This is a genomic window from Algoriphagus sp. 10J20-15 (assembly GCF_055809615.1).
This window is the reverse complement of sequence record NZ_JBVVUG010000003.1, coordinates 1-57,671: the sequence shown is the minus strand read 5'-3', so window position 1 is coordinate 57,671 and position 57,671 is coordinate 1. Positions and strand designations below refer to the sequence as shown.

Genomic DNA, 57,671 nt, shown 5'->3' with positions numbered 1-57,671 from the left:
AACATCAGAGTTGGGTCATTTTTAACCACAATCGGTGATGAGGGAACATAGTGATGTTGCTTGGTTTGGAAAAACTCAATAAAGGTGCTCCGTATTTTCTTTGCTTCCATGAAGGTTTTGAGGCGATCAAGAATGCTATTTAGGCCAATTTTAGCCTTTTTTATTTGGGGGACAAAATTAGCAGAATTGATGGTGTTACCTGCATAGGGGGAAGAATTACTCTCTTTGTAAATCTCTCTCCATGGCGCAAAGGCGCAATTTCATATTTCTTAACCTTTGGGGTTTTCGGAACCTCAAAGGTTTTCGAATTTATACTAAAAGGAATTAACAAATTTCCCCCGATGGCACACATGAAGTTTATAAGACGACCTGCCCTAAAAAGGCAAAAAATACTTTTCCGGGAAATATCGAACCAAATTCAATTAAAAATCACACCCTTTCAGGGCTAAGGCATTTACGCTTTTATATTACGATTGGCTTCAGCCATCGCTTGTATATGCAGCCCTTATAGGCTAAAACCAAAATGTTCTATCACCAGATTCAATCGGTATTCTCAGCTTTGATATCTCCATAAATTGTAATTCTGTTCATAAGTTTTATAATCAACTTTCGCTGCGTCGCTGCGAGCAACACCCTTTCATCTCCTTGGAAACTCATAAATCCTATTTCTCACTTCGTAAATCTTTCTTACTTTCAATAAAACTTTTAAAATCTCAATTATAACGAATGAGCTATCTGGATAAAATAACCTCCCCTACGCTACTTCTTGACGAAAAAATCTGCCGGGCAAATATCAAACGTATGGCTGATAAGGCTGCACGTCATGACATGAAGCTTGTTCCGCACTTCAAAACTGCTCAGTCCAACCAAATTGGCGATTGGGCTAAAGAATATAATATTACCGAAGTGACTGCTTCTTCCATCCAAATGGCTGAATACCTCGCAGGGCAAGGATGGGTAAACATCCACATTGCTTTTCCATTCAATCCTCTTGAGATCCCAAAGCTTAATAAAATAGCTGAAAGGCAATCTATTTCAGTTCAGGTAATCAATGCAACTACTGCCCAAATGCTAGTAGATCAATTGGAATTCCCAGTTGGTTTTTTCATAGAAATTGATGCTGGTTACGGTAGAACAGGCGTAGAAGTGAGTGATTTTGGTTTGATCGAGGAGATTTTATTGATCGCCAAGAAGTCAGACAAACTTAACTTCAAGGGCTTTTATTTGCACGCAGGTCATTCCTATTACATGCCTGATATACCTGCACTTTATGAGCAAACCCGCAATGCCCTGAGTATGCTAAAACATAAATACAATTCAGAATACCCAAAATTAGTCACCAGAACTGGTGATACTCCTGGTGGCTGCGCGGTGATGGAAGATTTCGGGGATATCGATGAGATGGGGCCTGGTAACTCTGTTTTTTATGACTTGATGCAAGCAGAATTGGGCGGGTGCGACAAGGAAGACATCGCCGTTTGCTTAGCTGTTCCAGTCGTGGATATCAAAAAAGATCGAAAGGAAATTCTAATCCATGGTGGCGGAGTTCATCTGGCAAAGGATGTTCTTGTAGGAGAAAATGGCCTGAAGAACTTTGGAGAAGTAGTCTACCTCAATGAAAACGGTTGGACTATTCCTGAAAAGCAAATCATTCCTTAAAAGTATATCTCAGGAACATGGAATCATCAAAGCTTCCGACGTACTACTGGCAAAAGTACAAATTGGTGACATCCTTGGAATCCTTCCTGTTCACTCCTGTATGACTGCTGACTGCATGGGGGAATACATGACACTAGACGGGAAAATAGTGGATCATGCGGAAGGAAAGAGAAAGTAAACAGTTTCACTTTTCAGTAAATTTTCAATTAAACCCAACCCGAAAAATTGGGTTTAATTTTCAGGGTACTGTAAACATTCGCTATCCTTTAATGGTATGATGTATTTTTCCCTTTTATGAATTCTCACCTAAAACACCCTATTTTTAAAAATATATCAACATCAGGATAATTTCTAATTAAGTCATTCCTTGGCTTCTATTTTACCTCAATATATATGTTACGTCTTGCCAATTATTTGTTAATTTTTCTCTTACTAATTTATTGCAAATCACTTCATGCTCAGCAGGATTTAGATTTCAAAACTGTACAACAAAATATTTTCACCGAATATCAACAAGCCACAAGTTCAGCAGATCTGAATAAGCAAGCAAACGAAATACAAAAGACAATTCAGCCCGATGGAAGTTGGAATGATATTAACTATGCTGACAATTCCTTATCGAGTTGGAAGCCAGATATACATATCAAAAGAATCGGTATTATGGCGAAGGCATACAGCCGAAAAGAGAACAAGTTCTTCGACGCCAGTACGCATCAGCGTATAATTAACGCCCTGACCTATTGGGTAGAGTTAAAACCTGAGCCAACTTCAAAAAACTGGTGGTGGCTCAGTATCAGTGTGCCAAAAGAGATTGGACAGCTTCTGGTTTCCATGCGCACTGTTGAGCCAGGTGTTCCGACAGATTTAGAGAAAAAATTAATCAGTTGGATGAGTAAAACAGCCTCAATCACCAAGTCTTCTGGAAAGGACGGGTCCAACTTGACAGATATTGCGCAGCACATGATTATGCAAGCAGCACTTACAAAAGATGCGGCATTACTCAATCTAGCTGTAAATGCTACTGCAGCTACGATCAAAATAAATACAGGAGATGGAATTCAACGTGATTTGTCTTTTCACGCTCACGGCCCGGAGAATTACATGCATGGATATGGTAGAGAATACCTCTCAGGAATTAGAAATGTGGCCGTTTACACTCAAGGAACAAGTTTTTCATTTACGCCTGAGCAGATTGCTCTAATATCTGATTTTACACGAAATGGTTTCTTACAGGTGATCCGGGGTCGGCATGTAGATTTCAGCGTAATAGGGAGGGGAATCGCTAGAAATAATGCCACGCGTATTAACGCAGGCATTGTAAAGCAAATTAAAGAAATCGACATCGACAGTCACAAAGCAGAATACGACCAAGCCATCGCAAGAATAGAAGGTAAAGCAAAGCCCTCCGAAGGAATCAACCCCAAACATATTTACTATTGGAGATCTGATTATACAGTCCATCACAGACCTGAATTTATGGTTGGTCTCAATATAGCCTCTAGCAGAAGTGTCCGTACCGAATCAGGAAATGGTGAAAACCTTACTGGACAGTTTCTTACTGAAGGAGCCACATTTATAGCAGTTGAAGGTAATGAATACCACAATATTTTTCCTAACTGGGAATGGAGCAAAGAATTCCTGGAACTACTACACCTGAAATCAACCCATTGAAAAAGCGTACAAACTGGGTTGCAAATAGAGGGAATGCAGATTTTGTAGGTGGAGTAAGTGACGGATTGAATGGCATTTCGGTTTATAAGATGTCTGATTTTAACACCAAAGCTCACAAAAGCTGGTTCTTTTTCGGCGATAAAGTTATTTGCTTAGGCTCGGCCATTTCAGCTGATAGACAGGAATCTATTACTACTACCTTAAATCAATCATGGTTGAGAGGGCCTGTTCTACTGGCTCAAAACGACAATTTTGAAGAATTTAAAAGCCAGAAGAATACAAACGTAAAAAACATTAGGTGGATATACCACGATAATGTAGGCTACTATATCCCTGAAAATCAGAATGTCATGCTTTTTTCTGATAACCAACCTCGCTCTTGGTTCAGAGATAAACTCAAACTCTTCCGCAAAAATCATTGATAAATCTATATTCAAACTCTGGATTAATCATGGAAAAAAACCCAAAGATGCCTCATACGCTTACATTCTCTTACCAGGTATTAATAATGCACAAGAGTTAAAAAACAAGAATATTTCATCTATAGTTATTTTTTTTGAAAAACTCGCCTGAATTGCAGGCTGCTCAAGACAAGGAGAATGGACTGCTTGGGGTGGTTTTTTATGAGAAAGGTAAATTCTATTGGAAAAAAAACAGTTTGGAAGCTCGCCAGCCAGTAGTAGTACAACTAGAAAACATAAGTGCTAAGGCCTGGAAGGTAACCCTTGCAGAACCTACGCAGATCCTGACAGGATCCATAGAAATAAATTTACAAGTAGAGGGAGTCCAAAAGACCATCAAATTTGAGCTGCCAGAAGGAGATATGGCAGGTTCTTAGAATCACCAAATCCGTTCAATTCTAACATTAAGACAGCCTATGTCGGCCTATTCTTAAATGTCCCATTTCTATTTCTTTAATTAAATGATAATTTATAATTCTTCACAACCGCAACTAGCCTTGGAGGCACAGAAGGGTTTTCCGTGGAAGAGCGAACATTCGAATTTTATTCAGAAGGTATTTTTCACTTTGTCCTCAGAGGTAAGGATGGCTTATTGCCAAAAAGCTGGATGTTGATTCACACGAAAACTGGATGATCTTTAGCTATGCAGACAGTGCTTCGCCGCAGTGACACTGAGAATCTGGCTACCAATCCTAGTCACGTTGCATCAATGAGATCGTATCCCAGCCTATCCCATAGTCGCCTGCCTCTGGCAGGTTCCAAATATGGCGGCGGCTTTCTTGATGGTTAGGAGAAGGAAAGTTGCACAGACAGTAATTAAATTTTGCTCTCTTTAAATTCCATGGCCATCAACTTTATATACAAGCCCTAAAAAAAATCAGCGAAAATCCATGGCCGTTGCTGTGAACATCAGAGGAAAAAAGGAGCTCAAAAAAAGCCCTGATCTACAAATCAGGGCTGTTGATAATAGTTGGCTTAATTTAGAAATAAAGGGTTTTGCTTCGACCTTTTGAGTCTGTTACTCTCGCATGGATATCCTTCGCATTAAACTTGCTGAATGAATAATCCTTTTTAAAACCTTCTTCTTGGGATATTTGCTCTGTGTAAATCACTTTACCGCTTTCGGAAGAAATAATTTCTACTTTAACTCCGGGCTCATTTAGCCCAAACACTGATAGACTTACGGTATTATTGTCAATAAGTTTACCTGAAGCCATCAGCGGCAATGCTGAATCTGGGGTAGGTTTCTCAAATGTCTCTACGGTGTAAGTAACTTCCTCCTCTTCTGTAACGATTTTGACCTGATAGTCTCCAGCTGGCATGTTTTCCATATTGTAAGGAACCATCAAATTCTCACCTTTGACGCGCACATTTCTGTTATTTAATACTTTGCCGTCCGTGGATAAAATAGTGATTTTCGCCTTGCCTACTCCCTCATTGAGCGTCACATTGATTTTTTTGTAATTGGAATTTACTGAAGAAAGAGCTCTCAAATCTTCACTTGCATTTGCTACGAATGAGCCAAAAGATAAAGTACTTGCAAGTGCTACTGTGAATAAAGTTTTCATAATATGTTGGTTTAGAAGTGTTGTGCTATACCTATTGCGAAGTGCATACCAAACCAAAAAACAATCTTTGCTAAAAGACTTAATTAATTCTAGATATTAATTTTTATAACAAATAATCAGAATTAAATTTTGAAACAAATCCAAATAATTAACAAAACCTGTATAAAAATTGATCACATCTGTGACCGACTGTAATGTCAGCGGACAGTTTTAGACGGATTACAGCATTTCTGAGGTTGCACCATGTTACACTTGTTAAGAAAATTTAATTTTGAAAAAATCGAAAAAACAGTTCATTAGATTACGCTACTAACAAATAACATGTACGCTTATGAACACACTTTGTCCGAAAGAACACAAGTAGGTGATCAGATTTAGAACTAACTTTCACCTACTTTCTAAAACTTGCTACCAGTGCTATTCGTTAGGCTTAGTCTGATTAATCAATCCCAACAGATTTTATTTTCTTTCGCCATACATGAGAATCTTCCCACTTACTATAGTATATATTCTGCTCTCTATTGGGATAGCAATAGGTCAGCAATTGACTTTGAAGCTCACTCCTAACAGTTCTATTGGACAGAGGAAAGAATATATTTTTAGTAAAGTGATGGATTCAAGAGTTCAAAAATCAGTAGGACAAGTATACGATTCAGAGCGGAATAAACTGACAGCTACCTTTGACGGAAAATTAGCTGAGCAAGCAAAGTTTTTTTATAATTCAAGAATCACATCAGCTCAGAATACTTCATACAATATTCTAGTCAAAGTCTACAATTTAGATCTTAAAGAAATCTACCAAGCTAATCAGCGAGGATATAAAGGAGAGATTCAACTAAGTCTAGGCTTTTTTGTCCAAGGTGAAGGAAATCCAGTTCATTTAGTTGACTTTAATGGAAAAGCTAACTATGGAAGACCTGCCAATCAAACTACAAACGTGCAAAAAAGTGTACAGCAATTATTTGAAAATAGTTGGGAATACTTCGATGCTTGGTTTAGCAGCCAAGCGCCTACCAATAGATCCCTGGCAAAGACTGTAAAGTTGAATATTCTTGACCCTATCCTACCTAGTACCAAGGACACTGTCTATTATGATCCAGAAAGGCCTTTGACATGGGACGATTTCTCTGAATCTCCAGACCCTACAAGCTCCTTCAATGCAACCATTTTTAGCAGCTTGTCAATCGAAGGAAACGCAGAAATAGTAGCTGGGGAAATCATCCAGACAATTTTCATAAAAGTATATATGCTACCAGATCAGTCTTGGGTGAAGAATGCAGATGACTACGCAAACAATCATGAGCAGAAGCATTTTGACCTGACCAGAATTGCTGCCGACCGAATGATCTACGCATTAAATAACGCAGATTTGGAACCGGCCTTCTTTGAAGCAACACTCAACGACATCTATTTGGACGCCTATCGAGAGATGAATAAGCTTCAGGAATTGTATGATGGCCAAACCCGAAATGGTTTAAACAGAGATGTACAGGCTAGATGGAACCAGATAATTAAAGAGTCGCTGACTGGAAATTGGGAAAAGCTAGATCACTTATTGGAAACAAATAACTAAAGTATGTGGTTAGCTTATCAGTTTTGGGTAATCAACAAACTTTCAAAAAAACTCATCTCAATTTGCATTTTCTCATTCACCTCCTATCTTTGCCAACGATAATGGAAAACAGCAATAGAAATATTGATTTTTTAGCGACTGCACATCAAGGCAACTTGATGCATCATTTCCATCATTCCTCCTGAGGAATATTTTTACACACACGGTGAAGCCGATGATAGGGATTCCGCTTTTCACCATTATTTACTTACAATCTTTTATTTCATAGCGTAACTTGCCAACATGGAAAAAATTATCCGTATTGCCGTGCAGAAAAGCGGCAGACTATCTGACGATTCACTCAGCCTCATCAAAGAATGTGGCATCAAATTTTATAATGGAACGGGCAAACTCAAGTCCACTTCCACCAATTTCCCAATCGAATTCTTGTTTCTTCGTGACGACGATATTCCAGGCTATGTAGCTGATGGAGTAGCTGACTTAGGTATTGTAGGTCAGAATGAGGTGGTAGAGAAAGACAAGAATGTCACTACAATGAAGGCTTTAGGATTCTCTAAGTGCCGACTTTCCCTAGCTGTAGCAAAAGGTCAGGAATATAACGGAGTAGAGTTTTTCGAAGGAAAAAACATTGCTACATCCTACCCAAAAATCCTTGGAGATTACCTTAAAAGCCAAAATATCAACGCAGACATTCACGAAATTTCAGGTTCGGTTGAGATCGCTCCAAGCATAGGATTAGCGGAAGGAATCTGCGATATAGTCAGCTCTGGCTCCACACTGATGATGAACGGGCTGAAAGAAGTAGAAGAGATCTTCAAATCCGAGGCTGTCCTGATCGCAAATAACGATTTGCCAGATTGGAAAAAGGAGATCGCGGAAAAATTACTCTTTAGAATCAATGCGGTTCAGAAAGGGAAAAGCAGCAAATACGTGCTACTAAACGCACCAAATGAATCCATTGAGCGAATTATAAGCTTGATTCCTGGGTATGCGTAGCCCTACAATATTGCCACTTGCTCAAGAAGGCTGGTCATCTGTGCACTCAGTATTGAATGAAGATCAATTCTGGGAAAATATCGAAGAACTCAGAGCTGCCGGAGCAGAAGGAATACTAGTCGTTCCTATAGAAAAGATGATTCTTTAATTCTGCAAAGCTATTTGTATAACCCTAGCCCAGAAATCAAATGAATATCCTGCATAATCCTAATCAAGGCACTTGGAAAAAGCAGTTGGCTCGACCAACGTTCAAAACCAAGCAGATCAATAAGATCGTAAAACCTATTCTGAGAAAGGTGAAGAGAAATGGCGACAAAGCCCTTTTCAAATTCGCTATGGAATACGATCATGTAGAATTAGAATCTCTTTTCCCTTCGGAAATAGAAATTCAAGCAGCTTCGGCTGCATTATCTCCTTCTTTAAAAGAAGCTATAAACGTTGCTAAAGCTAATATTGAGCGATTTCATAGAGCCCAGGCTACGCCAGAGTTGGTGGATGAGGTGATGCCTGGAGTTGTTTGTATTAGGAAAAGTGTACCTATCCAAAAAGTTGGTTTGTATATCCCAGGAGGAACGGCACCTCTTTTCAGTACGGTATTAATGCTTGGAATTCCCGCGATCTTGGCAGGATGCAAGGAAATTGTGCTTTGCTCACCTCCGAGCAAAGAGGGGAAAATCCATCCTGCAATACTCTACACTGCTTCGCTAATTGGTATCACCAAAATCGTAAAAGTAGGCGGAGCTCAGGCGATTGCTGCAATGACTTTTGGAACTGAAAGCGTACCCAAAGTGGACAAAATTTTTGGCCCTGGAAACCAGTTTGTAACTGCTGCAAAGCAAATAGCTACCAAGTATGGAGTTGCTATAGACATGCCTGCTGGGCCTTCAGAAGTTTTGGTTTATGCAGACGAATCAGCAAATCCAGCCTTTGTAGCTGCAGATTTACTTTCACAGGCAGAGCATGGCGTGGATAGCCAGGTTATTTTGGTGACTGATACTGAGAAATTTGCGAAGCGAGTCATCAAAGAAATAGATGAGCAACTGGAAGAGCTACCGAGGAAGGATATTGCCAAAAAAGCTCTTGCAAATTCCAGAGCTGTGATTATTGACAGCCCAGAAAAAGCTATGGAACTTATAAATTTCTACGCACCAGAGCATTTGATTATAAGTGTTGCGCAGGAAGATGAAGCAGTCAATGCCGTTTATAATGCAGGATCTGTTTTCATTGGAAACTACACACCGGAATCAGCCGGGGATTATGCATCCGGTACAAATCATACATTGCCGACTTACGGCTATGCAAGAAATTATAGTGGCGTATCTCTGGATAGCTTTGTGAAGAAAATCACCTATCAAAAAATCTCTCCTGAAGGATTGAAAAACATAGGACCTACCATTGAAATAATGGCAGAAAATGAATTACTAGAGGCACACAAAAATGCCGTAACAATAAGACTCAAACATCTTAAAAAACAGAAGAAATGAAGTTTGACTTAACCCCATTACTTAGACCTCACATCGTAAACCTTCTTCCATACACCTCCGCTCGTGATGAATATACCGGCAAAGAGGGCATATTTTTGGATGCAAATGAAAACCCATACGGATCAGTGACAGATGCAGATTATAATCGCTATCCTGATCCCTATCAGTTGGAACTAAAGGATGAAATCGCCAAAATCAAGAAGGTGAAAGCATCCCAAATCTTCTTAGGAAATGGCTCTGATGAGGCGATAGACTTGCTATTTAGAGCATTTTGCGATCCTGGAAAAGACAATGTAGTCCTACTTCCTCCTACTTACGGAATGTATGAAGTGAGTGCAGGAATCAATGATGTGGAAACACGCAAAATCCCATTGACTCCAGATTTCCAGCTTCAGCCGGATTTGATTTTGAAAGCAGTCGACGAAAATACCAAGATTATCTTCGTCTGCTCACCGAATAACCCAAGTGGAAATAAGGTAAACCGTGAAGATATACTAAGGTTGCTTCGCGAATTCAGAGGCTTGGTCGTTGTGGATGAAGCTTATATTGACTTCAGTGATGAGCCAAGCTTTACTACCCACATGGAAGAATTCGGAAATCTCCTGGTAATGCAAACTTTCTCAAAAGCCTGGGGACTCGCTTCTCTACGACTTGGGATGGCTTTTGCCAGTAAAAAAATGATCAAAATTCTAAATCGTATTAAGCCACCTTATAATATCTCTGGATTGACTCAGGAGACTGTCTTGGCTGCAATACAAAAAGTAGATAAGGTCAATTCTATGATTGCCGATATACTTCAGGAACGTGATTTCCTTAAAGAAGAAATGAGCAAACTGGATTTTGTGCAGAAAATCCATCCTTCACATGCCAACTTCCTTTTGGTACAAATACCTAATGCAAGCCATGTGTACGACGATTTGATTGAAGAAAAAATCATTGTCAGGAATAGATCAAAAGTACAGCTTTGCGAGGAATGCCTTCGAATCTCTGTGGGAACTAGAGCCGAGAATGAAGCCTTTATAAATGCTTTGAAAAAAATTTATGAAGAAAGCTATAACCTGTAAACCATGAAAAAGAAAGTCCTTTTTATAGATCGTGATGGAACCATCATCAAAGAACCACCAACTGATTTTCAAGTAGATAGCTTAGAAAAGTTAGAGTTTTTGCCGAAGGCGATTTCTAACCTTCGCAAAATTGCTGAAGAGACTGATTATGAATTGGTAATGGTTACCAATCAGGATGGGTTAGGAACCGATTCATTTCCTGAAAACACCTTTTGGCCAGCACAATTTAAAATGCTAAAAACACTGGAACAAGAGAATATATTCTTCAAAGCAATACACGTCGACAAGACTTTTGAAAGTGAAAATGCGCCAACCCGAAAGCCAAACACTGGTCTTCTGACAGCATATTTTTCTGATGAATATGACTTGGCTAATTCCTATGTAATCGGAGATACACTGTACAGATGTGAAGCTTGCCGAAGAAATCTAGGAGCCAAGGCGATTTTCATTGGAAAAAAAGTAGAAAATGCAGCGTTGAGCACAACGAACTGGGATGAGATTTATCAGTTTTTGAAAATGCCTCCTAGATCAGCCGAGGTAATCCGTAAAACTTCAGAAACTGATATTTATATCAAGCTAAATCTGGATGGCAACGGCCACTGTGATATCAAAACTGGCTTGCATTTCTTTGATCACATGCTTGAGCAGACTGGGCAAACATGGAAGCACAGATCTAGAGATTAAAGTAAATGGTGACCTACATATTGACGAGCATCATACAATAGAAGATACAGGATTAGCGCTTGGAGAAGCTTATTTAAAAGCTCTTGGAGATAAAAAAGGAATCTATCGATACGGGTTTCTACTTCCTATGGATGATGTACTGGCACAGGCAGCAATTGACTTTGGCGGAAGGCCTTGGATGATGTGGGATGCTGAGTTCAAGCGTGAGAAGGTGGGCGACATGCCTACAGAGATGTTTTTCCATTTCTTCAAGTCCTTTTTCCTGACACTGCCAAGTGCAATCTGAATATAAAAGCAGAAGGAGATAATGAACATCATAAAATAGAGGCGATTTTTAAGGCTTTTGCGAGAGCTATAAAAATGGCTGTAATGCGTGATCCTAGAAATATCAACCAACTTCCAAGTACGAAGGGAGTTCTTTAATAACCAGCAGAGTATAGTCTTTTCTACATGCGAAAGGGTTATTTCTGAAAATTTCGTAGGGATTAGGAAAATTTTACATAGAAAGTTTTTCCTAATCCCTATTTTTTTTGTTCATTTAGTCATGAAACGACTTTTACGTACCTTACCTATCCTTTTAATACTAATTATAGGCAGCTCTTGCTCCAGCAGCCTTCAAAAGGCTGAGCAACAATTCAATAATGGGCAATATGAGGAGGCAATTTCACATTTGAATTCATACCTTTTTTTTAACGTCACTGATATAAAAGCATTGCATATTCGTGCGAGGTGCTACGAAGAGCTGGGAGAAATAGAAAAGTCCAAATCAGACTACGAGCGAATCATATCCATAGATAAGGAATATGCCCACGGGTATGGAGGTTTGGCTAAACTACTTTTTGAGCAAAAGGATTATGAAAATGCAGAATCCATGATTCTTCGAGCTGCTACATTAAATCCCGAAGATTTTGACATTATGTATCTCCTTGGTCGGACGATGTTAATGAATGGTAAGTTCAAAAAAGCTGAGGAGTTTCTAAGAAAAGCAGCAGATTTGAATCCTGATTATGCCCAGGTTTATTACTACACAGGAATGGCTCTAGCTTATCAGGGAGATGCCTTAGGATGCGCAGCTTCCTTTAATTCTTATGTCAGCAGAGAACCAAATAACATGGTAGGCCGCTACAATCGTGGGTTTGCCTATATGAATGCAGGTTTTTTAAAATGGGCTTTAGAGGATTTTGACGCTGTGCTGGCGCAAAACCCTAAGCACACGGAAGCTTTGGCAAAAAAGCAACAATGCTTAAATTATTTAGGCTTGGCAGCAGCTAATTAATCTCGAAATAAAGAAATCTTAAAACTTCAAAGCTGCTATCTCAACCGCTCCATAATAGCTTTCTTATAATTACTAACAGCCTGCTCACTCAATCCTAAAAACAAGTACGGCTCGATCATTTCCAGTTCCATTAAGTGGAACTCGCCATCTATTTCCACCCCATCTACTCGGACATACAGGCTTTCTGAGGCGAATTCATCTATGAGATTTTGGCATGAAGCCAGCATAGAAGATGATGGGTGAATCGGTTTTATCGTTCCTCCAAAATAATGTTGAACCCGGAAATCTTTGCTTGCTGGAGTTTTCAGTACTGCATGGGAAAACTTTCCATTGAAAAAAATAAGTGAATACTCTCCTACCCGTTCTATTTCAGGGACAAAAGGTTGGACCAAGAATGCTTCTTCATTCACCCATGCTTGAATTTTTTCAATATGTTGATCCCAATCGTTCCCACTAATTTTCAGGGTATTCTTCGCTCCGCCGCTCACTAAGGGCTTAACAACCCAAGTTTCAGTTTTAATTTTTGAAGCTATTTTTTCTTTTACTAATGGCAGTCCCTTTTCTAAAATCATCCCAGCAATTACTGGAAAACCTTTAGATGCAATTTCCAGAAGATATCTTTTCGAAGAATTCCAACGAATAGTATCCATGCTATTTAAGGCAGGGATGCCCCAGCTTTTTGATTTTGTCTATCCAAGTCAAAAATTCAGGGTAAAAGTCAAAATAATCCCATGTTGACTTGATTAGCAAGAGAGAAAACTGCTCCCATTTAACTTCAGGATCAGACCAACTTACAATCTTATGAGGAATTTGGTGTTCGGATAGAATTTCGGACAACATTTGATTTTCATCGAGTGTATTGTTATCATACGCCCCAACTGAGAAATAACTTACAATAGCTACATGCATCATTCTTGCTAAATTTTTACTCAAATCTATACTTTAACCAAAATTTATAGTCACCACTCTTCTAAAATCGGTCTTTAGCCTTACTTTTGGCCTTTGCCCTAGCTATGAACCATCGTAAACTCGTCATAATCCCAACTTTTAATGAGAAGGAAAACATCGTAGACATGATCCACGCGGTCATGAATCTGGAGGGTGGATTTGAGTTATTAGTGATCGACGATGGGAGTCCGGATGGAACCGGGAATTTGGTAAAAAGTCAACAGGTTGTTTTTCCTGATAGGCTTCATCTACTAGAACGGAAGGGAAAGTTAGGCTTAGGAACAGCCTACATCAAAGGCTTTAAATGGGCTTTAGAGAAAGATTATGATTTCATATTCGAAATGGATGCCGATTTTTCACATAATCCTAATGACTTAATTCGACTTTATGAAGCATGTGCAGACCGGAGTTTTGACCTCGCCATTGGTTCACGGTACATTACAGGAGTGAATGTTGTAAACTGGCCTATGGGCAGAGTATTGATGTCCTACTTCGCCAGCGTATATGTAAAATTCATCACCGGACTACCTGTCAAAGACGCCACAGCAGGATTCAAATGCTATCATAAATCAGTATTGCAAGGGATCAAACTTGACGAGATTCGATTTGTAGGCTATGCATTCCAGATAGAAATGAAATTTACCTCTTGGAAACTAGGGTTTAAGCTGGTAGAAATCCCAATTATTTTCACTGACCGAACTAAAGGGTTGTCCAAGATGAGTCCAGGTATTTTTAAGGAAGCTGGATTTGGTGTAATATCAATGAAAATCAAAAGTATTTTCAATCCTTACAAGGCTAATCAAAGCGGATCGACCGAATAGGGTCTACCTTTGAGATCACCATAACAGGTATCCATAATACGGCTGCAGTAAGCAGAACAATCCCAATATTTATAGAAATAAATGCTATCCAATTCGAATCGATTGGGACATAGCTCATGTAGTAGCTTTCAGCATCTAAAGGAATAAGTCTGAATTTATCCTGCAAAAAACCGATTCCTAATCCAATTGCATTCCCTATAAGCATTCCCCGCAGCAGGATGTTGATTCCATTCCAAAAGAATATCCTTCGAATTTGATGATTAGTAGAACCCAAAGCTTTGAGTAAGCCGATCATTTGGGTTCGTTCCATGATCAAAATAAAGAGGATTGCCCCCATATTAAAGATTGCTACAAAGCCAATCAAACCAATGAACACATAGACATTGTTATCCAACAGACTCAGCCAGTCAAAGATCTCTAAAAATTTATCTTTACTTTTAATCAACTTTAAATCATAATCCATATAATCCTCTATAAGAGCTGAGTATGAATCAGTATTATTAAAGTCATCAACGAAAATTTCCATACCACCAACCTGATCTTTGGTCCAGTCATTTAGATTTCTGATCGTTTGTAGCTCACCAATTATAATCTTCTCATCAAAGTTTTCAAGATAGGTTTGAAAGATTCCTACTACTTCGACTCTTCTATATCTCGGGGGATCTTGTACAAAATATAGGGTGATCTTATCTCCAACTTTTAACAAAAGTTTATTAGCAATGAATTGGCTTAGCATAACTTCATTGCTTGTTCCTTCATCAGGAATCTGAAGCATTCTACCATCAACCACATACTTTTTGAATCCTAGCGTATCAAAATCCTGACCCACACCCTTCATCAATACACCTTCTACTTCTTCGTCACCTTTGATTAAAGCCGCTTTGTGAGCAAAAGACTGAACCTTGGTAATGAACGGAAGTTCATGATAAGTTTTATTAAACTCTGAATTTAAAGAAAAGGGAGCCTCTTCGAATGCATTACTCATTGTGAATCGCTGCACTTGAAAGTGACCTGTGAAGCCGTAGACTTTTTCGGAAACGGTGCTTTGAAAACCTCCCAAAACCATAAAGGAAACAAGAGAAACTGCAAGCCCAAGCGCTAGGCTTCCTACTGCAATTTTATGTATAGTGGCCGAAAACCCACCAGCTTTCTTGAAACTGATTCTTTTGGCAATGAAATAGGAAAGGTTCAAAGGACTGCTTTAATTTGTTCTATGAGACCGCAAAATAGCATGAAGCAAACGAAACTTTCGCCCTTTATTTACTTTTTGAGTATAGTACCGTTAATTCTTTCAAATTCAGTTCAGCCTTGCTAAGGTCATTGCTAGTAATAGATGGAACCTACAAGCACTGTTTTGCGAAATGCCTTATCAATAATTGAGTTTGGATATTTCAAATTCTATATTTCAAATTTCAAATCAACTTCACTATGAATAAAAATCTTCGAATCATTTATATGGGCACTCCTGAGTTTGCAGTGCCTTCTTTAAAGTTGTTGGTAGAAAATGGTTGGAATATCGTAGGTGTGATTACAGCTCCGGATAAGCCTAAAGGACGTGGACAAAAGCTAATTCCTTCGCCGGTGAAAGAGGCTGCGCTTAAGTTGAATTTGAATATTCTTCAACCAACAAATCTAAAGTCTCCGGAATTCCAGAATGAGCTTCGTGCCCTTAAGGCTGATTTACAAATTGTGGTAGCATTCCGAATGCTTCCTTGAATCAGTATGGAATATGCCTACATTAGGCACCTTCAATCTTCATGCATCTCTTTTGCCAAATTATCGAGGAGCTGCACCTATAAACTGGGCTATAATTAATGGAGATAAAGAGACCGGTGTTACCACTTTTTTCCTTAAGCATGAGATCGATACTGGTAGTATTATTTATCAGGAAAAAATAAAAATCCTTAAAGAGGATGACCTTGGATCTGTGTATGAAAAATTAATGAACCTTGGGTCACAGTTGGTTCTTAAAACAGTAGAAGACATTGCTGAAGATAAAGTCGAACCTACGCCTCAGGACGAATCCAAAGCGATTCATCATGCCCCAAAAATCTTCAAAGAAACCGGTGAAATCAACTGGAGCAACTCAGCAGAATCGATACATAACCTTGTAAGAGGACTTTCTCCCTACCCTGCTGCATGGACTAAATTTGACGGGAAAATCTGTAAAATTTACAAAACAAGTTTTTCTTCCAACCAATCAACTGGTAAGCCAATCGGGGACTTGGTAACTGACAATAAAAGCTATTTGAAAGTCCAAACGGGTGAGGGCGTGCTAGAGATTTCAGAACTTCAATTAGAAGGTAAAAAGCGGATGAAGGTGGATGATTTGCTTCGGGGCTACAAATTCAATTAAAAAGGGTTTTTATAGAAAAAGAGCAAAATATATTATTTTTAACCTGATTTTAAGGAACTTAAGGACAATATCTACACCAATTTTTAAATCAAAAAATCATGAAAAATCTGAAGTCGTATATCCATAATAATAGTATTAATCACAGCACTATCTTTTTCAGCTGAAGCACAATTCATCAAAAAAATCCAGAAAGCCGCAAATAGAGGCATGGAGAAAGCAATACAAGACAAAGTAGAAAAAGAAGCAACCAAAATGACCGAAAAGCAGCTTGAGAAGTTGTTTTCCGACATGTATGGGGATGGATCGGATAGTTCTTCTACTGGAGGATTTGACATGAGCAAAATATTGGGTGGACTAGGAGAACCAGTAGATACCGAAGATGAATATGAGTTTTTTGGATACCTAGTTATCGAAATGATCAGCACAAACGAAAAAGGAAAGACTGAGGATCCTTTTCTCTTGAAATCCTATCTAGCTGAATCGGCCGATTATACTGGAATGGAATTAATAGATCCAAAAAACCCAAAAGCTTCCACTTCAATGGTTTTCGATGTGAAAAATCAAGCCTCAATTGTTTTCCTGGACAATAAAGGGGAAAAATCCAGTTTCGCATACAAGTTGGATATGGATGAGCTCGATACAATGATAGATGAAGAAATAGATGCTTCCAGCGATGAATACGATGTTACAATTGAAAAAACGGGGAATTCCAAAGAAATTTTGGGCTATGCCTGCGAGGAGTATCATGTAGTCAGTGAAGATGGAGAAGGCTACTATTGGCTGACAGATAAACCAATCGGTGGGTATGCATCTTTTTGGGGTGCCAATAGTCCCATGATGACTGCAAAAGCGCAAGAAAGATATGCGCAGCATTTCAAAAATATGCCTGAAGGCAATTTTATGGAATTGACTTTCACCTCCAAAGACTCTGAAAAAGTAGAGATGAAAGTGATAGAAATAGATGAATCCTCTCCTAAATCGCTTACAATGTCGGAATACCCGAACATCATGAATTCAATAGAGAAGGAGTAATTCTAGCTTTTTTTATTTTATATGGTGTCAAGGCCTGTTATCTTCAAGGCAAGAAGGATTTTGCATGAAGATATCACTAATAGCCGCTATGGCCACCAACAATGTAATTGGTAAAGAAAACGATCTAGTTTGGCGATTGCCAGATGATTTTAAGCGATTTAAAAGACTCACTTCCGACCATTTTATTCTTATGGGAAGAAAGACTTTTGAGTCATTGGGAAAACCTCTACCAAACAGAACCCATATCGTAATTACCAGAAATAAGAACTATAAAGTACCTGAGGGGCATTATGTATTTGAGAGTGTAGAAAGCGCATTTATTTTCTGCCAAAAGATGAATGTTGAACATCTCTATGTCATCGGTGGTGGTGAAATCTACCGTCAAACATTACCTATGTCTGATGAGTTGGTACTCACTGAAGTTGATGCCTCGCCTGAAGGTGATACTCATTTCCCAGAATTTAATATGGAAAACTGGAAGATAACTTTCAGAGAACATCATCCTGCTGATGATCGAAATCAATATCCTTTTACCTACGTCAATTACGAAAGAATACACAAGTAGCATGTCTAAAAAAGTAATCTGGATAACTGGAGCTTCCTCTGGAATTGGAGAAGCCTCAGCTTACAAATTTGTAAATGAAGGATATCAAGTAATTCTTTCAGCGAGAAATGAAGAAGCACTTAAAAAAGTTAAAACAGCTAGTTCACATCCTGAAAACTGCAAAGTACTTCCACTTGATCTGGTAGATCAGCACTTATTTGCAGAGAAAACTGCTGAAGCTATTGCTGCTTTTGGGCATATAGATTCGGTCTTACATAATGGTGGAATTAGTCAGCGTTCTTTGATTAGAGATACCCCAATTGAAGTAGACAGGAAGCTCATGGAAGTAAATTTCTTTGGAACTGTAGCTCTTACAAAGGCAATACTTCCTCATTTTATTGAAAGAAAAAGTGGACAATTTGGAGTGATTTCATCTCTAGTGGGCAAATTTGGCTCGCCCTACAGATCAAGCTATGCTGCGGCTAAACATGCACTTCATGGGTTCTTCGAATCTTTGAGATTAGAGCATTTTGAGGAAAATATTTCAGTTACTATGATCTGCCCTGGTTTTATCAAGACGGATGTTTCGAAAAATGCACTGACAGCTGACGGCACTCCTCTCAATGAAATGGACAAAGCGCAAGAAAATGGAATGAGTGCTGATGATTGCGCAAAGGAAATCTACAGTGCACTTAAAAAGCGAAAAGAAGAAGTTTATATCGGTGGAAAGGAAACAATGGGAATTTACTTAAAGAGATTTGTTCCTACAGTTTTCACAAAAATACTACGTAAATCAGAAGTGAGATAATAAGATGAAAGTAGTTAGAGCTGAAATAATAGCCATAGGAGACGAATTGCTCTATGGTCAGATAGTGGACACAAACAGTCATTGGATCAGTCAAGAATTGGACCTTATGGGCGTCAAGGTGGTTCGAAAAACTACTGTAGGCGATGACAGAAAAGACATTCTGGCGGCATTTACTTCAGCCGAAGCTAGAGCTGACATTATTTTGATTACCGGAGGACTTGGTCCCACACAAGATGATCTGACCAAACCATTGATGGCAGAATACTTTGACTGCCCAATTGTTGAAAATCCCGCTGCAGTAGAGGCTGTTACAGAGTTTTTCAAAAGACGAGGAAGAGAAATCACGCCTTTAAATATTCTTCAAGGACATTTACCTTCCTGTTGTACTTATGTACCCAATGAGGTGGGCACAGCTCCGGGCATGTGGTTTGAAAGAAATGGAACTTACTGGATGTCTATGCCAGGAAGTACCACACGAAATGAAAAGGTTGATGACCGACTTCGTCTTACCAAAGCTGCCTACCCTATTTCCTCTACCTATCATTGTGCATCGGATGGTCAAAACCGTCGGTATTGGAGAAAGTTGGCTAGCAGATTTGATACGGGAATGGGAAAATGCGCTTCCAAAAAATATAAGGCTGGCATACCTTCCATCGTTAGGTCATGTCAAGCTCCGACTTACAGGTTTTGGGCAAGTCAAAGAGGAAATCGAAAAAGATATCCAAGCACAGATAAATTTGGTCTTACCGAGTATTGAGAAATACGTATATGGTTATGATTCTGAGTCTTTAGAAACGGCAATTGGTAAGCTTTTGACATCGAATGAGAAAACTGTAGCATTAGCTGAAAGCTGTTCTGGAGGCTACATTTCACATTTAATAACCAGTATTTCCGGGAGTAGTTCGTATTTTAAAGGGGCAGTAGTACCCTATCACAATCAATTCAAAAATGAAATCCTTAAGGTTAGGAATGAAACTTTAACCTCTTTTGGAGCAGTTAGTGAAGAGACTGTCACAGAAATGGCTAAAGGAGTTCGAGATTTATTCCATGCCGATTTTGGACTAGCTAGTAGTGGAATCGCTGGTCCAAATGGAGGTACAGATGAAAAACCAGTAGGTACAGTTTGGATTTCCTGCGTGGGAGAAGGTTTTATTGAAACAAAAAAACTTCAACTGACACAAGACAGAATGCTCAATATACAATTGACTGGAGTAGCAGTATTGAATCTCCTTAGGATTTGTATTTTAGAGAAATAACAAATAAAATTTCTATTGAAAGGTTTGTGATCCTGTTTTATAAAATTTAATTTTAAAACTTGTATATAAACCCAATAAATCATTAATCAATAACCATGGCGATTGTAGAAATGCTAATGCCCAAAATGGGCGAGAGTATCATAGAAGGTACAGTGCTTACTTGGCTTAAAAAAGAGGGTGACACGATTGAACAAGATGAATCCGTATTGGAAGTAGCTACAGACAAAGTAGATACTGAGGTTCCTTCTACTCATGCTGGAGTCCTAAAACAAATCCTTGCTCAAGAAGGTGATGTCATCGCCGTGGGTGCTCCGATTGCAATTATAGAAACTGAAGGCGAAGTAGATTCTGCTCCTTTAAATTCAGAACCAAAAGCTGATTCACAGAAAGAAGACCTTATTTCTTCTGCGCCTGAAAATACTGCTGCTATTCTTAAAGCGCCAGACAATTCAAATTCAGAAGCTGATGGAGACGATAGATTCTACTCTCCCCTTGTTCAAAGTATCGCAAAAGAAGAAGGTATTTCTAAAGCTGAACTTTCAAAAGTTCCCGGATCTGGAAAAGATGCACGCGTGACCAAGCAGGACATGTTGAATTATCTCGAAACAAGAAATACTCCAGTTAAAGAATCTGCTTCTATTCCATCTATTTCTGCTCCAAAAGTACAGGTTAGTGTTTCTGGTGAAGACGAGATCATAGAAATGGACCGGATGCGCAAGATGATTGCGCAGCGAATGGTAGAGTCGAAACGTATTTCCGCTCATGTCACATCCTTTGTTGAAGCTGATATGACCAATATTGTTTTATGGAGAGAGCGTCATAAACTTGATTACAAAGCTAAATTTGGAGAGTCAATTACATATACTCCATTTTTTATTGAGGCGGTAGCAAAAGCAATAAGAGATTTTCCAATGATCAATATCTCTGTAGATGGTGATAGACTTATACGGAAAAAGGACATCAACATCGGTATGGCTGTAGCACTCCCAAGCGGTAACCTAATTGTCCCTATCATCAGGAAAGCAGATCAGCTTAATCTTGTTGGCATTTCGAAAAAAGTAAATGAGCTTGCCAACCTTGCCAGAAACAATAAGTTAAATGCCGATCACCTTGCTGGTGGTACCTATACCGTTTCCAATGTAGGCTCTTTTGGTAATGTAATGGGAACTCCTATCATTCCACAGCCTCAGGTAGCAATTATGGCTGTAGGAGCTATTGTGAAAAAACCTGCGGTCGTAGAAACGCCAACTGGCGACGTGATTGCAATTAGACATAAAATGTTCTTATCTCACTCCGATCACCATCGAGTGGTAGATGGTTCCCCTAGGTGGGAAGTTTGTCAAGCGTGTTTCGGATTACCTCGAAGCATTTGATATCAATACTCCCCTATAATATTAAAAGCCGGTTTGCTGAACTAGCCCCCATAAGTGTCAAACTTTTTGGGAGCAAATCATTAGCCGGCTTTTTTTATACTTTTCCATGTGATAATTCAACCTTTAAGGAGTACTCCTTCAATTTTTCTGCTAATGAAAATAACCTAATAGGCTTGGTCAAATAGTCATCCATACCCGCTTCTACAGCTTTTTTCTGATCTTCATCGAACACATTGGCAGATAAGCCTACAATAAAAACTCTCCCTTGCTCACCCAACTTTCTGATTTCCCTTGACGCATCCAAACCATTCAAAACAGGCATTTGCACATCCATCAGTATAAGGTCAAATTCCTTTTCTTTTACCATCTGCAATGCTTCTTGCCCGTTTTTAACCACCTCGAATTCATAGCCCAGTTGATCAAACATAAGATGCATAAGCTGAAGGTTTAATTCATTATCCTCTGCTAAAAGAATTCTAAGTGGATATTCTTTAGCCATACCATTCCAATTTACCCGCCTTGGCTGTTCATTTAAAGTAAATTCTGTTGGTATTTCGGGAGCTTTTTTCACTATTACCGAAAAAGAAAAAACAGATCCTCTTCCTAGTTCACTAGATATAGTCAGCTCTCCTCCCATCAATTCCACTATCTTCTTTGCAATCGCTAATCCAAGCCCAGTCCCTTGATAACTTCTTGAACTTGAACTTTCAACCTGATAAAATGGATCCGTTAGTTTGGGAATTTCCTCTGCTGGAATACCTATTCCACTGTCTTGAACTATACATTTTAAAAAATTGATTCCTCCGGAAATATTTTCAATTTCTAGCTTTGCCGACACTATTCCACCCTTTGGGGTAAACTTAACCGCATTCCCAACTAATATTCAGAATAATTTGGTTGATTTTCTCCACATCTCCTTCCATCATCTCCTCTGTTTTGGGTTGATGGGTAGTTTTAAGAATAACTCCTTTCTTTTGAGCTAATCCTGATAGAATTTGGACTTGCTTTTCAAGTTCGTCTGCAGGACAAAAAATATTTGTATTGATTTCTATTTTTCCAGCTTCAATTTTAGAATAATCAAGAATATCCTTAATAATGCTTAGCAGTGAATTACCTGAATTTTTGATAACCTCCAAGTATTGAAGTTGCTCATCATCCAAGTTGGTTTGGCCCAACAAATCAATTATGCCCAAGAGCCCGTTCATTGGTGTCCGTATTTCATGACTCATATTCGCTAAAAATTCAGACTTGGCTCTACTCGCCTGATCTGCAGCATTCATGGCTTCAACTAATCCCTTTTCCCAAACACGCTGGCTGGTGATATCTTTGGTAATAGACATCATTCGTTTGGCTATCTAAAGGGAAAAACCGAATCTCAAAGTATTGACTTTCTTCCCTAGAATTGAAATTTAAATCGACAGTTTGAATTTGCCCCGTTCTTCTTGCAAGGTCAAAAGCAAATTTTGTCTGATCCCGTTGCTTTTCCGGAACCAAATCAAAAACAGACTCACCTATCACTGAGGTGCCTAATGATTTTAGAAATTTTTGGTCTTTAGCATAAGACTCTAATAAAATCCCATAATTATCATACGCAAAAATGATATCAGGAATATTATCAATCAGGTTTTGGAGGCGTTTACCACTTTCAATCAACTCTTGTTTGCTTTGAAATTGATCAGAAATATCAGTGCAAATCCCAAGTCCACCATTAAATCTACCTGACTTATCAAATACTAATTTTTCAAAGATTCTTAACCTAACTACTTTTCCATCAGGCTTTTTGAAATCGTATTCAAGGTCCACAAAGGACTTATTTTGACTTAAAGCTCCTTTTACTAATTCTCTCACATTCAGAACATCTACATTCTTGGTATTACTTCCAAATGCTTCCAAAAAATCAGTTTTAGAATGTCCTAAGATTTCATCGACTTCTTCACTTACCCGAGTTATCTGCCCTTTAAAATCGTGAAAAAACACAAACCCCCTCAGCTCTTTAAGTAAAATGTTTTGTTGATCAAATAATTCCGAAATCTCCTGAGCACTTTCTTCAAGTAGTTTTTGTGACTTTAATCTGTTCTGAATTGAAAGTGTAAAAAAGACAACCGTACCAATTAATAGTATTACAAACCCGGCAAACAAAAATAGGTAAGTACTATAAATCCCACTTGTGCATTGAATTGGATTCAATCATAAATAATAGGGCTACGTTTTCATAAATACTTCCAAAATCAAAAGGGTATTCTACCAATACTCCAATGCCAGCCTCTTCTTCCTCCTTCCAATCAATTTCGTAAATTCCAATTACCCCAATTGATGCATCATTTTGAATATTTTGATATGAAACGGAGTCAATTTCTAATGTTAATTGTTCATCCTCAAGATCAAGACTTATCAATTCTTCATCAATTAGGAGCAATTTTGTACCTCCATTATTCAGATAATAATGAGTGACAAAATTCTTGGTAAACCTAATCGGGTTTAACGAAAATGTAACCTCAAATCCCTTCCCATTACCAGCGGTATAGTATAGAAAATTTCGACTTCCTTTTAGAGGTACCTTCTTTGTATATCTATTTCGAATGAAATCATTTCGATCAGTTTTGGTCATATACACCACCGAATCCTGAAGGTTTACCCACGCAGTATCAATAAGACCTGGATAGTTGTAGATAAATCTTTCTAACGGCTTTGGTAAGATCATCTCTGAAATCATCCCCATCCAAGTCTTCGTCTTCAAGATAGTCTGTAAGCCCACTTGCATTCTCTTCGAATCGATCAATAGCGAGCTCAATCTCAGAAGCGGCTAGTTCTGTTTGTTTTATCAAGAACTCCTTTCTAGCCTTAATCTCAGCATCAGAAATAGCGATAAAAAAACTAACCCCTAGTAATACCACCATAAATACCAACCCACTGCCAATGACAAGCGTTAGCCAAAAATCTCTACGGTATCCTATTCTATTATTCATTATAAACTAGGTTCAATTTCTACTAAATACCAATCTAGGAGATTAAAAGGGGCAGAATAAGCAGCTATTGGACTAAACTCATCTTTGAATTGAAAGAATATTTCCTTATTCAAGAGAAGAGATTTTGCCATCTCTCTGACTTCTTTGTTCTTGCTATTAAATAAATTATAGTCCGAAACTCGATAGTTGTCTGATTGAATTGTTTCTTTATAAACGTGATTTAACAAAGGAGGAAAACTAAGTGCTTCGATAGCTCCGGAATTTCCTGCTACAATATCGCCTTTACTATTTACTATCAAATACTCCCCTTTTTTGTTATCTAAATATCGCTCGAAAATCTCTTCTACGGTGATATCTATACCTAAAACAGCATACAATTCACCATCCAATTGTACTGGATGAACCAAAGATAAAATCCAGCCTCTTCCGGCAGGGTCAACATAGACCTCAGGTATCCATTTGGCACCCTTTTCAGGATTATGATTAAAATCCCCTTCATAGAAAAAATTAAAGCTTGTCACGTCGAGATTTGGGTCTAAAAGTGTTTTAGAATCGTAAGCAGGAAAAACCCTGGAAACTTGATCTATAGCATTGTAATAGACTTGAGCAATGATACCATACTTTTCAAGAGATTTCTTAAAAAGAGAATCCATACTATTAGTAATCAAAACACTTTCCATCGATTTATCAAAATCTTTGGTTGTATTAAATATAACTACGGTGCTTAGGTATTCTGAATCTTGAGGGGTGTTAATAGAATACCCACCATCAAAACTATACTTTGTACGATCTGCCTTTTGTAGAATATTATCCCTGTTTTCTAGGAGAAACTCGAAGTGATCTTTCAATAAAATAATCTCCTCCTCCAATATTTTGAGCTCGGACTCCATCTCCACAATAATGGAATCATCAAAACCTGTACTATGGTCACGCTGAAGTTTATTAGGTGAATTACAGGAGGCTAAAAGAAGGAAAACGGGGAAAAGCGAGAGGAAAAAAGACTTCATGAGATTTAAACTAAGCAGGAAATTATAAATTTCCCACTTCAGCCCTAAATGATTCTCCCATTTCTTTGAATCTTACTTTAACTTTTTCAAAAAAAATTCCATTCCAAAAAACTTCTAAATCAGCTTCATCTAGAACATCCGTTTCAGGCACTTTGAAAGTCTGTTCCATTGGCCCCAATTCAAATTTTAGGATATACTTATTATTCCAGGAGAATAAGCTTATTCGAATATCCTCCTGGATAAACTCCTTAACAACTCTCATGAGTTAACTTTTACCTCTGAAGAAAATGTGATAGTTGACTTCAAGGAGGAAGCTACAGAACAATATTTCTCTACCGATAGTGCTACCACTTTTGCAAACTCCTCCTCTTTGGCATCTGGAGAGATCAAGATAAACTTCAAATGGATATCAGTATAAAATGAAGGTACTCCATCGTTTCTAATTCCTTCTACCTCTACGATCAAATCATTCACCGTTTTACGTTTCTTTTTCATCATTAAAACAGCATCCACCGATGCACATGATCCTAGTGCAGACAGCAGCAAATCCATGGGTGATTGAGCTTTTTTCTCCTGAGGATCATACATATCGATCTGTACTACATTCCCTTGTGGATTTACAGACTCATACTCGTGATCCGCTTTCATGCGAACTGTCACATTTCTCTTTGCCATTTTTTTTCTAATTAATGAATAGACTTATTTTTCTTAAGATTTTTATTATCTGCCAAGTTTTCAATCTTGAAATAAGATTACATATTCCGACGGTACTGCCCACCTACTTGGTATAATGCGTGCGTAATCTGTCCAAGTGAACAATACTTTACCGCCTCCATTAGTTCCTCAAATATATTTTCATTGTTTACAGAAACCTTCTTCAATTCCTCTAAGTGTTTATTTACTAACTCTGGATTTGCCGAATGAAGTATTTTCAAGGTTTCTATTTGCGCCTCTTTTTCTTCCTTTTCGGCACGGATCACTTCGCCGGGAGTTACAGTCGGAGAGCCATCTGAAGAAAGGAAGGTATTAACACCAATTATTGGATATTCTCCAGTATGCTTTAGCATTTCGTAATGCATACTTTCCTCCTGAATTTTGCCCCGCTGATACATGGTTTCCATAGCACCTAAAACTCCGCCTCTCTCGGTAATTCTATCAAACTCTAGATAAACAGCCTCTTCAATTAAATCTGTCAACTCCTCAATAATAAAAGCTCCTTGGATAGGATTTTCATTCTTTGCTAATCCCAGTTCTTTATTGATAATCAACTGTATAGCCATTGCTCTACGAACTGATGCTTCAGTAGGCGTGGTGATCGCTTCATCATAGGCATTGGTATGTAGCGAGTTACAATTATCATAAATGGCATACAGTGCCTGCAGCGTAGTTCTGATGTCGTTGAAGTCGATTTCCTGTGCATGAAGTGAGCGTCCAGAGGTCTGAATATGATACTTCAGCATCTGAGAGCGTTCATTTGCTCCGTACTTTAACTTCATGGCTTTCGCCCAAATCCTACGTGCAACTCTACCGATTACCGCATATTCCGGATCTATCCCATTGGAGAAAAAGAAGGAAAGGTTTGGTGCAAATTGGTTGATGTCCATTCCACGGCTTACGTAGTATTCTACATAAGTAAACCCATTGGAAAGTGTTAAAGCCAATTGCGTGATTGGGTTTGCACCTGCTTCGGCAATGTGGTAACCCGAAATGGAGACAGAATAAAAATTACGGATGCCCTGATTAATGAAATATTGCTGCACATCCCCCATCAGTCTAAGAGAAAATTCTGTAGAGAAAATACAGGTATTCTGAGCCTGATCTTCTTTCAGAATATCTGCTTGAACAGTTCCTCTCACTTTCGCAATAGTCTCCGTCTTGATTTTCTGATATACTTCTGCCGGCAATACTTGATCTCCAGTCACCCCTAGTAACATCAAGCCTAAACCATTATTTCCTTCTGGAACCTTACCGTTGTACGTAGGTCTAGGTAAATTTTTCGTTTTATATAGCTGATTAATTTTCTCATTAATCTCATCTTCAAGCCCATTTTCCTTGATATAGACCTCGCATTGCTGGTCAATTGCTGCATTCATAAAGAAGGCAGTCATGGTAGCAGCAGGGCCATTAATAGTCATTGACACAGAGGTCATTGGATCAACTAAGTTAAAGCCAGAGTACAACTTTTTTGCATCATCCAAACAGCAAACACTCACTCCAGAATTCCCGATTTTACCATAGATATCTGGTCTGTGATCTGGATCTTCCCCGTAGAGGGTTACCGAATCAAAAGCAGTAGAAAGGCGTTTAGCAGCCATATCTTTGGACACATAATGGAAGCGCTTATTTGTCCGCTCAGGTCCACCCTCTCCCGCAAACATCCGGGTTGGATCTTCTCCTTCTCTTTTGAAGGGAAAAACTCCTGCGGTATATGGGAACTTGCCTGGTACATTTTCGCGCAAACCCCATTTCAATACATCGCCCCAAGCCTCGTATTTCGGCAAGGAAACCTTTGGAATTCTTGTATCAGAAAGTGACTTAGAGTAAGTCTTAATCTTGATTTCCTTATCCCGCACTTTGAAAACATAAAAGTCTTCCGCGTATTTGGCTGCTTCGGTTGGCCATTCCTCCAGCCATTTTTTGTTCTTTGGATCAAACTCCAATTCTACCTGCGCATACACTTCCTGAAGTTCCTTGATCAATCGATCTTTATCCTCCACTTTCGTGTTTTGAATAGCTTCTATGGACTTGGAAATGCTATAAAGCTGCTGAGCAATTTCCTTTTGCTCTTCCACCCATACATCGTAATTTCTATTGATTTCAGAGATCTCAGATAAGTATCTATTCCTCGCAGGCGGTATTATATAAATCTTCTCAGAGCTCCCAGCAGTCAGCTCAAAGTCGCTTTTCATTTCAGGATGACTCTCTGCAATTTTAGTAATCAGCGTACGATAAAGCTGATTCATCCCAGGATCATTGAATTGGGAAGCAATGGTACCAAAGACTGGAAGATCTTCGTCTTTGGCTTCCCAAAGATTATGATTGCGCTTAAATTGCTTTTTCACATCACGGATAGCGTCCAAAGCACCACGCTTATCAAACTTATTCAACGCAATCACATCAGCAAAATCAAGCATATCAATTTTCTCCAGTTGGGACGCTGCACCATATTCTGGAGTCATCACATATAAAGAAAGGTCTGAATGCTCAATAATCTCTGTATCTGACTGGCCAATACCAGAAGTCTCCAGAATCACCATATCGTAACCGGCAGCTTTTACAGTATCTACAGCATCCTGCACATATCTTGATAGTGCAAGATTAGATTGTCTGGTAGCTAAAGATCGCATATACACTCGAGGATGATGAATCGCATTCATACGAATTCTATCGCCAAGCAATGCTCCACCAGTTTTTCGCTTAGATGGATCAACTGATATGATAGCCAGTGTTTTATCCTCGAAGTCCATAATAAACCGTCGAACCAATTCGTCAACAAGTGAAGACTTTCCAGCACCACCAGTACCAGTAATCCCTAGAACTGGCGTTTTACATTCCTTGCTTTGTTTTCTTACTTTTTCTAACAGCTGGGCGGAGTTTTCGGGAAAGTTTTCAAAGGCAGAAATAGCTCTGGCGACATGCTCTTTGCTCTCTACTCCGAGCACCAATCCTTCAGACAATACATCCCCGATGGGGAAATCACACTGACTTACCAAGTCATTTATCATCCCCTGCAATCCCATAGAACGTCCATCATCCGGAGCGTAAATCCTGTTGATGCCATAATCCTGAAGCTCCTTGATTTCCTCAGGAAGTATAGTTCCTCCCCCTCCACCAAATATCTTCACATGTCCTGCGCCCTTTTCACGAAGCAAATCATACATGTACTTAAAAAACTCCACATGCCCCCCTTGGTAAGAAGTGATCGCGATTGCCTGCACATCTTCTTGAATTGCGCAATCAACTATTTCCTGCACAGAGCGATTATGACCTAAATGGATTACCTCACAGCCAGTGGACTGAATGATACGGCGCATGATATTGATTGCTGCATCATGCCCATCAAATAAGGAAGCAGCAGTAACAATTCTAATGTGATTTTTGGGTTTATAGCTCTCAGGAATGGTAGTCATGGAGTTGGGTTAGCTTATTGTAGTAATCGATTTTCATGAGTCAGGATTAGTTTGATCCTAATTACTCACAACAAATATAGTAATTATAAAGGCGCTCTACTTTCGCAGTTAGTGGAAAAACAAAATATAATTTGGCACATAGATTCTATGAATTTTATCATAGCTAAACTTAGTCGGTAATTTTTCCGACATTAGAACTTAAAATTTGACTTTTATACCATTTTGCAATTATGATCAACTACGTCAGTCCGGAAGTTGCCGTTTCGTCTATTCAGAGTAATCAACGCGTTTTTATCCATGGTAGTGCAGCTACTCCTACTACCCTTCTATATGCCTTGGCTGCAAGAAAAGATGAACTCAAGAATGTGGAAATTGTAGCTATAACTACCCTTGGGGATATGCCTTTAGCCTCGGATGAATGCAAAGATAGCTTCTACATGAACTCACTGTTTGTTTCACAGAATGTACGAGCGGCTGTCAATTCCGAACATGGTGGTTACGTTCCTATTTTTCTAAGTGAAATAGGACACTTGTTTAGACAGAATATTCTAAAACTAGATGTGGCCATCATCCAAGTTTCCGAGCCGGATTCACATGGATTTTGCTCCCTTGGAACCTCCGTCGATGTTGCAAAACCAGCAGTGGAAACTGCCAGAACAATTATAGCTCAGGTCAACAAACAGATGCCTAGAACGCATGGGGATGGCCAAGTTCACATTTCAAAGTTTCATGCAGCCATTCATGTGGATGAGCCACTACCAATTGTTGATTATGGTGAAAAAATCACAGAAACAGAACGAAGAATAGGCAATCATTGCGCGGCACTTATTGAAGATAGATCTACACTGCAAATGGGAATTGGTGCTATTCCAGATGCCGTTCTGGACTCACTGAAGCAACACAAGGATCTTGGAATTCATACCGAGATGTTCTCTAATGGGATTTTAGGACTCCTGAGATCAGGTGCCATCACCAACAAATACAAGAAAAAACACCCTGGGAAAATAGTATCATCTTTTGTAACTGGAACTAGGGAGCTTTACGATGCGATTGATGATAATCCTGAATTTTCCTTCCATGAGGCAGCTTACGTGAATGACACAGCGGCTCATACGAAAGAATCCTAAGGTGATTTCTATCAATAGCTGTGTGGAAATGGATCTGACTGGTCAAGTTTGCGCAGATTCCATAGGAAGCTACCAATACTCAGGTGTAGGTGGTCAAATGGACTTTATGCGTGGTGCCTCTCTCTCTGAAGGAGGAAAACCAATCATGGCCATGACTTCCGCTACTCGAAAAGGAACTTCCAAAATTGTCCCATTCCTAAAGGAAGGTGCTGGTGTAGTCACTACCCGAGCACATATGCAATACGTAGTCACCGAATACGGAATGGTTAATCTTTACGGAAAGAACTTACGTCAGCGGGCTTATGAACTAATGCGCATCGCTCATCCAGATCATAGAGAAACACTTGAGAGAGCTATAGTAGAAAGATTTGGAAGTTTTATATATCCATTTCGGTAAATAAGAAGGTAAAGTGTATTACCAGGTTTTGATTTATTGTGCTTCTCTTTAGATTAGCATCCTAAAATAACCCAAAACAGCTGATGTCCTCAAAAAAATATGCCTTTTTCCTCTCAATCACGGCCGCATTGGGTGGCTTTTTATTTGGATTTGACACAGCTGTAATTTCCGGGGCTGAGCGAGCAATTCAAGATGTCTGGAAATTAAATGATCTTACCCATGGATTGGCGATTGCCATGGCCCTTTATGGTACAGTAATCGGAGCTTTATTTGGAGGAATACCAGCAGACAAATTTGGTAGGAAAAAGAGTCTGTTCTGGATCGGAGCATTGTATCTCATCTCTGCAGTGGGATCAGGAATGGCTCCAGACGAGTTTTCCTTTATGTTTTTTAGATTCATAGGAGGCTTAGGAGTCGGAGCTTCTTCAGTGGTTGCTCCTATGTACATTTCTGAAATCGCACCTGCCAAAAACAGAGGCTTACTTGTGGCTCTATATCAATTCAATATCGTATTCGGTATTTTGATGGCTTATCTTTCGAACTATTTGATTGGCACAGCCGGAATTGAAAATGACTGGAGATGGATGTTAGGCATGGAAGCAGTTCCCGCGTTGATATATACAGCGATGATAGTTAGAATTCCAGAAAGTCCAAGATGGTTAATCGCTAAGTTCAATGACCAAGTCAAAGCAAGGGAAATTCTGACAAGAACTGATCCTGACGGAGTAGATGAAGCAATTCGTCTGGCAATCATTGAAGAGCAAAGTATTAAGGAAAAAGGAAGCTTTTCCGCACTATTCAGCAGGGCCTTCCTATCTACCACCATGCTGGCGATTTTCATTGCCTTTTTCAATCAGGTTTCTGGGATCAACGCGATCATTTATTTTGCTCCCCGAGTATTTGAAATGGCAGGTATATCCACAGAGTCTGCTTTATTCTCAACCATTGGAATTGGTGTAGTAAATTTATTTGCAACCTTTGTTGGCTTATATTTGATTGATAGAATAGGCAGGAAAAAACTGATGTATATAGGGTCCATTGGTTACATTATTTCACTTTCTCTTATGGCCTATAATTTTCTGGTGGGAGGAATTGATAACTTCTGGTTACCGATATTTGTGTTTGCATTCATTACTTCACATGCCGTAGGACAAGGCTCTGTTATTTGGGTATTTATATCAGAAGTATTTCCTAATGAACTTCGAGCTTACGGTCAATCCATCGGCTGTTTCACACATTGGATTCTGGCAGCATTGATTGCAAATGTCTTTCCCTATTTTGCCAATCAATTTGGTCCAGGATATATCTTTGCCTTCTTCGCATTGATGATGGTCTGGCAATTACTTTGGGTGAAATTCAAAATGCCAGAAACCAAAGGACGATCCTTGGAAGAGATTCAACAAGACTTACATAATACCGATGCAGCATAAAGTAGTCATTTTCGGAGAAATGCTTTGGGATTGCTTACCCTCTGGCCCAGTGCCTGAGGAGCCCCGATGAACGTCACTCTAAATCTTCATCAGCTTGGACTGAATTCCCGGTTAATCTCCGCTATAGGAAATGATGAGGATGGCCAAAAACTTATTGACTTTTTACAAACCTTTGATTTACCAGTTGATCTGATTCAGGTAAATGAGGAGCTTGAAACCTCAAAGGTATTGGTAAATGACGACGACCCCGAAAATATCAAATACACCATCGTCTCTCCCGTAGCTTGGGATTTTATTCAATGGAATAACACTATAAGTCAAGCTGTGGCTGAATCAGAAGCATTTGTTTTTGGAACCCTAGCTGTACGCAATGCTGGTAGCTTAATTACCCTCCTGAAGTTGCTTCATCATAACACCTTACGCATTTTTGATGCGAACTTCCGTCCTCCTTTTTATGATTTTGAGATGGTAGTAGTTATACTGGGTTTTACAGATATTTTAAAAATTAATGAGGATGAGCTGGTGATCTTTGCAGACTACTTTGACATAGATCCAAGTGTGGAAAGTGTTTGTAGTCATTTAGATCAGCATTTCCCTATAGATTTGATTTGTGTCACCCAAGGATCCAAAGGCGCTTTGATCTATAAAGGCGGGAAAATTATCAGCCATGAAGGTTATAAAGTAAAAGTAGCAGATAGTATCGGCGCTGGTGATGCATTTCTGAGCGGCTTTATCAAAACCTATCTAGACAAACAACCTTTGGATCAAGTACTGGACTTCGCCTGTAAACTTGGAGCCTTTGTAGCCAGTAAAAAAGGGGGAACTCCGAGGTATGAAATTACGGATATATAAAGTGGGCAGCCTCAGTATTCAGTAGCGTTGAATACTGAATACTCGATCCCTGCAAACTGCGACTAATCACAGCGAGTATGAACTAAACTGCTTCACGAATACGCTCAGAAATTTCCGCCAACTCTTCATTAGAAAGTTTCAGTTTTGGGCGATTGAAATTAATATCCTCCATACTACTAAGAGGCACAAGATGCACATGTACATGAGGAACCTCTAATCCAATCACAGCAACGCCAACTCGTGTGCATTTGATTGTTTTGTCTATGGCTTTTGCTACTTGCTGCGCAAAAAGATGTAGGCCAGAAAGTACTTCAGGCTCCAAATCAAAAATATAATCAACTTCCTTCTTGGGAACGACCAATACGTGGCCTTTGACCAAAGGCATGATGTCTAAAAAGCGATGTAATTCTCATCCTCGGCTACGATGTGACCGGGGATTTCTCGATTAATAATTTTTGTGAAAATTGTGGCCATAATCTTTAAAAATAAAATCCCGACATAAGCCGGGATTAATGTTAGAATGTAATATCCAATATTTCAAATTGTAGAGTCCCTGCCGGAGCTTTTACTTCAGCTATATCTCCTACTTTTTTTCCTACTAACCCTTTTCCAAATGGAGAGCCCAAGGAAATTTTGCCGGCTTTCAAATCAGCCTCTTGTTCAGAAACTAACGTATAACTGACAGTCATTCCATTTTTTACATTTTTAATCTTCACTGTAGTCAGGATTCCTACTTTGGAAGTATCCAACTGAGAGCTATCCAAAACTCTAGCATTACCTACCACAGCTTCTAGCTTTGCGATCTTAAGTTCTAAGTGACCTTGGGCGTCCTTTGCCGCATCGTACTCAGCATTTTCACTTAGATCTCCTTTATCTCTTGCCTCTGCTATTTGCAAGGAAATATCAGTTCTACCTTTAGTTTTAAGCATTTGAAGTTCGTCCTTCAATCTCTTTAGGCCCTCTTCAGTATAATATTGTATTTCTCCCATAATCAACTCTATTAAAAGCCACAAAAACAAAGTAACGGTCGCAAGACGGGACCGTTACCTTGTTATTGGCTTGTATTTGATGTACAAAGATAGCAAAAGCTTTGAAACAAAGCAAAGTGACTATTTCTTTGTCTTACTATTAAATACTGGGTTAATTGTCTTTAAAAGCCTTTTTGATCCTTTTGGCTAAAACTTTATTAATCTTCTCGTATGACTCAAAAGTCCAGCCGGCTACGTGGGGACTAAACAAAACATTTTCTCTTGCCGCCAATTTCTCAAACTCAGCTTTTTGCTCGTCCGTAAACTTCTGAAACTTCTCATTTTCCAAAACATCCAACAAAACTCCTCTCAGAACCCCAAGATCCAAAGCCTCATTTAAGGTCTTGAAACTAATCACCTCTCCCCTTGCAGTATTAATCAGCCAAAAAGGTTTTGCAAAACTTTGCAGCTCTTTTAGAGTAAAAAAATTCTTTGTCTCCGGAGTAAGTGGAATATGAATACTCAATATATCAGCTTCAGCTTTCAACTTTTCCCACATCACTTCCTGTACAAAATCATCAGCAAAGTCAAACTTGTACTTATCGTAGGCCATAATATTCACCTTAAATCCCCTAAGTCTATCAGCAAATGACTTCCCCATATTCCCATAGCCCATGATCCCAACTGTCTTTCCCATCAGCTCATGACCACGATTTCCTTCTCGGTCCCAAATCCCTTTGCGAACTTCCTGGTCAGCTTTTTTTACATTATTGAAAAGCGCTAAAAGCATTCCGACAGCATGCTCTGCCACAGCATCCCTATTTCCTTTGGCTGCATGGAAAAGCTTAATTCCCCTTTCAGCCATATATTCTAAATCAATTTTGTCCAGCCCTGCTCCCGCTCTTCCTATAAATTTCAATTTAGTAGCCTTCTGCAAAAGCTCCCTATCCATAGGAGTTTTGGATCGAATGATCAACCCATCAAACTCAGCAATGCAAGCTGCAATTTCATCACGGGTTATTTTAGGAGCATAAATAACTTCATGCCTATCTTTTTCCAACATGGGCATAATGCTGTGATGCATTTCATCAATGATAAGAATCTTCATTTTCTGATAATTAAATGTGTAAAAGCGACATGGCAACCAAAAAATAAACTGCCAGTCCAATCAGATCATTTGCTGTGGTGATAAATGGTCCCGAAGCCAAAGCGGGATTAATTCCAATTTTATCAAGTATAATCGGCGTGATCGTCCCCATAAATGAGGCAAGTAACACCACTGAAAACAAAGCAATTGAGACGACCATCGCGAATGACACGTCGGTCTTGTAGAATAAAACTACCACGCCAAATACAAAAGTGGCTAGAATCAACCCATTTAAAATCGCGACTAAAAGCACTTTCAGGAATCTTTTGGCCATGGAATCATCGAAGATGGATTTACTGGCAAGAGACTGGACTACGATTGAGGAAGTTTGAATTCCTACATTCCCGCCAGTTGCAGTGATTAGCGGGATGAAAAAGGCAAGTGCAGTAACCTTACTTAGCCCTTCTTCAAAAAAGCCAATAAATCCAGCACCAAGTAGTCCACCGCAAATTCCTATCAGTAGCCAAGGGAGTCTAGCCTTGGAAAGCTTGATAACACTGTCATACTCATCGACGGTATCAGAAATACCTGTCATTGCCTGAATATCTTCCTCGGCTTCCTCACGGATTACATCTAGAATATCATCGACTGTAATTCTCCCAACCAACTTATTCTTACTATTTACCACTGGTAGTGATTCCAAATCATACTTTCGCATGACCTCAGCCACCTCTTCCTGATCCATGTAAGTAGGCACTGAGATCACTTCTTCCTCGTAGATATCCTCAATCTTTGTTTCATCTGAAGCCAATACAATGCGCTTCAGCGAAACAATCCCCATCAATTGCTGCCGATTATTCACAACAAAAATGGAATATATCTTACTTACATTTTCTGCCTGACGACGGATCTCATTGATGGTCTGAACTACATTCCAATTCTTATTGGCCCGAATATATTCCTTCGCCATAATACCACCCGCGGTGTCTTCATCATAGCGTAAAAGTTCCAGAATTTGATCTGACTTTACCTTATCCTGAAAATGGCTGATGATATCTTCCCGTTCTCTTTCGAGGAAAAGATTTAAAATATCAGCTCCATCATCAGAGTCCATCAACTCAATCAAGTTAGCCATTTCCTGAACTTCCAGCTCCTTTAATACCCGGTGCTGATTTGTAGCTTCTAACTCGATGATAATATCCGCCGCCAACTGAGCGTCCAGCACCCTTAGCACAAAGATTGACTCGGCCATGGACAACTCATCGAGCAAAGCGGCAATATCTGCTACATTGACCCCGCTAAGGGTCTCTTGAATAAAGTTCAAGTCCTCTGCTTCAATCGCCTGCTGCAGGCTTTCTAAGTACTCCTTCGAAAGTTCAAACTGCTTAATGATTTCCACGGGAAGCTTCGATTGTTTGGGTTAGAAATATGAATTCAGCTACGTCCAATTGTTCGGCACGTAGATTCAAAATGGGATTTGAATTAAACTCTTCAGGAAGGTTAAAAGGCTTCAGACAGTTTCTAAGGGTTTTCCTTCTATTACCAAATCCTGCCTTTACAACCTGCTTAAATAACTTTTCGTTGCAATCTAATTTTTCAGTCGCATTTCTGGTTAGGCGGATAACACCAGAATTGACTTTTGGAGGCGGGTCGAAAACATGAGGTGGGACTGTGAATAGGTATTCTATATCGTAATATGCTTGTAAGAGCACTGACAAAATTCCGTAGTCTTTATTTCCCTTTGGGGAAGCGATTCGTTCGGCCACTTCCTTCTGAAGCATACAAACCACTTCTGTCACCTGATCTTTTACCTCAAGAACTTTAAAGAAAATCTGCGATGATATATTGTAGGGGAAATTACCAGCGATGGCAAACTTATCAGTAAAGACTTCTTCGAGGTTCATTTTAAGAAAATCCCCTTCAATGATCTTTTTTCCCAGTTCTGGATATTTTTTATGTAAATAAACAATGGATTCTTTGTCAATATCGATTAGATATAAATCCAGATTTCCCTTCATTAAGAAATCAGTAAGCACCCCCATACCTGGCCCTATTTCCAGAACTTTTGATACTCCGTTATGCCCTTTGACCGCTTGAGCTATTTGCTCCGCAATACTCAAATCGGTCAAAAAATGCTGTCCCAAGTGTTTCTTGGCTTTGACCTTTTCCATCGGTTAGCTCAGATAAATTTTTATAAATTGCAATCTCAAAATTAAGAGAATAATTCTAAAGGACTAGCTTACATGAGGAGGCTTGACCAAACCTTAACACCTAGTCCACATTATAATTAATATGCATCAACGAAAGATCAAACCCATTATCGGAATTAGCATTGGCGACATTAACGGCATAGGCGTAGAAGTTACCATGAAAGCTTTGCTAGACAATAGAACCTATAAGTCATTTACCCCGCTGATTTATGCACATGGTAAAGCGCTGACTTTCTACAGGAAACAACTTGGCTTAGATGATTTCAATTTTGCACAGATCAGAAGCATAGACGAGATTCAGCATAAGCGAATCAATGTAATCAATGCTGCCGAAGAATGTCCTGAAGTTATTCCAGGTGTGGAAACTCAGGAAGCTGGTAAATTTGCTTTGGAAGCCTTGAAAATGGCCGTAAATGATTTGAAAGAAGGAAAAATTCAAGCCTTAGTCACTGCGCCACTTAATAAAAACAACGTCAATTCAGAAGAATTACACTTTGTTGGACATACTGAATTTATTACCGAGGCGGTTGGATCAAAAGACAGCTTAATGCTTATGGTCGCCGAGCAATTCCGTGTAGGTTTAGTAACAGGTCATGTGCCGTTGGCAAAAGTGGCGGAAAATGTAACTCAAGAGCGGATTATTGAAAAAGCCAATATTCTTCTCAAAACATTGGAAAAAGACTTTGGTATCAATAAGCCAAAGATCGCCATTCTAGGCCTAAATCCCCATGCTGGCGAAGATGGACTTTTAGGTGAAGAGGAAGAACAAATCATCAAACCTGCTATCCATGCGCTGAAGGATCAAAACAAAATGGTTTTTGGGCCTTATCCTGCAGATGGATTCTTTGGTATGGCACATCAGACTAAATTCGATGGGGTGTTGGCCATGTATCATGATCAAGGATTAGTACCTTTCAAATCAATGGCATTCAGCATCGGAGTAAACTTTACCGCAGGCCTTCCCGTAGTTAGAACTTCGCCTGATCATGGCACAGCTTATAATATTGCAGGGAAAAACATTGCAGATGAAGGCTCTATGAGAGCCGCTATTTTCCTTGCAGCAGACATTATTCAACAACACAACCCGCAGGAATCAGAGAATTAAGCGTAAAAAGGAGAGATTTATTGAATACAACCAAAGATTATTTTAAAATCTCTTTCATCCTTTTATAATAATTCACTATTTTTGCGGTCTTAAATCGAGAGGAGGTATCGTGAAATTCTGGAGAACATTTGATATTGAGGTCATTAAGTTCCTCGAAGGCATCCACGAAATTGACTTCGAAATTGGAGATTCATTTTTCCAACACTTCGAAGACAACGAACTTGTTAAAAAAGGCAATTTGATCGTACGGATCAAAATGAAAGTCGGAGCCAACTTAATTGAAATGGATTTTCATATTGCGGGGAAAGTAACCTTGACTTGCGATAGAAGTCTGGAGCCTTTTGAGCAGCCGCTGGACTTCCATGAAAAAATGATCTATAAGTTTGGTGCTGAGGAAAAAGAAATTGACGAAGATGTAATCATGATCACTCGCGATACACCGAAAGTCAATGTAGCTCAGCTGATTTACGAATTTATTTTATTGGCTTTGCCTCTAAAAAAGATTCACCCCGATTACAGAAATGAAATGGATGATGAGGATTACGAAGGAGAAGGAATCTACGCGTACATAGATGGGCAAGATTCAAATAACTCCGAAGAAGACTCTGATTCTGACGAAGATAATAAACCAGTGGATCCTAGATGGGATCTTTTAAAAAAGTTAAAAAACAAGGAATAATCATAAACCACGCATAAAATGGCACATCCTAAACGAAAAATTTCGAAAACCAGAAGAGATAAAAGAAGAACTCATTACAAGTTAGAGGCTCCAGGTTTGGCTAAATGTCCTACTACAGGCGAAATGCACCTTCCACACAGAGCTTTCTGGTTGGACGGTAAATTGTACTACAAAGGACAAGTTATCATTGAGAAAGAAATCCTGGCTTAATCAGTCATCTCAATCATACAAAAATCCATTCGCTACTTGCGGATGGATTTTTTTTTAGCTCTAATTAAAAGAGCTTGTTAATCAAGCCAATTACCTTCCGTTAATGGATTTCTTTTGGTAGAGAATGACAATTGTAATATTTTTGCCTTCCTTACAGGATAGAACACATCCATAACATACAGTTTTAGATGATTTTGATTTGATCATCTTAACTTAAACCAAGCATAATGGACAAACTCAGAGCCATGATCACCGGAATACAAGGTTACGTTCCGGAATACAGGTTGACCAACAAAGAACTTGAGGAGCTCGTGGAGACCAACGACGAGTGGATAGTCTCAAGAACCGGTATAAAAGAAAGAAGAATACTTAAAGGAGAAGATCAAGGGACCTCTGTAATGGGTGCTGAAGCAGTCAAAGGTTTATTAGAAAAAACCGGCATTGACCCCTTAGATGTAGATTTGATCATTTGTGCTACTGTCACACCCGACATGCCTTTTCCTGCTACTGCAAACATCATAGCAGATATGGTTGGGGCAAAAAACAGCTTCAGTTTTGATATCGGCGCTGCATGTTCAGGTTTTCTATATGCTTTACAAATGGGTAGCCAGTTTATTCAGACAGGGACTCATAAGAAGGTAATCGTAGTAGGCGCGGATAAAATGTCTTCTATCGTCAATTATAAAGACAGAACTACTTGCATCCTTTTTGGAGATGGCGCCGGAGCGGTAATGCTTGAGCCAACTACTGAAGATCTTGGAGTAGTGGATGCTATCCTTAAATCAGATGGATCGGGAGCACCTTATTTACATATGAAAGCTGGGGGAAGTCGTAGACCAGCCACTCAAGAGACCTTAGATGCTGATGAGCATTATGCTTATCAGGAAGGCTCTTCGGTATTCAAATTTGCCGTTACCAACATGGCAGATGTAAGTGCTGAGATTATGGAAAAGAATGGACTGACTAGTGATGACATAGCTTGGCTTGTTCCTCATCAGGCAAATCTCCGCATAATCAATGCAACAGCCAATCGTATGGGAATCGGATCTGATAAAGTGATGATGAATATCGAAAAGTATGGCAACACGACCGCTGCTACAATTCCTCTTTGCCTTTGGGACTATGAAAGTCAATTGAAAAAAGGTGACAACTTGGTTCTCGCTGCATTTGGAGGCGGATTCACATGGGGTTCCATTTACCTTAAGTGGGGATACGATCCGAAATAAGTTTAAAAAAATAATACGATAATAATAGTATGGCTAGTACTGCAGATTTTAAAAACGGACTTTGTTTGGTCATGAATAATGACATCTACACGATTGTCGAATTTCAGCACGTCAAACCTGGAAAAGGCCCTGCATTTGTAAGGACCAAAATGAAAGGCATAACTTCCGGAAAAACGCTGGACAAAACATTCAGTGCAGGTGAAAAAGTAGAAACTGCTAGAGTGGAAAAGAGACCTCATCAGTTCCTTTATGCTGATGACATGGGGTACAACTTCATGGATACGACCACTTTTGAGCAAATCTCCATTGAGGAGAAGCTTATCGAACGAGCAAATCTTTTGAAAGATGGACAGCTTGTTGATATTTTAATTCATGACGAAACAGAAACTCCACTTGCTGTTGAGCTTCCTCCATTCGTAGAGCTGATGATTACCTACACAGAGCCTGGCATCAAAGGAGATACAGCTACAAACGCTTTAAAACCTGCAACTGTGGAAACCGGTGCAACCGTAATGGTTCCCTTATTTGTTGAGCAGGATATCCTAATCAAAGTTGATACCCGAGACGGTTCATACTCAGAAAGAGTAAAATAAGTACATAAGTCATTCTGATTTCCTTAAATTACTAAGACTTATTCTTTAATAAATCACTAACAAATTTGCCAATTGGCATTCTAAATAATATACCTATGAAAGCAAAAGAGATTCAGGAGTTGATCGATTACATCTCCAATTCTGGTTTGGCGGAAGTTAAAATCAAGACTGACGAGTTTGAACTTTCTATTAAAAAATATGCTGATTCTTCTGCCCAGAGAATGGTTGAAGTTTCCACTCCAGCACCAGCACCGGCAGCCGCTCCAACACCTGCACCTGCCGCAGCTCCTGCTCCAGCCGCGGCACCAGCCCCAGCTGAAGCTCCTTCTAATTTAATAGAGATCAAATCTCCGATGATTGGAACCTTCTACCTTACTTCAAGCCCGGATGCTGATCCATTTGTTGCAGTAGGTGATTCAGTGAAAGCTGGTCAGACTGTTTGTATCATTGAAGCAATGAAGCTTTTCAATGAAATCGAGTCTGAAATCTCTGGTAAAATTGTAAAAATCCTGGTTAGCAATTCTACTCCTGTAGAATATGACCAGCCATTGTTCCTTGTAGATCCAGCAGGTTAATTTTTTCACCCAAAATAAATAGCTGTGTTTAAAAAAATACTAATTGCCAATAGAGGTGAAATTGCTTTAAGAATCATCCGCACCTGTAAAGAGATGGGGATTGAAACTGTTGCAGTTTATTCCACTGCGGATAAAGACAGTTTGCATGTCAGGTTCGCTGATGAAGCTGTTTGCATAGGTCCGGCTCCAAGTCGAGATTCATACCTTAACATTCCTAGAATCATTGCTGCTGCAGAAATCACAAATGCAGATGCAATTCACCCAGGATATGGATTCCTTTCAGAAAACGCTGAGTTTTCTAAAATCTGTGAAGAATACGGAATCAAGTTTATCGGTGCCAGCGCTGAGATGATCAATCAAATGGGCGACAAGGCTACGGCTAAGGCAACCATGAAAGCAGCCGGAGTTCCTACTATCCCAGGTTCTGAAGGGGTATTAGAGTCGATGGAGCAAGGTATCAAGCTTGCCAATGAAATGGGCTACCCAGTTATTCTGAAGGCTACTGCCGGTGGTGGTGGTCGTGGAATGAGGATAGTTAAGGAAGAAGCCGGATTCAAAAAAGCTTGGGACGACGCAAGAATGGAATCTGGTGCAGCTTTCGGAAACGACGGCCTGTATCTTGAGAAATACGTTGAAGAACCTCGCCACATAGAGATTCAAATTATTGGAGACAAAACCGGAAAGGCTTGTCACTTATCTGAGAGGGATTGCTCCATTCAGAGAAGACACCAGAAATTGGTTGAAGAAACCCCTTCCCCATTCATCACAGATGAGTTAAGAGAAGAAATGGGAAAAGCAGCCATCAAAGGTGCCGAAGCTATCGGCTATGAAGGTGCTGGAACAGTAGAATTCTTGGTTGATAAGCATCGTAACTTCTTCTTTATGGAGATGAATACACGTATCCAAGTGGAGCACCCAATCACTGAAGAAGTTACAGATTTTGACTTGATCAAAGAGCAAATCAAAGTAGCCGCTGGTGAAACGATCTCTGGAAGAAACTACTATCCTAAGCTTTATGCTATGGAATGTAGAATCAATGCAGAAGATCCTGCACATGGTTTTAGACCTAGTCCAGGTAAAATTCAAAACCTACATATTCCAGGTGGTCGTGGTGTAAGAATCGACTCGCACGTTTATGCTGGTTATGTAATTCCACCTAATTACGATTCCATGATTGCCAAGCTGATTGTCAGTGGACAGTCGAGAGAAGAAGTGATTGTGAGAATGAAAAGAGCGCTTGAGGAATTTGTAATCGATGGGATCAAAACAACCATTCCTTTTCATATCGCTTTGTTGGAAAACGAACAATTTAAAGAAGGAATCTTCACTACGAAATTCTTGGAAGACTTTGACTTCTCAGTAATAAAAGGATAGATCAAAAATCCATAAAATGAAAAGCTGCCTATTAAATAGGCAGCTTTTTTTTGTTTATAGGTCTTCTACTTGTGCTGTATTGAAAAATCTATCCTAGTTATTTCTAAAAATCACAAAACAATCTTCTAATAAATAATATTTTACACAAAGCTAATTTCCTTTTATTAAAAAAGAGCAAGAAAATTATACCAATCATGACAGCTTTTGTACAAATTATTGCTAGTTTAAGAGTGATTTAACTATCGATTTGACCCAAAAATGACGTACCCAAACTTATATAGACTTCTTGCCTTCTCGTGTTTCGGATTAACATTTTTTCCAGTTGTAACACCAAGCAGTCTAGTGAAATACAAATTTCGGAGATTGAACAGGTTAGCTATAACTTCCATATTCGGCCAATACTTTCAGACAAATGCTTTGTATGCCATGGGCCAGATGCAAATAAACGGGAAGCTGATCTTCGACTCGATACAGAAGCAGGTGCTTATTCAGCGCTAAAGGATGATCCATCACAATTTGTGATCATGCCAGGTAAAATAGATGAATCCAAAGTCTATCATAGAATCATTTCTGAGGATCCGGGAGAATTAATGCCTCCGCCGGAATCCAACCTTGCTTTGTCAGAAACGGAAATCCAATTGATCAAAAAGTGGATTGAACAAGGAGCAAAGTACGAACCTCATTGGGCATTTATCAAAGCAGAAAAAGCTGAATTACCGGAAGAAACAGATTGGACGATCAATGAAATCGATCGCTTCGCATTAAAAAAAATGAAAGAGAAAGGGCTGAAACCTAACCCTGAAGCTGAATCACATGAATTGATCAAGCGAGCATGCCTGGATGCTTACAGGCCTACCTCCTAGTCCAGAAGTTTTAGATAGGTTTGGAGATTTTTCAGGTGAGCTTTCATACGAGGATTTACTGGATGGTTTATTGGATGATCCGGGATTTGGAGAGAAAATGGCAATTCTCTGGATGGATATCTCCGGTATTCGGATAGCTACGGATATCAGGACGATAATATTCGGACGCAGTGGCCATATCGGGATTGGGTAATTCATGCCTTTAATGAAAATATGCCTTACGACCAATTTGTCACCTGGCAGCTCGCAGGAGATCTGTTACCCGATGCGAATAAAGAGCAAATACTAGCAACAGCTTTCAACAGAAATCATAAATACACAGAGGAAGGTGGCGTAATTGACGAAGAATACCGTATTGAATATGTGCTTGATAAAACAAATACAGTGAGCAAAGGGCTGCTGGGAATCACCATGGAATGTGCCCAGTGTCATGATCATAAGTATGATCCATTTTCCCAAAAGGAATATTATGAGATGTTTGCCTTTTTTAATAATACTCCTGAGAAAGGCTACCAAGGCGATGTATCTCAATCCAAACCTGCCAAAACTCCTATCCTATTTGTAGATCAGGAAGACCTTTCCGGCATCATGAGTTTCATCAATTATGCAGATACATCTAAGTTGAGTGTTTCGGTGATGGGAGAATTGGATGAGCAGCGCCCAACTTATATTCTTGACCGTGGTGTTTATGATGCGCCTACGGTAGAAGTTGAGCCTTCAACACCTGCCTCAATTTTAGAATTTCCAGCAGATTTGGAAAAGAACCGGTTGGGGCTTGCAAAATGGATGACAAATCGAGACAATCCTTTGACAGCACGCGTATTTGTAAATTTGATGTGGCAAGAGGTTTTTGGACAAGGAATCGTCAAATCCGCAGGAGACTTTGGCATGCAGGGAGATCTTCCCACGCACCCTGAATTATTGGATTGGCTAGCTGTGGACTTTATGGAAAATGGCTGGGATATCAAGCGCTTAATGAAGCAAATTCTAACTTCAGCTACGTATAAACAATCTGCAGTCATCACCGAAAAACACCTCACTACTGATCCTGCGAATTTATATCTAGCAAGAGCTCCTCGCCTTAGACTTCCAGCAGAAAATATTCAGGATTTGGTATTGGCTAGTAGTGGTTTACTTGTAAGAAAACTTGGAGGGCCAAGTGTCAAACCATACATGCCTGAAGGAATTTGGGAAGCAGCAACTTCTGGACGGGGAGTTTTGGCTACTTACATTCAAGATAAAGGTGATAAACTCTATCGTAGAGGCTTGTACAATTTTATCAAATTAACTGTACCACCTCCAAAGGCTATCATTTTTGACTCCAGTAATAGGGATCGATGCGAGATTGGTAGAAGTAGGACAAATACTCCGCTTCAGGCATTGGTGATGATGAATGATCCTATGATCCTTGAAGCTTCGAGAGTGCTTGCCAGCAAAATGTGGGAGGAAAATACCGATGGTGAAAAAGCTATTTTTACTTCATTCAAACGCATCGTTTGTAGGGACATGAGTAATGAGGAAATGTCAATCTTGCTCTCCTACTACGAAGATCAACTCGCACGATTTAAAGATAATCCAGATCAGGTTCTCCCTACCTTGAGCGTGGGAGAATATCCACTGGAAGAAAAGAACATAAACCCGGAAACAGCAGCACTTATGCAAGTGATCGTAAGTATATACAACCTGGAAGAAACTATTACTAAGAGCTAACATGGAAAAGGAAATATTAGAAGAAGGGCTGAATCATAATCGGAGAAAATTTCTATCCAGACTTAGCCTTGGTGTTGGAAGTTTAGCACTTGGATCGCTTTTGGTCCCAGATCTATTCTCAGGCAAATCAGAGGCTGAAGAAGCCATGATGCATGCCCTCCCACACTTTGCTCCAAAAGCCAAACGAGTGATATACTTGTTTCAAAATGGCGCCCCAAGTCAACTGGAGTCATTTGATTACAAGCCGGAATTAATAAAGCGAATGGGAGAAGAACTTCCAGAATCCATTCGGGGTAACCAGCGACTTACAGGAATGACTGCGGGTCAATCCTCCTTCCCTTTGGTTGGATCCAATTATAAATTTGATCAATACGGAGAGTCTAGGGCTTGGATATCCGAAGTATTTCCACATACCGCAGGCATAGTTGATGATATCTGTATTGTGAAATCCATGCATACTGATGCGATCAATCATGACCCTGCACTCACCTTTTTCCAGACAGGAGCCCAAGTTGGAAATCGCCCAAGCATGGGATCTTGGTTAAGCTATGGTTTAGGTAGTGAAAACAGCAACTTACCAGCATTTTCTGTATTACTTAGTCGAGGTAGAGGAAATGGCCAGGGAGTTTATTCTAAGCTGTGGAGTAACGGCTTTCTAGATGCCACGCATCAGGGAGTGCAATTTTCGAATTCGGAAGACCCTGTACTTTATCTCAAAAGTACCCCGAAAACATGAGTCGTTCTGAGCGTCGAAAAATGATTGATCAAATCGCTGCTATGAATGATCTGAGCATGAAGCAATTCAATGACCCTGAGATATCTGCTAAAGTGAAGCAGTATGAAATGGCCTATCGAATGCAAACAGCCGTACCGGAAATGACCGATGTATCCAAGGAACCGGAAAGTATAATTAAACTTTACGGGCCTGATAGCCCTGGTGCCTGGCACCTATGCAGCAAACTGCCTTTTGGCTAGAAAGCTATCTGAAAGTGGTGTTCGTTTTGTGCAACTTTATCACCAAGGTTGGGATCAGCATGGCAATTTGCCTAATGAAATGCGTCTGCAAGCTGAAGATGTAGATCAGGCTTCAGCAGCTTTGATTACAGATCTGAAGCAAAGAGGATTGCTCGACGAAACACTAGTGATCTGGGGTGGAGAATTTGGCAGAACTAATTACTGCCAAGGAAAAATACAAGTAGACAATTACGGTCGTGATCACCACCCTCGTGCATTCTCTATCTGGATGGCAGGTGGCGGTGTGAAATCCGGAATGGTCTATGGAGAAACAGATGAGTTTGGGTACAACATCACCGAAAATCCAGTTCATGTGCATGATTTCCAAGCTACCATGCTTCATCTGATGGGAATTGATCATGAGCGAATGACCTATAAGCATCTAGGAAGAAGGTATCGTCTCACAGACGTCTCTGGTCATGTAGTGAAAGATTTAATTGCATAAGGACGGATGATTAAGATTTCTTCGATTAGATCTATTCTGGAAAACACCCTTTTTATCTGGATAGGTCTCACGCTTATCATAACACTTGCCGGAAACGCACTTGTTTTGCCAGATTGGCTTCAGGTTGTTGGAAGAAGCCATCCTATTTTATTACACTTTCCTATTGTTCTGCTCTTAATGGGTTTACTCTTCTTCTGGATTCCAGGAATTGACAGAAAACCTGAGATTATAGAAATAGGAGAAATCAGCTTTCTGGCCGGTTGTAATTTTGCTGGCATTACCGTAATAGCAGGATTGATTTTAGCTCAGGAAGAATATACTGGAGAGATTTTAACCTGGCATAAATGGGGTGGATTAGCGGTTTTTGTTGGATGTGTTTTACTCTATTTCTTTCGATCAATCAAAGCCAATCTTATTAGGTTTTCGAGTATAGCATTGGCATTGGCTATCATTGCGACTGGACATTGGGGCGCGGGTTTGACACACGGGGAAGACTTTCTTTTAGCTCCCATTCAGACTGACGAAATTGAAGTAATCCCTTTAGCGGAAGCTGAGATTTTTGGAGATGTAGTCCAGCCTATTTTGCAGGCAAAATGTGTAAGCTGTCACAAAGAGGGCAAAATTAAAGGAGAGCTAAGAATGGATCATATCGAAGGCCTACAAAAAGGTGGCAAATCAGGTCCTTTCGTTTTGGCTGGGGATTTCGAAAAATCCCTGCTCATCCAGCGAATCAATCTCCCAGAAGATGATAAAAAACACATGCCTCCCAAGAATAAGGCACAATTAACAGATGAAGAACTGTTGATTCTAAGTGAGTGGGTAGCCTCTGGAGCTAGTTTTGATCAGAAACTAGTAACACTTCCCCCCAAAAATGAGCTCTTCCAATTGGCATCTGTGAAGTTTGAAGGAAATAAAATTTACTCTTTTGAAGCAGCAGACCCAGAAGCCATAGATGAGCTGAATACTTCATTCCGATCAGTAATGCCGCTTTTTCCTGAATCACCAGCTCTGGATGTTTCCTATTTTGGTATTTCAGCATTTCAGCCTAAATCCCTGACTGACCTTAAAAAAGTAAAGGATCAGGTAGTCCGGTTTAGCCTAAATAAAATGCCTTTAGCTGGAATAGATTTAAAATTCCTGAAGGATTTCACGCACTTGGAAGAACTCCAGTTGAATTTCACAGACTTAGATGCTGAGCAGCTCAAAATAGTTTCTGAACTCAAAAGTCTTGAAGTACTAGCTATTTCAGGGAATGTAATAGATAATTCATCTTTACAAAATCTCTCAAAGATGAATGGACTTAAAAAGCTTTTCATTTGGCAAACTGGATTAAGTTCGCAGGATAAGGAATCCATTCAAAAAGCACTTCCAGACACTGAAATAGATTTTGGGTTTGATGGAAAAGGGATTATTTATGAGTTGAACAGCCCTATTATTTCTCAGGATAAAATGATCTATGAGGACAGCTTGGAAATCAGCATTTCCCACCCTATCAAAACTGCAGAGATTCGCTATACCTTAGATGGCACAGAGCCGGATAGTATTAGCAGCCCAATTTATTCGAAGCCAATTTTTACAAAAAAGACGGGGAAAATAATAGCGAAAGCTTATGCTAAAGATTGGAAGAGTTCAAAGGGATCTGAATCAGTTTTTATTCACTCAGGATTCAAACCTTCTGAGTCATCTTTAGCTTTCGATCCAAACCCTAAATACAAAGCAGCGGGAGTTGCCACACTTTTCGATTCAGAAAAAGCAGATCCTCCAAATCATGGGCAAAAATGGCTGGGTTTTCAGGACGATCCTATGGTGTTGGAAGTGAGTTTTGAGCAAGAAAGCAAGCCGACTGAAGTGTCAATCAGTTTACTTTATAATGAGGGTGCTCATATTTTCCCTCCCTCCAAAGTGACAATTCAAGGATTAGAAAATGGAAAATGGCAACTCCTAGCCAGTAATTCTCCAGAAGTATCGGCTAAGGCAGCGCCAGCGAGAACGGAGCTAATGAATATGAACCTAGGGAGTAGCAGCTACGAAAAGCTCAAGATTACATTAACACCACTTTCTAGCCTACCAAAATGGCATCCATTTGCTGGTGATAAAGGTTGGGTGTTTGTTGATGAGGTGATTTTCAATAAATAAGGAAAAGGATTCAATTCTTTTCCTTACTTAAAATCTCCTTATACATCTCTATATTTTGCTTTACTTCTTCTTCCAGTGTTGGTTCCTGAATATCATTTAGAGAATTCATTTTCTCCAAAATAGCTTTTGCAACTAAAACACGAGCAGCTTCTTTATTATCTGACGGGATAATATACCACGGAGCATGTGGTTTGGAAGTCTTATTAATTGCTTCTTCGTAGCACTTCTGATAGTCATCCCAGCGTTCCCGCTCTTTGAGATCACCAGGGAAAACTTCCAGTTATGTTTTTGCTTATTAAGCCGTCTTAGCAATCGCTGCCGCTGTTCCTCTTTTCCCAGATGCAGAAAAAACTTTAACACAATCGTACCATTATCACTGATTTGTTTTTCGAAGTTATTGATCTGCTCAAATCTTTTTTCCCAAAACTCCTCAGTAATATCATCCACAGAATTGATCCCCGGGATATTTTCTCCCAAGATATAGACTGGGTGAACTCGCGTCACCAGTACATTCTCGTAATGCGTGCGGTTAAAAACCCCATATTTGCCACGTTGAGGCAGTGCTATGATATGTCTCCAGAGAAAATCATGCTGCAACTCCAGTTTAGAGGGAGTCTTAAAGCTATGTACCACTACTCCGCGTGGATTAAACTCTTTGAAAACCTCCCGAATCAAACTGTCTTTGCCCGCAGTATCCATTCCTTGCAGGCAGATGAGGACAGCGTATTTATTATGGGCATACATCGTATCCTGATGATCACTTAATTTTTCCCTCAGCTTATTGAGTTCTTTCTCCTTCTTTTTTTCAGAAGCTTCCAAGTCTATGGATGTAGGAACATCTTTGAGGCAAATAGCTTTGGTCACTTTAAAATCATCAATGGAAATATTTTTCATCTGATTTATATTTTTGGGTGGATAAAAAGTCTGTTTTCAAGTAAAGAACAAGATAATATTTTATCTTAACCCTACAGAAAAACCCCATCTTTTATCCCTTACCCCCCACTTAAATGGCCCAAAATTCTATCTCCACTGGCTTGAATAATAGATACCTGGCCTTGGACGTCTTACGTGGATTGACTATTGCGTTCATGATTATAGTCAATACTGCTGGGGACTGGAGTAATTTATTTGCTCCGCTTGCTCACGCAAAGTGGCATGGCTTTACCCCCACCGACCTTGTATTCCCCACATTTCTTTTTGTTGTGGGAAATGCGATGAGTTTCTCTATGAAAAAGCTTCAGCAAATGCCAAGCGCTGAATTCTTCAAAAAAGTAGGTAAACGGACTGTATTGATTTTTATGATTGGGTGGCTCTTAAGCGCATTCCCATTTTATGATGTGACAAATATTTTTGAAGTGAGACTTTTCGGAGTTTTGCAGAGAATCGCTTTATGCTATTTCTTTGGTGCGGTTGTGTTGTATTATGGAGGAATTAGAGGAGCATGGATATTCAGCGCCATTGCGCTACTTGGCTATTGGGCGATCATGTATTTCTTTGGTGATTCTGGAGCCCCTTATTCACTTACTGGCAATGCAGCCATCAAACTTGACCTAGCACTCATGGGACCAGAAAGAATGTATGGTGGTGAGGGAATTCCATTTGATCCCGAAGGAATTTTAAGTACGCTACCTGCAATCGTGAATGTTATTGCCGGTTATTTGGCTGGAAAAATGATTCAAAAACTGGGCAATACAATGCCAGCCATCAAGAGATTGCTCGCTATAGGAGTAGTTCTGATTATCGTAAGCTACGTTTGGGATATCTTTTTTCCTATCAATAAAAAAATCTGGACGAGCTCTTACGTACTTCTGACTGTAGGAATTGACATGCTTTTATTGGCAATTCTAGTGGGAGTTATCGAAATCAAAAACTGGAAAGGTTGGACTTATTTCTTCGAAGTCTTTGGGAGAAATCCGTTGATTCTTTATGTACTATCTGGTCTGTTAGTAACTATTTTGTCGCTCATTCCAATCGGTGACACCACATTGAAAGGATTCATTTATCAGAATTTTTATACGAGTTGGCTTTCGCCCAAAATGGCTTCCTTCCTATTCGCATTCAGCTATATGCTGGTCATTTGGCTGATTGGATTAGGGATGGATAAAGAAAAATCTACATAAAAGTATAAATTCAATAATTTCACTGTCAGATAAATACCTATAAAAATGTAACTTAAGGGTGATTTTTAACCTTAAGTTGCATTTTTATGATACTGAAAATTGGTGTTTACAATGTGGAATGGATGCGGGATCTTTTTGACACCGGCGGAAATCCAAAAATGACAGGTAAGGAACTGGTGAGAAGTCAACAACTAGCCGAAGTTATCCAAGCGATGAATCCTGATTTTCTCGGAATTGTAGAAGGACCAAATACCTTAGTCGACGGTTCCAAAACAGCTTCTTTACAATTAGAAGTCTGGACACAGACCTTTATTCCGGGATCTAATTACAAAGGCATTCATGGATTCCCTTCCGCAGGTCAACAGGAACTCTGCGCGATTTACAAACCTGACAAAATCAATGTTCTATTCACACCTGAGACAAAAGCGGGGAAGCGGTTTGATGAGCCCTTTCTTCAAGACACTACTAACAGATTGATCAAGGAGCAATACAAGCATTACCGCGCACCCTTAGAACTGAGTATTTTAGGGTTAGATGACACCTTGATTACCCGAGTGATAATTGCGCATACGAAGTCGAAAGGTATTTTTGACATGGTAGATTATGCGAGATTTGAACAAATTTCAGCTCGTGATCGGCTAAAGCTTTTTGCAGAATGTATGTCGATCAGGGAGCGCTGTGATGAATATTTAGAAAAAAGCCAACAAGTCATGGTGATGGGAGATATCAACGACGGTTTTGAGTTGGATTTCTACGAAAATAAATTCTCTAAAAGTGCCGTGGAAATATTGCTAGGTGATCTTTGGAAGCCGGAATTTGTACTCAAATCTGTCCTACCTAAACCGCAATCGAACAGCTATGGATATACCCCAAATTCCAGTCGATATAGAGATCGGATCACGGGAGATGAAGTAAATGTCTTGATTGATCATATCCTCGCCAGCCAAAAAATAAAAGTTATCAACGGGACTGTCTGGAATCCATACCTAGAAAAAGATAATCCATCAATTCAGTCTATCAGTAATTCCCTGAAGAGAGCTTCAGATCACTTTCCAATTCTTTGTGAAATCGAAACAACAAACCCCTAAAAAACTATGGATCAAGCTGCACAAACGATAGATCGACAACTTTTAAGCGCAAAAACACAGGCAAAAGCCTAGATCAATGGGTTGCAATCGTTCAAAGAGAAGATTTAAAAAAGCATGGAGAAATCGTCAAATTTCTAAAGACAGAACATGAATTTACTCATGGGTTTGCGAATTTAGTAGCACACAAAACTTTGAAATCAGATGCTGGATCAGCATCAGACACGGATGAATTGATCACCAAGCAATACAAAGGTAAGGAGCATTTTCTGCCAATTTATGAAAAGCTGAGTGCTGAAATTAAGGCTCTTGGTTCTGATGTGGAATTCGCTCCAAAAAACTCCTACGTGAGTATCAAGCGCAAAAAGCAATTTGCTATGTTAATTCCCGCTACAAAAACCAGATACGAAATTGGCATCAATCTAAAAGGACACCCGGCGGAAGGAATTTTGGAAATTGATACCAAAACCAATGGAATGTGTAGCCACAAAATTTATCTTACGGATGTAAATGATATTAATGAGGAAGTGTCAAGTTGGCTCAAAAAAGCCTATGAAGCTACTGGATAAATAGTACCGCATACAAAATAGGATCACTTTTTATCAATTGTTGAAGTGTTTATTGCAAATATTGGGGATACCTTGAAACCGTAAGCTATCCCCTTTATTATGCTCATTCATATTAATTTCCAGTCTGTTCGACAATCGGTTCTATTCCTTTTCCTATCGATATATGCCACACAGTCATTTGCCCAAATCACAGAAGACACCTACCACAAAGCGGAGTATTTCCTGAGTGGAAACATTCAAAAAGAAGTTTATCACTTAGATGTGATTCCAAATTGGCTGGATGATAAAAAGAGCTTTTGGCATCAAGCCTATACGAAGGAGGGGAAACGTTTTTTTATAACGGACATAGAAAAAAGTGAAACCAAAGTAGCCTTTGACCATGAGGCGTTGGCTAAACTTCTATCCGATAAGAGTGGTGATACTATCGATTCCAGCAACCTTCCTTTCAGTCGAATTCAGCTCAAAGAAGATGGGACTCTTTCTTTCGAATGGATGAATAAAAACTGGATCTATACCAATGGGAATTTGGAGTCAAAGAAGATTGCCCAAGATTCTAGGGACAGATCAGTGTCTATTTCTCCTGATGGGAATTGGAATGCTTATGTGAAAAACTTCAATCTTTTCGTAGAAAATCTAGAAACTGGAGAGGAATCCCAGTTGAGGCTATGATGGAAGAAAAGACTATGAATACGCTTCATTCTGGGGCTGGTCAGATATGATTTTAGGAGAAAATGGCGAGCATCCTGAGCATTTAAGCATCAATTGGTCTCCAGATTCTAAGAAGATCCAAACTCAGATTGTGGATTTGCGACTTGCAGAAAAGATGCTGTTGTTGGACAATAGTCAAGATGATAAATTCCGACCTCAGCTCATGGGGTATTATAGAGCGTCACTCGGCGACACTACTGTAGTGATGTACACTCCGGTTTTATTTGATGTAGAAAGTAAAGCGGCCACCAAATTCCTGGGCTTTCTCTCCCACATTTCATCGGAATGTACTTCAACTGGGATGCCCATAGTAAGCACATTTATGGTACCTACTTAGAAAGAGGTTTTAAAAGCTTTGACTTACTTGAGATCAATACCGACACCAAAAAATCCGAAAAGTATATTCCGAATCCTCTCCCACACATATCAATAACAACAATATTTTCAGAAGACTGGATAACGGGCAATTCATCCTTGGGACTGAGAAATCAGGCTGGAATCAGCTGTATCTGATGGATTGGGCATCTGGAAAATTGGTTAATCAAATTACTAATGGAGATTATGTAGTCAAGAATCTGCTCAAAGTCGATGAGGAAAATAGCATTATTTATTTTGAAGCATCGGGGAAGGAAAAGGATGTAAATCCGTATTACTCATTTGTCTACAAAGTGAATTTTGATGGAACTGGACTGGAATTATTGACTCCGGAAAAAGTTTTTCACGACATCAGTTATGGTCGAGGGGAAGATTATTTTGTGGACAATTATTCAACTGTTGATCAACCAACAACTTCAGTAGTAAGAGAATTAAAGACAGGTAGAATCGTCCATGAAATTTCTAAAGCTGATATTTCCAATCTGTTGAAGAAAGGTTATCAAAGCCCTAAACAGTTCACTGCAACAGCTAAGGATGGCGAAACCACGATCTATGGCATCTATTATCTACCTACGGATTTTAATTCCAAAAAGAAATACCCCATCATTGACTATACTTATTCTGGTCCTCACATAGATATTACTCCAAAGACATTTCGGGCTGGCCTCGTTGGTTTACAACAGCCAATGGCCGAATTGGGATTTGTAGTTGTGACGGTTGACGGCCTAGGCACAAGCGGAAGAGGCAAAGCATTCGATGACGTATCTTACAATAACCTAGGCGATGGAACTACAGATCATGTACTTGCCATCAAAGAATTGGCATCTAAAAACAAGTTCATGGATGTGGAAAAAGTAGGAATCTTTGGACATTCTGCAGGTGGATATGATGCCGGCAGAGCTATGCTTTTACATCCTGATTTCTATAAAGTTGGAGTAGCTTCTTCCGCTGGGGATCATGATCATCGTATGGAAAGAGCCTGGTGGCCAGAGATGTATATGGGCTATCCTATTGGGGATTTCTATCATGAGCAATCCAACATCACCAATGCATCCAAACTCAAAGGTCATCTTCTTTTAGCCCATGGAGGAATAGATGAAAATGTGAATCCTTCGGCAACATTCAAATTTGCTGAAGCGCTCATCAAAGCTGGAAAAGACTTTGACTTATTTATCTGGCCAAGTAGAAATCACAGCTTTGGAAGAACTGATGGAGATTACTTTACTAAAAAGCGCTGGGATTATTTCATTTGAGCATCTATTGGGCGAAGAACCGATTAGGCATTATCAGATTCAGAAGTGAGAGGAATTTCTGAGGATTAAAACTTCAAATTTGAAACAAAAAAGCGCAGACCTCACAATCTGCGCTTTTTTTTTATTGAAAGGTTGAAGCAACCTAGGATTTGTTTATCTACAAAAATCAGGGTACTTCGATCTTCCGTCTTCCGTCTTCTGTCTTCTGTCTTCTGTCTTCCAGCCAAATCACTTCACCACTTTCAAGATTCCTTGCATGGTATAGAAATGCCCCAGGAACAGTACACACATAAGTATATTCGCCAGGCTCGGTTGGAGCGATGAAATATATCGTAGCCGATTCACTTGGCTGAAGCAATTTTGTATTAACCAGTACCTTGCTTGTATTAGGAATGTAGTCCTTTTGCTGACCTTCCAGTCCAAGCTTCATCGCTGCTTCACCTACTTCTATCGGCGGTTCCAGGGCATCACGATCACAAAATTGTGTAGCATATCATCCACATTTTGGCAAACTAGCTTCACCTTGCTTCCAGCTTTTACTTGAACTTGAGCTGGATCAAACTTCAGACCTGGCTTAGTTCCCATGTTAATTGTGACATCAGCTTTTCCATCCCATGCTGCTGGCATAGTTGTGGTGTTTTTTGCCAATTTTGGAGCGGCTGGAGTAGTTGCAGCCGCCTGTTTTTTCGCTTCGGCAGCTTTGGCTTTAGCTTCTGCCTCTGCCTGCGCTTTTGCTGCACTATCTGCCGCAGCTTTCATCATCATCTCATGCTCATGACGCGCTGCCAAAAAAGGCGCTTGATCAATTTTTTCCCCTGCGCCAAAATTGTTCAGCGTGTAATATCCTACATTATGCAAAAGAGGCTTTCCTTCAGTAGACTTCACGCCTTCAGCTTTGATCTCATGGATGTAGCCTAAGCGTAGATTGTCCACCAACAATCTAGCCTTCATTCCATCCTCAGAAACTACCACACCAATAATATAACAAGGCGCATTATTGATCACTGGACTACCGTACTGCGCTTGATACTTATAAGTGAACCCAGTTACTTGATAGTTTGCCGGGTCTTTTGCCAGCTCCTTATCTACCGGCTCCGTGAACTCAATCTCAAAACCATCAGGTTTTGATTTGATCGTCTTCATTTCGAAAGGCATTCTACCAGTCCAAACCAATCGCTGTAAACTAAATAACTCTTGCCAGTGGAAGACCAACCACGGCTTGTCATACCTACAAACATGGAAGCATCATTTCCCCAGACGATTCTAAGAATTCCTGAGGAAAAACCTTCTCTAAATGGAAATACTACCCCTTGGTAAACACCATTAATTTTCTCAAAATCAACACGAGCTATATTACTCTGCCCTTGATCTCCTACAAATACCTGATTGGCAAATGGCCCGAATTTTCCTTCTGTATTATCATTCAAGAATCCTAAGTAGAAATCCCCAAAATCCCATGAGGCAACCAAATCGCCGGCGCTTTCAGTCCTGGGACTCGCTGTGCTACGTCATACATTGGTTCACCTGTATTTGGAATATCCTCCTTCTTCAGTGTTACCGGAGAACCTGGCAAGTCAGACCATTCTAAACTTTCCGCATTTCCCAAGAAATCTCCTTTTTCGACATGAGAAATTCTGCCTGAACCAACCCAGTCACCTTGGTTTTCGGTATAAAAGAAATCACCTTCTGCATTCATTCCGTATCCGGCTGGAGACCGCATTCCAGCAGCAAAAGGGATCATTTCACCATCAGGTGTGATTTCCAACGCCCAACCTCTCCAAGGAACCAAACTAACTCCATGTCCAAGGCTATTACTCCAGCCTAGATTGCTACAACGTCACCAGCATATTGCCATTAGGAAGAAAAGTAGGTCCATAAGAGTA

52 protein-coding genes and 11 pseudogenes (1 of these 63 running past the window's edge) are annotated in these 57,671 nt (G+C 39.6%); 39 read left to right on the top strand and 24 right to left on the bottom strand.

Going from position 1 to position 57,671, the window contains the following annotated elements; all coding sequences use genetic code 11:
* A pseudogene (gene alaS / locus AC0L6R_RS00740) lies at positions 1-110 on the bottom strand (alanine--tRNA ligase); it reaches 2,517 nt to the left of the window's first position.
* Positions 111-726: 616 nt separating this feature from the next.
* Here alaS and AC0L6R_RS00735 point away from each other — a divergent pair.
* From AC0L6R_RS00735 to AC0L6R_RS00710, 6 genes are all read left to right on the top strand, one after another.
* Positions 727-1,659 (top strand): alanine racemase, encoded by a 933-nt coding sequence (locus tag AC0L6R_RS00735; protein ID WP_473269436.1) that lies wholly within the window; start codon positions 727-729, stop codon positions 1,657-1,659.
* Positions 1,616-1,837, top strand: coding sequence for a hypothetical protein (locus tag AC0L6R_RS00730; RefSeq protein WP_473269435.1), 222 nt, complete (start codon positions 1,616-1,618; stop codon positions 1,835-1,837). The genes AC0L6R_RS00735 and AC0L6R_RS00730 overlap by 44 nt, the downstream gene beginning before the upstream one ends.
* A 215-nt stretch (positions 1,838-2,052) precedes the next feature.
* Positions 2,053-3,330, top strand: coding sequence for a polysaccharide lyase family 8 super-sandwich domain-containing protein (locus AC0L6R_RS00725; RefSeq protein ID WP_473269433.1), 1,278 nt, complete (start codon positions 2,053-2,055; stop codon positions 3,328-3,330).
* Positions 3,282-3,752 carry a polysaccharide lyase family 8 super-sandwich domain-containing protein gene (locus AC0L6R_RS00720; protein WP_473269432.1) on the top strand — a complete coding sequence of 157 codons (471 nt, stop codon included), beginning with the start codon at positions 3,282-3,284 and terminating at the stop codon, positions 3,750-3,752. The genes AC0L6R_RS00725 and AC0L6R_RS00720 overlap by 49 nt, the downstream gene beginning before the upstream one ends.
* Positions 3,676-3,903, top strand: a complete 228-nt coding sequence (locus AC0L6R_RS00715) for a polysaccharide lyase family 8 super-sandwich domain-containing protein (RefSeq protein WP_473269431.1) — start codon at positions 3,676-3,678, stop codon at positions 3,901-3,903. Before AC0L6R_RS00720 ends, AC0L6R_RS00715 begins: the two co-directional genes overlap by 77 nt.
* Entirely contained in the window at positions 3,887-4,168 is a 282-nt protein-coding gene (locus AC0L6R_RS00710) for a polysaccharide lyase beta-sandwich domain-containing protein (protein ID WP_473269429.1), read from the top strand. The genes AC0L6R_RS00715 and AC0L6R_RS00710 overlap by 17 nt, the downstream gene beginning before the upstream one ends.
* A 603-nt stretch (positions 4,169-4,771) precedes the next feature.
* Here the strand turns inward: AC0L6R_RS00710 and AC0L6R_RS00705 are convergent.
* Positions 4,772-5,359 (bottom strand): hypothetical protein, encoded by a 588-nt coding sequence (locus tag AC0L6R_RS00705; protein ID WP_473269428.1) that lies wholly within the window; start codon positions 5,357-5,359, stop codon positions 4,772-4,774.
* Between the two features lie 478 nt (positions 5,360-5,837).
* Here AC0L6R_RS00705 and AC0L6R_RS00700 point away from each other — a divergent pair, with 478 nt between their 5' ends.
* From AC0L6R_RS00700 to AC0L6R_RS00675, 6 genes and pseudogenes are all read left to right on the top strand, one after another.
* On the top strand, positions 5,838-6,932 hold the full coding sequence (locus AC0L6R_RS00700) for a DUF922 domain-containing protein (protein ID WP_473269427.1): 1,095 nt from the start codon (positions 5,838-5,840) through the stop codon (positions 6,930-6,932).
* A 282-nt stretch (positions 6,933-7,214) separates the two neighbouring features.
* Positions 7,215-8,076, top strand: a pseudogene (hisG, locus tag AC0L6R_RS00695) (ATP phosphoribosyltransferase).
* Positions 8,077-8,116: 40 nt separating this feature from the next.
* Positions 8,117-9,412, top strand: a complete 1,296-nt coding sequence (gene hisD, locus AC0L6R_RS00690) for a histidinol dehydrogenase (RefSeq protein WP_473269426.1) — start codon at positions 8,117-8,119, stop codon at positions 9,410-9,412.
* Positions 9,409-10,476 carry a histidinol-phosphate transaminase gene (gene hisC / locus AC0L6R_RS00685; protein ID WP_473269424.1) on the top strand — a complete coding sequence of 356 codons (1,068 nt, stop codon included), beginning with the start codon at positions 9,409-9,411 and terminating at the stop codon, positions 10,474-10,476. Before hisD ends, hisC begins: the two co-directional genes overlap by 4 nt.
* 3 nt (positions 10,477-10,479) lie before the next feature.
* Positions 10,480-11,583 (top strand): annotated as a pseudogene (gene hisB / locus AC0L6R_RS00680) (bifunctional histidinol-phosphatase/imidazoleglycerol-phosphate dehydratase HisB).
* 121 nt (positions 11,584-11,704) lie between these two features.
* Positions 11,705-12,436, top strand: a complete 732-nt coding sequence (locus AC0L6R_RS00675; protein WP_473269422.1) for a tetratricopeptide repeat protein — start codon at positions 11,705-11,707, stop codon at positions 12,434-12,436.
* Between the two features lie 35 nt (positions 12,437-12,471).
* On the opposite strand, the gene AC0L6R_RS00670 is transcribed toward AC0L6R_RS00675, so the two are convergent.
* Together AC0L6R_RS00670 and AC0L6R_RS00665 are read right to left on the bottom strand one after the other, a co-directional pair.
* Positions 12,472-13,086 (bottom strand): ATP-grasp domain-containing protein, encoded by a 615-nt coding sequence (locus tag AC0L6R_RS00670; protein WP_473269421.1) that lies wholly within the window; start codon positions 13,084-13,086, stop codon positions 12,472-12,474.
* 1 nt (position 13,087) lies between these two features.
* Complete coding sequence (locus tag AC0L6R_RS00665; protein ID WP_473269420.1) at positions 13,088-13,369, bottom strand: hypothetical protein; 282 nt, start codon at positions 13,367-13,369, stop codon at positions 13,088-13,090.
* An 80-nt stretch (positions 13,370-13,449) separates the two neighbouring features.
* Between AC0L6R_RS00665 and AC0L6R_RS00660 the strand changes: the two genes are divergently transcribed.
* Entirely contained in the window at positions 13,450-14,205 is a 756-nt protein-coding gene (locus AC0L6R_RS00660; RefSeq protein ID WP_473269419.1) for a polyprenol monophosphomannose synthase, read from the top strand.
* On the opposite strand, the gene AC0L6R_RS00655 is transcribed toward AC0L6R_RS00660, so the two are convergent.
* On the bottom strand, positions 14,180-15,397 hold the full coding sequence (locus tag AC0L6R_RS00655) for an ABC transporter permease (protein ID WP_473269418.1): 1,218 nt from the start codon (positions 15,395-15,397) through the stop codon (positions 14,180-14,182). The genes AC0L6R_RS00660 and AC0L6R_RS00655 overlap by 26 nt on opposite strands.
* Positions 15,398-15,633: 236 nt before the next feature.
* Here AC0L6R_RS00655 and fmt point away from each other — a divergent pair.
* The 6 genes and pseudogenes from fmt (at position 15,634) to AC0L6R_RS00625 (ending at position 21,574) form a co-directional block, all read left to right on the top strand.
* Positions 15,634-16,561: pseudogene (gene fmt, locus AC0L6R_RS00650) on the top strand (methionyl-tRNA formyltransferase).
* A 207-nt stretch (positions 16,562-16,768) separates the two neighbouring features.
* A complete protein-coding gene (locus AC0L6R_RS00645; protein ID WP_473269417.1) occupies positions 16,769-17,593 on the top strand; it encodes a DUF4412 domain-containing protein in 825 nt (274 codons plus the stop codon).
* 64 nt (positions 17,594-17,657) lie between these two features.
* Positions 17,658-18,158, top strand: a complete 501-nt coding sequence (locus AC0L6R_RS00640; protein ID WP_473269415.1) for a dihydrofolate reductase — start codon at positions 17,658-17,660, stop codon at positions 18,156-18,158.
* Between the two features lies 1 nt (position 18,159).
* Positions 18,160-18,945 carry an SDR family oxidoreductase gene (locus AC0L6R_RS00635; RefSeq protein ID WP_473269414.1) on the top strand — a complete coding sequence of 262 codons (786 nt, stop codon included), beginning with the start codon at positions 18,160-18,162 and terminating at the stop codon, positions 18,943-18,945.
* A 4-nt stretch (positions 18,946-18,949) separates the two neighbouring features.
* A pseudogene (locus AC0L6R_RS00630) lies at positions 18,950-20,201 on the top strand (competence/damage-inducible protein A).
* 95 nt (positions 20,202-20,296) lie between these two features.
* Positions 20,297-21,574 (top strand): dihydrolipoamide acetyltransferase family protein, encoded by a 1,278-nt coding sequence (locus AC0L6R_RS00625; RefSeq protein ID WP_473269413.1) that lies wholly within the window; start codon positions 20,297-20,299, stop codon positions 21,572-21,574.
* 94 nt (positions 21,575-21,668) lie between these two features.
* On the opposite strand, the gene AC0L6R_RS00620 is transcribed toward AC0L6R_RS00625, so the two are convergent.
* The 9 genes from AC0L6R_RS00620 to AC0L6R_RS00580 all read right to left on the bottom strand — a co-directional run bounded on the left by AC0L6R_RS00620 (position 21,669) and on the right by AC0L6R_RS00580 (position 29,677).
* Positions 21,669-22,412, bottom strand: coding sequence for a response regulator (locus tag AC0L6R_RS00620; protein ID WP_473269411.1), 744 nt, complete (start codon positions 22,410-22,412; stop codon positions 21,669-21,671).
* A gap of 22 nt (positions 22,413-22,434) precedes the next feature.
* Entirely contained in the window at positions 22,435-22,914 is a 480-nt protein-coding gene (locus AC0L6R_RS00615; RefSeq protein WP_473269409.1) for a histidine kinase dimerization/phospho-acceptor domain-containing protein, read from the bottom strand.
* A complete protein-coding gene (locus tag AC0L6R_RS00610) occupies positions 22,859-23,761 on the bottom strand; it encodes a PAS domain-containing protein (protein ID WP_473269408.1) in 903 nt (300 codons plus the stop codon). Before AC0L6R_RS00610 ends, AC0L6R_RS00615 begins: the two co-directional genes overlap by 56 nt.
* Complete coding sequence (locus AC0L6R_RS00605; RefSeq protein ID WP_473269406.1) at positions 23,727-24,275, bottom strand: hypothetical protein; 549 nt, start codon at positions 24,273-24,275, stop codon at positions 23,727-23,729. The genes AC0L6R_RS00610 and AC0L6R_RS00605 overlap by 35 nt, the downstream gene beginning before the upstream one ends.
* Positions 24,220-24,540, bottom strand: a complete 321-nt coding sequence (locus tag AC0L6R_RS00600; RefSeq protein WP_473269405.1) for a hypothetical protein — start codon at positions 24,538-24,540, stop codon at positions 24,220-24,222. Before AC0L6R_RS00600 ends, AC0L6R_RS00605 begins: the two co-directional genes overlap by 56 nt.
* On the bottom strand, positions 24,540-25,547 hold the full coding sequence (locus AC0L6R_RS00595; RefSeq protein ID WP_473269404.1) for a cysteine protease: 1,008 nt from the start codon (positions 25,545-25,547) through the stop codon (positions 24,540-24,542). Before AC0L6R_RS00595 ends, AC0L6R_RS00600 begins: the two co-directional genes overlap by 1 nt.
* A gap of 22 nt (positions 25,548-25,569) precedes the next feature.
* A complete protein-coding gene (locus tag AC0L6R_RS00590; RefSeq protein ID WP_283413186.1) occupies positions 25,570-25,809 on the bottom strand; it encodes a hypothetical protein in 240 nt (79 codons plus the stop codon).
* Entirely contained in the window at positions 25,806-26,222 is a 417-nt protein-coding gene (locus tag AC0L6R_RS00585) for an OsmC family protein (protein ID WP_473269403.1), read from the bottom strand. Before AC0L6R_RS00585 ends, AC0L6R_RS00590 begins: the two co-directional genes overlap by 4 nt.
* Positions 26,223-26,299: 77 nt before the next feature.
* The gene (locus AC0L6R_RS00580) at positions 26,300-29,677 is read right to left on the bottom strand and encodes a methylmalonyl-CoA mutase family protein (RefSeq protein ID WP_473269401.1); all 3,378 of its coding nucleotides are present in this window, start codon (positions 29,675-29,677) and stop codon (positions 26,300-26,302) included.
* 230 nt (positions 29,678-29,907) lie between these two features.
* Between AC0L6R_RS00580 and AC0L6R_RS00575 the strand changes: the two are divergent.
* The 3 genes and pseudogenes from AC0L6R_RS00575 (at position 29,908) to AC0L6R_RS00565 (ending at position 33,483) form a co-directional block, all read left to right on the top strand.
* Positions 29,908-31,201: pseudogene (locus AC0L6R_RS00575) on the top strand (acetyl-CoA hydrolase/transferase family protein).
* Between the two features lie 83 nt (positions 31,202-31,284).
* Complete coding sequence (locus AC0L6R_RS00570; RefSeq protein WP_473269399.1) at positions 31,285-32,631, top strand: sugar porter family MFS transporter; 1,347 nt, start codon at positions 31,285-31,287, stop codon at positions 32,629-32,631.
* Between the two features lie 66 nt (positions 32,632-32,697).
* Positions 32,698-33,483, top strand: coding sequence for a PfkB family carbohydrate kinase (locus AC0L6R_RS00565; RefSeq protein ID WP_473269397.1), 786 nt, complete (start codon positions 32,698-32,700; stop codon positions 33,481-33,483).
* Positions 33,484-33,565: 82 nt separating this feature from the next.
* Here AC0L6R_RS00565 and AC0L6R_RS00560 read toward each other — a convergent pair.
* The 5 genes and pseudogenes from AC0L6R_RS00560 to rsmA all read right to left on the bottom strand — a co-directional run bounded on the left by AC0L6R_RS00560 (position 33,566) and on the right by rsmA (position 37,709).
* Positions 33,566-33,957 (bottom strand): annotated as a pseudogene (locus tag AC0L6R_RS00560) (HIT family protein).
* Between the two features lie 41 nt (positions 33,958-33,998).
* Positions 33,999-34,472, bottom strand: coding sequence for a transcription elongation factor GreA (greA, locus tag AC0L6R_RS00555; RefSeq protein WP_111611179.1), 474 nt, complete (start codon positions 34,470-34,472; stop codon positions 33,999-34,001).
* Between the two features lie 151 nt (positions 34,473-34,623).
* Positions 34,624-35,559, bottom strand: coding sequence for an NAD(P)-dependent oxidoreductase (locus tag AC0L6R_RS00550; RefSeq protein ID WP_473269395.1), 936 nt, complete (start codon positions 35,557-35,559; stop codon positions 34,624-34,626).
* A 10-nt stretch (positions 35,560-35,569) separates the two neighbouring features.
* Entirely contained in the window at positions 35,570-36,937 is a 1,368-nt protein-coding gene (gene mgtE, locus AC0L6R_RS00545; RefSeq protein ID WP_283413179.1) for a magnesium transporter, read from the bottom strand.
* Positions 36,924-37,709 carry a 16S rRNA (adenine(1518)-N(6)/adenine(1519)-N(6))-dimethyltransferase RsmA gene (gene rsmA / locus AC0L6R_RS00540; protein ID WP_473269393.1) on the bottom strand — a complete coding sequence of 262 codons (786 nt, stop codon included), beginning with the start codon at positions 37,707-37,709 and terminating at the stop codon, positions 36,924-36,926. The genes mgtE and rsmA overlap by 14 nt, the downstream gene beginning before the upstream one ends.
* Before the next feature lie 121 nt (positions 37,710-37,830).
* On the opposite strand from rsmA, the gene pdxA reads away from it, so the two are divergent.
* The 10 genes and pseudogenes from pdxA (at position 37,831) to AC0L6R_RS00490 (ending at position 49,678) form a co-directional block, all read left to right on the top strand.
* The gene (pdxA, locus tag AC0L6R_RS00535) at positions 37,831-38,853 is read left to right on the top strand and encodes a 4-hydroxythreonine-4-phosphate dehydrogenase PdxA (RefSeq protein ID WP_473269391.1); all 1,023 of its coding nucleotides are present in this window, start codon (positions 37,831-37,833) and stop codon (positions 38,851-38,853) included.
* Positions 38,854-38,962: 109 nt separating this feature from the next.
* Positions 38,963-39,532 (top strand): YceD family protein, encoded by a 570-nt coding sequence (locus tag AC0L6R_RS00530; protein ID WP_283413176.1) that lies wholly within the window; start codon positions 38,963-38,965, stop codon positions 39,530-39,532.
* 18 nt (positions 39,533-39,550) lie between these two features.
* Complete coding sequence (rpmF, locus tag AC0L6R_RS00525; protein ID WP_057938136.1) at positions 39,551-39,742, top strand: 50S ribosomal protein L32; 192 nt, start codon at positions 39,551-39,553, stop codon at positions 39,740-39,742.
* Positions 39,743-39,969: 227 nt separating this feature from the next.
* Positions 39,970-40,968: a beta-ketoacyl-ACP synthase III gene (locus tag AC0L6R_RS00520; protein WP_283413175.1), complete on the top strand. Its 999-nt coding sequence runs from the start codon at positions 39,970-39,972 to the stop codon at positions 40,966-40,968.
* 29 nt (positions 40,969-40,997) lie between these two features.
* Positions 40,998-41,561 (top strand): elongation factor P, encoded by a 564-nt coding sequence (efp, locus tag AC0L6R_RS00515; protein ID WP_283413174.1) that lies wholly within the window; start codon positions 40,998-41,000, stop codon positions 41,559-41,561.
* A 95-nt stretch (positions 41,562-41,656) separates the two neighbouring features.
* Positions 41,657-42,136, top strand: coding sequence for an acetyl-CoA carboxylase biotin carboxyl carrier protein (accB, locus tag AC0L6R_RS00510; RefSeq protein ID WP_473269388.1), 480 nt, complete (start codon positions 41,657-41,659; stop codon positions 42,134-42,136).
* A 24-nt stretch (positions 42,137-42,160) separates the two neighbouring features.
* Entirely contained in the window at positions 42,161-43,510 is a 1,350-nt protein-coding gene (accC, locus tag AC0L6R_RS00505) for an acetyl-CoA carboxylase biotin carboxylase subunit (RefSeq protein WP_283413172.1), read from the top strand.
* A gap of 305 nt (positions 43,511-43,815) precedes the next feature.
* A pseudogene (locus tag AC0L6R_RS00500) lies at positions 43,816-46,083 on the top strand (PSD1 and planctomycete cytochrome C domain-containing protein).
* A 1-nt stretch (position 46,084) separates the two neighbouring features.
* Positions 46,085-47,542, top strand: a pseudogene (locus AC0L6R_RS00495) (DUF1501 domain-containing protein).
* A 6-nt stretch (positions 47,543-47,548) separates the two neighbouring features.
* The gene (locus tag AC0L6R_RS00490) at positions 47,549-49,678 is read left to right on the top strand and encodes a c-type cytochrome domain-containing protein (protein ID WP_473269386.1); all 2,130 of its coding nucleotides are present in this window, start codon (positions 47,549-47,551) and stop codon (positions 49,676-49,678) included.
* A gap of 157 nt (positions 49,679-49,835) precedes the next feature.
* On the opposite strand, the pseudogene AC0L6R_RS00485 reads toward AC0L6R_RS00490, so the two are convergent.
* Positions 49,836-50,572 (bottom strand): annotated as a pseudogene (locus AC0L6R_RS00485) (PPK2 family polyphosphate kinase); the annotation flags it as partial.
* Between the two features lie 113 nt (positions 50,573-50,685).
* Here AC0L6R_RS00485 and AC0L6R_RS00480 point away from each other — a divergent pair.
* The 7 genes and pseudogenes from AC0L6R_RS00480 (at position 50,686) to AC0L6R_RS00450 (ending at position 55,788) form a co-directional block, all read left to right on the top strand.
* Positions 50,686-51,798 carry an acyltransferase family protein gene (locus AC0L6R_RS00480; protein WP_473269385.1) on the top strand — a complete coding sequence of 371 codons (1,113 nt, stop codon included), beginning with the start codon at positions 50,686-50,688 and terminating at the stop codon, positions 51,796-51,798.
* Positions 51,799-51,884: 86 nt separating this feature from the next.
* Positions 51,885-52,886 (top strand): endonuclease/exonuclease/phosphatase family protein, encoded by a 1,002-nt coding sequence (locus tag AC0L6R_RS00475; RefSeq protein WP_473269384.1) that lies wholly within the window; start codon positions 51,885-51,887, stop codon positions 52,884-52,886.
* 86 nt (positions 52,887-52,972) lie between these two features.
* Positions 52,973-53,017: pseudogene (locus AC0L6R_RS00470) on the top strand (hypothetical protein); the annotation flags it as partial.
* A 60-nt stretch (positions 53,018-53,077) separates the two neighbouring features.
* Positions 53,078-53,452, top strand: a complete 375-nt coding sequence (locus AC0L6R_RS00465) for a DUF5655 domain-containing protein (protein ID WP_473269382.1) — start codon at positions 53,078-53,080, stop codon at positions 53,450-53,452.
* 99 nt (positions 53,453-53,551) lie between these two features.
* Positions 53,552-54,121, top strand: coding sequence for a DPP IV N-terminal domain-containing protein (locus tag AC0L6R_RS00460; RefSeq protein ID WP_473269381.1), 570 nt, complete (start codon positions 53,552-53,554; stop codon positions 54,119-54,121).
* Between the two features lie 46 nt (positions 54,122-54,167).
* Positions 54,168-54,497 (top strand): hypothetical protein, encoded by a 330-nt coding sequence (locus AC0L6R_RS00455; protein ID WP_473269380.1) that lies wholly within the window; start codon positions 54,168-54,170, stop codon positions 54,495-54,497.
* A gap of 52 nt (positions 54,498-54,549) precedes the next feature.
* A complete protein-coding gene (locus AC0L6R_RS00450; RefSeq protein WP_473269647.1) occupies positions 54,550-55,788 on the top strand; it encodes an alpha/beta hydrolase family protein in 1,239 nt (412 codons plus the stop codon).
* Positions 55,789-55,954: 166 nt separating this feature from the next.
* On the opposite strand, the gene AC0L6R_RS00445 is transcribed toward AC0L6R_RS00450, so the two are convergent.
* From AC0L6R_RS00445 to AC0L6R_RS00430, 4 genes are read right to left on the bottom strand one after another with little or no spacing between them, the layout of a single operon-like run.
* Positions 55,955-56,218: a cupredoxin domain-containing protein gene (locus tag AC0L6R_RS00445; protein WP_473269378.1), complete on the bottom strand. Its 264-nt coding sequence runs from the start codon at positions 56,216-56,218 to the stop codon at positions 55,955-55,957.
* A 17-nt stretch (positions 56,219-56,235) separates the two neighbouring features.
* Positions 56,236-56,931 (bottom strand): cupredoxin domain-containing protein, encoded by a 696-nt coding sequence (locus AC0L6R_RS00440; RefSeq protein WP_473269377.1) that lies wholly within the window; start codon positions 56,929-56,931, stop codon positions 56,236-56,238.
* On the bottom strand, positions 56,928-57,215 hold the full coding sequence (locus AC0L6R_RS00435; protein ID WP_473269376.1) for a hypothetical protein: 288 nt from the start codon (positions 57,213-57,215) through the stop codon (positions 56,928-56,930). Before AC0L6R_RS00435 ends, AC0L6R_RS00440 begins: the two co-directional genes overlap by 4 nt.
* A 5-nt stretch (positions 57,216-57,220) precedes the next feature.
* Entirely contained in the window at positions 57,221-57,577 is a 357-nt protein-coding gene (locus tag AC0L6R_RS00430) for a hypothetical protein (protein ID WP_473269375.1), read from the bottom strand.
* Positions 57,578-57,671 lie beyond the last annotated feature (94 nt).

Coding starts and splice junctions, on each gene's coding strand:
- AC0L6R_RS00735 (WP_473269436.1), top strand. CDS start 727: ATGAGCTATCTGGATAAAATAACCTCCCCTACGCTACTTCTTGACGAA.
- AC0L6R_RS00730 (WP_473269435.1), top strand. CDS start 1,616: ATGAAAACGGTTGGACTATTCCTGAAAAGCAAATCATTCCTTAAAAGT.
- AC0L6R_RS00725 (WP_473269433.1), top strand. CDS start 2,053: ATGTTACGTCTTGCCAATTATTTGTTAATTTTTCTCTTACTAATTTAT.
- AC0L6R_RS00720 (WP_473269432.1), top strand. CDS start 3,282: ATGGAGCAAAGAATTCCTGGAACTACTACACCTGAAATCAACCCATTG.
- AC0L6R_RS00715 (WP_473269431.1), top strand. CDS start 3,676: ATGTCATGCTTTTTTCTGATAACCAACCTCGCTCTTGGTTCAGAGATA.
- AC0L6R_RS00705 (WP_473269428.1), bottom strand. CDS start 5,359: ATGAAAACTTTATTCACAGTAGCACTTGCAAGTACTTTATCTTTTGGC.
- AC0L6R_RS00700 (WP_473269427.1), top strand. CDS start 5,838: ATGAGAATCTTCCCACTTACTATAGTATATATTCTGCTCTCTATTGGG.
- hisD (WP_473269426.1), top strand. CDS start 8,117: ATGAATATCCTGCATAATCCTAATCAAGGCACTTGGAAAAAGCAGTTG.
- hisC (WP_473269424.1), top strand. CDS start 9,409: ATGAAGTTTGACTTAACCCCATTACTTAGACCTCACATCGTAAACCTT.
- AC0L6R_RS00675 (WP_473269422.1), top strand. CDS start 11,705: ATGAAACGACTTTTACGTACCTTACCTATCCTTTTAATACTAATTATA.
- AC0L6R_RS00670 (WP_473269421.1), bottom strand. CDS start 13,086: ATGGATACTATTCGTTGGAATTCTTCGAAAAGATATCTTCTGGAAATT.
- AC0L6R_RS00660 (WP_473269419.1), top strand. CDS start 13,450: ATGAACCATCGTAAACTCGTCATAATCCCAACTTTTAATGAGAAGGAA.
- AC0L6R_RS00645 (WP_473269417.1), top strand. CDS start 16,769: ATGGAGAAAGCAATACAAGACAAAGTAGAAAAAGAAGCAACCAAAATG.
- AC0L6R_RS00640 (WP_473269415.1), top strand. CDS start 17,658: ATGAAGATATCACTAATAGCCGCTATGGCCACCAACAATGTAATTGGT.
- AC0L6R_RS00635 (WP_473269414.1), top strand. CDS start 18,160: ATGTCTAAAAAAGTAATCTGGATAACTGGAGCTTCCTCTGGAATTGGA.
- AC0L6R_RS00625 (WP_473269413.1), top strand. CDS start 20,297: ATGGCGATTGTAGAAATGCTAATGCCCAAAATGGGCGAGAGTATCATA.
- AC0L6R_RS00615 (WP_473269409.1), bottom strand. CDS start 22,914: ATGTCTATTACCAAAGATATCACCAGCCAGCGTGTTTGGGAAAAGGGA.
- AC0L6R_RS00605 (WP_473269406.1), bottom strand. CDS start 24,275: ATGATCTTACCAAAGCCGTTAGAAAGATTTATCTACAACTATCCAGGT.
- AC0L6R_RS00600 (WP_473269405.1), bottom strand. CDS start 24,540: ATGAATAATAGAATAGGATACCGTAGAGATTTTTGGCTAACGCTTGTC.
- AC0L6R_RS00595 (WP_473269404.1), bottom strand. CDS start 25,547: ATGAAGTCTTTTTTCCTCTCGCTTTTCCCCGTTTTCCTTCTTTTAGCC.
- AC0L6R_RS00590 (WP_283413186.1), bottom strand. CDS start 25,809: ATGAGAGTTGTTAAGGAGTTTATCCAGGAGGATATTCGAATAAGCTTA.
- AC0L6R_RS00585 (WP_473269403.1), bottom strand. CDS start 26,222: ATGGCAAAGAGAAATGTGACAGTTCGCATGAAAGCGGATCACGAGTAT.
- AC0L6R_RS00580 (WP_473269401.1), bottom strand. CDS start 29,677: ATGACTACCATTCCTGAGAGCTATAAACCCAAAAATCACATTAGAATT.
- AC0L6R_RS00570 (WP_473269399.1), top strand. CDS start 31,285: ATGTCCTCAAAAAAATATGCCTTTTTCCTCTCAATCACGGCCGCATTG.
- AC0L6R_RS00565 (WP_473269397.1), top strand. CDS start 32,698: ATGAACGTCACTCTAAATCTTCATCAGCTTGGACTGAATTCCCGGTTA.
- greA (WP_111611179.1), bottom strand. CDS start 34,472: ATGGGAGAAATACAATATTATACTGAAGAGGGCCTAAAGAGATTGAAG.
- AC0L6R_RS00550 (WP_473269395.1), bottom strand. CDS start 35,559: ATGAAGATTCTTATCATTGATGAAATGCATCACAGCATTATGCCCATG.
- rsmA (WP_473269393.1), bottom strand. CDS start 37,709: ATGGAAAAGGTCAAAGCCAAGAAACACTTGGGACAGCATTTTTTGACC.
- pdxA (WP_473269391.1), top strand. CDS start 37,831: ATGCATCAACGAAAGATCAAACCCATTATCGGAATTAGCATTGGCGAC.
- rpmF (WP_057938136.1), top strand. CDS start 39,551: ATGGCACATCCTAAACGAAAAATTTCGAAAACCAGAAGAGATAAAAGA.
- AC0L6R_RS00520 (WP_283413175.1), top strand. CDS start 39,970: ATGGACAAACTCAGAGCCATGATCACCGGAATACAAGGTTACGTTCCG.
- efp (WP_283413174.1), top strand. CDS start 40,998: ATGGCTAGTACTGCAGATTTTAAAAACGGACTTTGTTTGGTCATGAAT.
- accB (WP_473269388.1), top strand. CDS start 41,657: ATGAAAGCAAAAGAGATTCAGGAGTTGATCGATTACATCTCCAATTCT.
- AC0L6R_RS00490 (WP_473269386.1), top strand. CDS start 47,549: ATGATTAAGATTTCTTCGATTAGATCTATTCTGGAAAACACCCTTTTT.
- AC0L6R_RS00480 (WP_473269385.1), top strand. CDS start 50,686: ATGGCCCAAAATTCTATCTCCACTGGCTTGAATAATAGATACCTGGCC.
- AC0L6R_RS00475 (WP_473269384.1), top strand. CDS start 51,885: ATGATACTGAAAATTGGTGTTTACAATGTGGAATGGATGCGGGATCTT.
- AC0L6R_RS00460 (WP_473269381.1), top strand. CDS start 53,552: ATGCTCATTCATATTAATTTCCAGTCTGTTCGACAATCGGTTCTATTC.
- AC0L6R_RS00455 (WP_473269380.1), top strand. CDS start 54,168: ATGATTTTAGGAGAAAATGGCGAGCATCCTGAGCATTTAAGCATCAAT.
- AC0L6R_RS00445 (WP_473269378.1), bottom strand. CDS start 56,218: ATGAAGCTTGGACTGGAAGGTCAGCAAAAGGACTACATTCCTAATACA.
- AC0L6R_RS00440 (WP_473269377.1), bottom strand. CDS start 56,931: ATGAAGACGATCAAATCAAAACCTGATGGTTTTGAGATTGAGTTCACG.